The sequence below is a fragment of the Bordetella sp. 02P26C-1 genome (assembly GCF_009763255.1).
Classification (GTDB): domain Bacteria; phylum Pseudomonadota; class Gammaproteobacteria; order Burkholderiales; family Burkholderiaceae_B; genus Bordetella_A.
The window spans coordinates 1-54,633 of the sequence record NZ_WSJB01000006.1 but is presented as its reverse complement, the minus strand read 5'-3'; the positions used below and the strand labels follow the sequence as shown (position 1 = coordinate 54,633).

The window sequence follows — 54,633 nt, the reverse complement described above, 5'->3', positions numbered from 1 at the left end:
TGACGACGGAAGCGTTCAGGCAAGCGCCTGTGCTGGACATCGATCCCTATGACGAGGCGGTGCTGGAGTCTCCGTTCGAGACCTTTGCCGAGATGCGTCGCGCCGGGCCGGTGGCTTTCCTGCCCAAGTACGACATGTACGTGATGGCGCGCCATCGCGACGTGCAGCCGGCCCTGAAGGACTGGCAAACTTTTTCGTCAACCGGTGGCTCGGGCGTGGCGGATATCCGCAAACCGGGCGCCTGGCGCCCGCCCAGCGCGATCGTTGAAGTCGACCCGCCGCGACATAGCTACGTGCGCTCCGCGATGCAGAAAGCCATGTCGCCGCAGTTGATTCGATCCTGGCGCGAAGTGTTCGTCAAGGAAGCCGAAAAGCTCGTCGATACCGTGCTGCAACAAGAGTACGTCGACGGTGTGGTCGATATCTCGGAAACCTATATCTCCACGACGTTTCCCCCCGCGTTGGGCCTGCCTGTCACGCCTGAGACCCGCGAGAATCTGTTTTTGCTTGGATCGCTGAATTTCGATGCCCAGGGACCGCGCAACGCGCGTTACGAGGCGACTCAGAAACAGGCTGACAAAATCATGCCCTGGCATGACGCGATGATGCGGCGCGAGAACCTCTTGCCCGGCGGCTTTGGCGATCGTCTATACCAGGCCGTCGATGCAGGCGAACTAGAGCCCGAACTGGCGCCATTGCTGGTCCGTTCATTCTTGCGCGGTGGCTTGGACACCACCAGTAGCGCCATTTCCGGGGCGCTGTGGTATCTGGCCCAGAACCCGGATCAATATGCCTTGCTGCGCCAGGAGCCCGAGCGCGTCCGTCCCGCGTTGGAAGAGGCCATGCGCTTGGAAACGCCCATTCAGACCGTGGGCCGCTTGACCATGCGTGATGTCGTGGTGGACGGCACCCTGATCCCCAACGATCGCAAGGTCATGATGTTCCTGGGCGCGGCCAACCGCGATCCGGATTTCTGGGACAGACCGGATGACTACGATCTGACCCGTTCCACTTTGGGCCACGTCGCCTTGGGCAATGGGATTCACATGTGCATCGGTCAAATGATCGCGCGCCTGGAAGGTGAATGCATCTTGAGCGAGATCATCAAGTGCGTGTCCGAAATCCGCCTGGAAGGCCCCCCCGTGCGGCGCATCAACAATGTGCTGCGCAGCCTGAAGTCCCTACCGCTGCGCCTCAAGGCGGCCTGACCTAATTTCCATCGTAGATACGTATCAATATGCCGAAAATCACCTTTATCTCCGCCGATGGCGGCCAGACCGAAATCGAGGCTAAGAACGGCGACAGCATGATGTTCGCCGCGCTGGATGGGCACGTAAAGGGCATCCTGGGCGAGTGTGGCGGGTCGCTGGCCTGCGCCACCTGTCACGTCTATGTAGACGAAGCCTGGGCCGACAAGCTGCCACCCGTGTCGGAGCTGGAAAACGATATGTTGGACGCTACGGCGTGCGAACGCCAACCCAATAGTCGCTTATGCTGCCAGATTGAGATGTCGGATGCGCTGGACGGTTTGACGGTCACATTGCCCGCGAGTCAGCTCTGATGCGCCCGACAATTTGCAAGGGCCATCTGGAAGATCATTAGCTATGGGCATCAAGCACCGCTTTCCCCCTATCGACGAACGGTTGTTGCTGCAATCGGTATCCCGAGCCTTGGACGTCTTGGAAGCTTTTGCGGAAAGGCCCGATATCAAGTCACTGAGCGAGATCGCGTCTGCCGCGGGCGTCAACAAAAGCGCCGCGCAGCGCATTTGTCAGACGCTGGCCAGCCGCGGCTACCTCGAGCAGACCGAGCGCGGCAGTTTTACGCTGGGGCGGGTGTTGCTGGACCGGTCTTTTGACTACCTGAGATCCAATCCTCTCATTGAAAAGGCCATGCCGATTCTCGCGGATCTCCGGCGTACGACGAACGAGCGCGTCGACCTGAGTCTGTTCGATGCCCAGCACGACAATCTGACGATGGTCTACGCGGCCCGAACCCAAAGTAGAAACGAGCGTTTTTACGCCACGCTGTCGGGACGGCGCATGCCCGCTTGCACTTCCACCGGTGGGCGAGCCTGCATGGCGGTACTTCCCGACGAAGTGGTCGAGCAAATCATTGCCGATAGCCTGCCATTGACCATGGTCACGCCCAAGACGCTGACCGAGCCCGAGCAGATTTGGGAGAAAGTGCGCGAGGCGCGTCGCGACGGCTATTCCTTTCAGCAAGAAGAGACCTTGCTCGGAGAGGTGGTGCTTGCGGCCGCCATTCGCGAACACAACGGCATGCCGGTCGGCGCGATTCATATAGCGGGTTCGCTCAGCGAGTGGACCGTTGAGGAATTTTGTAAACGTTACAGCCCATTGGCCATCGAGGCGGCACGTGCCTTGAGTCAATGGAACGCGCATCGCTGATGGGCGGATAAAAGGATACAACATGACGGAAAACGAATATCAGAAACTCGACGGCCTGGCCCTCGCGGATTTGCTACAGAAAAAGGAAGTGACCTCGAGCGAACTGATGGAGCATGCGATTTCGCTTGCCAGTTCGCGCGGGGTGGAGCTGAACGCCATTCGCTACGAGCGCTATGACGAAGCGCGTCAATGGGCCGCCGACTGGAAGCACGAAGGCGTGTTCCAAGGCATCCCGTTCCTGCTCAAGGATTCGAGCCTGGCCTCCAAACGCTTGCCCATGAGCTTAGGGTCCAAGCTATTTACCGATACGAAGTTCAGTTTTGACGCGACGCTGACGCAGCGCTTCGAAGCGGCGGGCCTGATACCGTTTGCTCGTACCACGGTGCCCGAGTTTTGTATGGCACCCACCACCGAGGCCCTGGCCAACCAAGGCCCTACGATCAACCCATGGGACGCGACTCGTTCCACCGGGGGCTCCAGTGGCGGCGCCGCCGTTGCGGTCGCTTCGCGAATTGTGCCGTTGGCGCATGGCAGTGACGGTGGCGGCTCGATCCGTATTCCAGCCGCTTGCTGCGGTGTCTATGGATTCAAGGCGACGCGAGGCCGCATCCCCACGGGGCCGACCAAGGGCGAAATCTGGGGCGGCATGGGCACGGATGGCGTGCTCTCCTGGACCGTGCGCGACACTGCGGCCGCCATGGACGCCACCATCGGCCGCGAACTAGGCGCGCCGTACGACAGCACGGACCCTGAACAGCGATTGCTGTCGGTCGTGATGGAGGCCAAGCGCAAGCCTTTGCGCATAGCCGTATGGACCGAGGCCTGGGATGGTATCCCGGTCGCGCAGGAGTGCCTGGATGGCGTGCGATACGCTGCCCAGCTGTGCAGGGAGCTGGGTCACGAGGTAATCGATGCGAAGCCGCCCGCGTTGGACTATGGGCAATTCGTTCGCAGTCACGTCAATGTGCTGGCTGCCAATATCGTGGCATCCACCAATGCAAAGCTGGCCGGCCTCAAGCGCTCGCTGCGCGAAGATGACCTCGAGCCCGCCATGTTGGACGGCTACGAACTGGGTCGCGCCATGACGGCGGAGCAGTATGTTGAGGCGATCAATTGCTTCCATCACGTGGGCCGGGTACTGCAATCCGATATCGATCAGTACGATCTGATCCTGTCGCCGATGCTGTGCCAACTGCCGGTCAAGCTGGGCTATCTGGCCATGCAGGGCAAGTTCATCGATTTCCGGGAAAAGGTTGCCAAGTACGCGACTTTCTCGGCCGTGATGAATGCGAGCGGTCAGCCGGCTGCCAGTGTGCCGATTCATTGGACGTCGGAAAGCGTGCCGGTCGGCGTGCAGATCATGGGCCAATTTGGTCGTGACGACTTGGTATTGCGTTTGTCTGCCGAGTTGGAGCGCGCGGCGCCTTGGCATAAGCGCATTCCTGCGCGTTTTGCGTAAAGCAGGATGTATAAGGCGTCAAAGCGACAGTCCCGCGATGGCGCCTGCAACTGAAGAGGCAGCGAGTTGATATGAATCGCTACCGCTTCCTTTGTTAGTCTCACCTGGCTTTAGCGTTAGCCATGGCCGCGACAACATGCGGAAATGGATGGCGCTGGCCGTGTGGGGCCAAGTCCGCAGCCACCTGAGCATTTATCCTTAGCCGACTACCTTGCTAAGGCGCTTGGCGGCGCGTAGTACCGCATCCAGATGCTTGGTGTCGAATCGATGAGCCGGCGCGGTCAGCGTCACAGCCGCTGCTAACGTACCAGATGCGAAGAATACCGGCGCAGAGATACCCGCCACCTCGGTCAGCCTGTCGCCCACCGCCGTGAAGTAGCCATCTGCGCGGATGCGCTGGTACAAGTCTTTATCCGGGCCATCGGCAAATCCCAGCACGGGATCATACGCCGTCAAGATCCGACCCCCGCTACCCCGAGTCAGGGGCAACAGGTCACCCGCGCGGATGTGATCCCGCACCGGGTGTGGCGAATCGACACGATATAGACAAAGACGATCATCACCCTGCCTGACATGATAGGCCGCGCTTTCGCCGGTGGCGGCGACGAGTTCACGCAAGACGGGCACGACCACTTTTTCCAACGAGAACGATGCGGCATAGATGGCGTTGAGCCTGGCGATTTCTCCGCCGAGGGCGTAGCGACCGTCGTCTAGCCGCTGTACCCATCCGCCATGTTCCAGTGAGGCCAGCAAGCGCAACGCCGTGCTCTTGTAGAGCTTGGTTCGCTCGGCAAAGTCGCCCAGCGAGAGCGCAATGTCCCCCGGCTGAAAGACCGCCATGAGCGAGAGCGCGCGATCCACTGCGGCCACGCCACCTTGTGCGGCATCGGTGTCGGCCAGAGAGGGGGTTGCGGCTTTGCGAGGCATGACAACGTCCAGTATGGAGTGGATCGAAACTTGACAAGCCGGCTGGCGGCTTTATCATTGTTCCAACTATAAGAATCATATTCTATCTTATAGAACGGAGACAGTCCAGATGAGTATTGCCCCTCAACACGATGTGTTGATCAGTGAGGTCGGCCCCCGCGATGGGCTGCAGTCCGTCAAAACCATTATGTCCACAGAGGACAAGTGTCGTTGGATCGATGCGTTGGTCGCGGCGGGTATGCGGGAAATCGAGGTGGCGTCCTTTGTTCCGGCACGCCTGCTACCGCAGATGGCCGATGCGGGTGACGTCGTGCGACATGCGTTGTCGCACCCGGGCGTGACGGTGATGGCGTTGGTGCCGAACCTGCGCGGGGCCCAAGCGGCGTTGCAGGCCGGAGTGCACAAGCTCACGATGCCGGTCTCGGCTAGCCGCGCTCACTGCTTGGCCAACGTGCGGAAAACACCGGAGGAAATGGTGGAGGAGGTCCGTGCAATCGTGGAACTGCGCAATGAGATCGCCCCGGCAGTGAAAATCGAGGCGGGTATCTCCACAGCCTTCGGATGCACAATGCAAGGCGAGGTGCCGGAGGACGACGTTATCCGTCTTGCCGCGATGTGCATCGCCGCCGGTGCGGACGAGTCCGGCCTGTCCGACACAGTGGGCTATGCTAACCCCGCCCAAGTACGTCGTTTATTCCAAAGGCTCCAGAGCGAAATCGGCAGCCACGCGGGCGCGGCTCACATGCACAACACCCGTGGGCTCGGCCTGGCCAACTGTCTGGCGGCGTGGGACGTGGGTGTGCGCACTTTCGACAGTTCTTTGGGTGGGCTGGGAGGCTGCCCCTATGCGCCAGGCGCGTCGGGAAATGTCGTGACTGAGGACCTCGTATTCATGTTCGAAGCCATGGGTGTGCGCACCGGCATCGATCTGGACAGGCTCATCGCCGCCCGCGCGCCGCTCGCTGCTGGGTTGCCGGGCGAACAGCTGTATGGCATGACGCCTGAGGCCGGTATGCCTAAAGGGTTTGCAGCCGAAACGGCCTTGGCCGGGACCGATCACTAAATCCGAACTGTTATTCGCAACATGACAAATACATACGGTCCGCTGCCCTATGAAGGGATCCGCGTTATCGAATTCACACATATGGTGATGGGGCCCACCTGTGGGATGCTGCTGGCTGACCTTGGGGCTGAGGTGATCAAAGTCGAACCCATGGGCGGCGATAGCACGCGTCGACTCTTGGGTTCGGGGTCCGGCTTTTTCCCCATGTTCAACCGCAACAAGAAAAGCATTGTGCTGGATCTGAAGCAGCCCGAGGGTCTGCAAGCTGCATTGCGGCTGATCGATACCGCAGATGTGGTCAGCGAGAACTTCAAATCTGGCGTCATGGAAAAACTTGGCTTGGGCTATGACGCGCTTAAGGCGCGTAACCCCCGGCTTATCTATGTCAGCCATAAAGGCTTTCTTCCCGGCCCCTACGAGAACCGTACGGCACTAGATGAAGTCGTTCAGATGATGGGGGGCTTGGCCTACATGACCGGGCGCCCCGGCGACCCCTTGCGCGCGGGCACCAGCGTTAACGACATCATGGGCGGCATGTTCGGCGCGATGGGCGTGATGGCCGCCTTGGCTCAGCGCGAAAAGACGGGAGAAGGGACCCAAGTACAAACCTCGCTTTTCGAGAACAATGTGTTCTTGGTGGGCCAGCATATGATGCAGTATGCCGTCACGGGAAAGGCCGCTGCACCGATGCCATCGCGCATCTCCGCCTGGGCGATTTACGACGTCTTCACCGTCAAAGACTCAGAGCAGATCTTTCTCGCCGTGGTGAGCGACAAGCAATGGGACATTTTTTGCCGGGCTTTCGACTTAGCGCAATTGCGTCACGACCCTCGCCTGGCAACAAATAATGACCGCGTGCAAGCGCGCTCGTGGCTGCTGCCCGCATTGCGCGAACACCTGGCGCAGTTCTCGGCGGCGGAACTTAGCGCGGTATTCGAACGCGAGGGGCTGCCTTTCGCTCCGATCACGCGTCCCGAGCAACTATTCGATGATCCCCATTTGATCGCCACCGGCGGGCTGGCTCCCATCCGACTGCCGGACGGGCGTGAGGCCCTGGTGCCCTTAACCCCGGTCACATTAGGCGGGGCGCAGCTGCCCGTACGGCTGCAACCTCCCGGCATAGGCGAACACACCGAGGAGTTGTTGCGCGGTGTGGGCTATGACCAACACGAAATTGGCGCATTAAAAGCCAAGCACATCACTGAAGGAGACTCTACATCATGACTTCGATTTCCCGACGCGGCTTTCTGGGCGTTGCCTTGGGCGCTGGCGTGTCGCCGCTGTTCTCTCGTGCGGTCGCGTCCAGTAGTGCTTTTCCCAACGGCCGTCCCATACGCTTGATCGTACCGTACACGCCGGGAGGCGGCACCGACACGGTGTCCCGCGCCATCGCCGCGAAAATGGGCGATGCAGCCGGTTGGTCAGTCATCGTGGAAAACCGGCCCGGTGCGGCCGGCAATATCGGCATGAACACGGTCGCCAAGGCAACGCCCGACGGTTTCATGATAGGCATGGGGCAAACCTCTAATCTGGCGATTAACCCGGCCATGATGCCCACCATGCCGTTCGACGCGAAAACAGACTTCGCCCCGATCGCACTCGTCGCCTCCGTGCCCGTGGTACTGGTGGTCAAGAGCGACGCGCGTTGGCATACGCTGGACGACCTTATCAAGGAAGCCAAGGCAAAACCCGGATCGCTCAAGCAAGCGTTGGCGGGTATGGGTACTGTGGGACACATGGCCGGGGAATTACTCTCGAACCAGGCCGGATTCGAAGTGCTAAACGTGCCGTACCGTGGCGCGGCGCCTGCTCTGAACGACCTGATGGGAGGCAACACGGACTATATGTTCGCCACCCCGCAGGCTGCACAAGAAATGCTCAGAGGAAACCTGCTCAGAGCACTGGCTGTGACTTCGCCCGAGCGCCTCTCGATCCTGCCTGAAGTGCCTACTGTCGCGGAATCCGGTTACGACGGTTTTTCCGCCGTTGACTGGAAAGTGTTAATCGCGCCTGCCGGTACTCCCGAGGAAGTCGTTGTGCAGATCAACGACGTGGTGGAGAAAGTGTTGCGCCTTCCGTCGACGGCCGCCATGTTTACGGCCGAGGGCAGCACCGCGATGGGAGGTTCGGTGGAGCAGGCTCGCGAGTACATCGCCGCAGAGCAGCAGAAATGGGCGCGTCTTATTAAGGAGGCTGGCATCACGATTGAGAGTTAACGGTGCCTGAGTGTGCCGTCGAACGTGCGCCTGCGCCCTGTGAGCGCAGGCGGCCGGGTCGCACGGTACGCTGTCCCCCGCCGGCCACCAGACGTTCACGCCGCGGGAGCTAAATACCGCTCAAGCGTTTTTTTCCAGATAAACCGTCTGAGTCGGGAAAGCAAAGTCGGCCCCGTGTTTCTGCACGATATCGATGATCGACAAATAGATCTCCTGCTGAATCCCCAACCATTCCGCCCACTTGGTCGTCTTGGTGAAGCAGTAAACCATGAGGTTCAAGGACGAATCGGCGAACGCATTGAAGTACACCAGCGTCGTCTGTGTGTGATCGATATCCGGATGTTGCGCCAGCATCTGCCGGATATCGTCGACGATCCCTCTTATCTTGCCGGCGTCTTCATAGCGTAGCCCGATCTCTGTATTGATCCGGCGGTTCACCATGCGCCCGGGATTCTCGACGCTGATCGAGGAAAACAGCGAGTTCGGGACGTAGAGCGGCCGGTTGTCGAACGTCATGATCTTCGTCAGACGCCAGCCGATTTCGACCACGGTGCCCTCGATATTGCGGTCCGGCGAACGGATCCAGTCGCCGATACTGAATTGGCGGTCGAAGTACAGCATGGTGCCGGAGAACACATTGCTCAGGATGTCCTTGCTGGCCATACCGATCGCAATGCCGCCGATACCGCCAAACGCCAGCAGGCCGGACATGCTCAGGCCAAAATGCTCGCCAAAGAACAGCAGCATGACGATGAAGGCGATGAACTTCATCACCCGGGCGAGCATGCGCGTCGAAGTCGGGTTTCTGCCCTTGTTGATCTGTATCTTTTCCAGCCGATTGATCAGCATGGATAAAGAATGCAGGAATGTCCCTGCTGCGGCGGCGACTGCCGCCAGGTCAACCATGCGCGGGGTGATCCATTTCAGCCCGTAGTCGGAAATGGCCATCAGGCTGTACTGACGCATGACCGCGATGGCGCAAAAGAGCACGCCCAATTCGACCATGTGCACGATGATGCTGCGCGACCAGCCGCGTTTGCGGCGCTTCATCAGCATGAGGGCGGCTGCCGCTACGAAACAAGCCGCTAATGCTCCCGCGCCAATCAGGTATTTGACGAGTAACGCGTGATCTTCCAAAACTTTCCCCTTCCAGGTGCGAGCTCAGACCCGGTGTCCTGCGTGAATTACGTAGCGCGCATTATATGGGGGGTGAATTTCCCGTTCAGGCAGTCATTAGCTGAACCGCGCCTGAGCTCCGGACGCTGTTCGGTAGAAATCCGGGGGCCGACTTCAGTGAGTCGTTATCGGGTCGCCAATACCCTGGTCGACGCCGCGGTGGGGCGCCCATTCGCCGTGTACACCGTCGCCTGACCGCTGGCTGCGCGCAGGACAGCCATGGCCTCTTCGGTGCTTTTCCTCAAATGCTCGATCACGACGCCGTTAGAGGCATTGAGTTCGCGGGCGCGTTCGAAAGACGGTTTTAATTCGTTCCACACTGCGCCGATGTCGGGGTGCTTGGCCGCCAAGGTGTCCATGTCGGTCGCTGGATTCATGGTGTCCAGCAGCGCCTGGCGCTGTACGCACAGGGTATTGAGCGCATTGGCCCGGTACCATTTTGACTGCGTCACATCCGCCAGGGCCTGTGGATCGGCACCCGAGGTCAGTATCTGCGCTTCTTGCTCCAGGACGGCGACAAAGGCGTCGGTTTCTTCCTGCTCGCGCGACAGAAGCTGATGGAGTTGAGTCAAATGTTCGGTCATGGTGGTCAATTTCCGGCGTCGCGCGCGGTCGGATGACCTCGGGCAACAAGCGGATTACAAAAGATCTTTGGCGCTATTGATCAAGCCTTCGGCGATGCGTTCCGGGTTGATTTTGAGCGTACCGTCGGCAAGCGCCTGGCGGATGGCCTGGACGCGTTCCATGTTCACGTCGTTGTCGCCTTCGCTCAGGGCCTGCGAACCGGCGGAGAGGGCGACCTGCATACTCTTGGGCTGTGCGGGCACATTGTCGCCAGCGGTCTGGGCGACCGGCTTGACCACGCCAGCGGCGGTGGCGTAACCCAGAGCGGACAGTTGCTTCACATTCATGTTGGTCTCGAGGAGAGGTGTGTCGATACTTTTACGGCATGAAAGCCGGAAAATTTAGCCCAGACGCTCAGAAAGTGACAACCACGGTCCCGGCGTCGCTCACCACGCCCTGGATGAGCTTGCCATTGGGGATTTTGACCTCAATGGTGCCTCCGATATCCGCGGTGGTAAGGGCTTCGCCCTGGTTTGTAACATGAAGGCCGGGTCCGCGTACTTCGATTTTGACGGTCTCGCCGCGCCGGATTGCCTGTGCGCTACGCGTGGCGCTCATGCGTACGGGCTTTCCCACCTGAATCCGGTGCGTGGTGACGCGTCCGACCAGCTGATCGGGCGTGGTCAAGGCGTGATCGGGCATGCGCAGCAAATCGCCGGTCCGCGCATCCAGCATGTCCGCAGTGATGGCCTGATTGACGCCCAGTGTCTGGGCCGCGACGTAATACGTACCGTGGATCTCGACCTTGGCTCTGACATAGACAGGCGCGGCGTCGCTATGTTGGCAGCGCACCGCGACGGTGGTGTCAGACCGGATCTTGCGTCCCGGGGGCATATACACGTGATACGCATCGCACCCCGCTAAAGACTGAGGGGCAGCCGGCGGCGTGACGTGGATGATGGGTTCGCCCTCGTATTGCTGGGCGGCGGCTTCGAACAAATACTGTTCTACCTGATCGGCAATCGCCTGGCTCAGCGCATTGGCGCCGGACTGCGCCACGGCGGGTCTCGACGTGAAACCGAATACCAGCGCGGCAGCCACCAGCACGACGCGCGCGAAGTCATGCAGAAAATGGTTACGGGGTCGGGATGTCATGCGTGCAGTGTACGGCTGTGCCGAATCGGGCCAATGGCGGAAATAAGCGCGAATTCGCCGCTTGTTTGTGTCTTTGTTAAAGGGGGCGCGCTTCTATGATCCTCACCGTGCCAATGGTGTTTACGCAGAGCATTGGTGGCTGTTGTAAACCCGATCAGGCTTGGAGTGAACAGTGATAGACAAACTCGGTTCAGAGTTCAGCTTTCTACAGACGGCGGTGGCGCTGCGGCAACAGCGTATGGAGCTGTTGTCGACCAATATCGCCAACGCGGACACGCCCAACTATAAGGCCCGAGATTTGGATTTCAAGCAAGCGCTGGAAAAGGCGGTCGGAGCGAATGGTGCCTTGCCCAATACGCAGCTGACCTTGACCTCGGATCGTCATCTGCCGGGCATGGGCACCGGCCCGCTGCAGTTCGCGCCGCAGTATCGCGTGCCTTACCAGGTCAGCATGGACGGCAATACGGTCGAGATGGATGTGGAACGCATGGCCTTTGCCGATAACACCATGAAGCAGCAGGCCAGTCTGCAGTTTGTGACCGCGCGCATTCAAAGCTTGATGAGCGCGTTGAGCCCCACCACCTAAGGCGCCACTCATGACCTTGAGCATTTTTCAGATTGCGGGCTCCGCGCTGACGGCACAGTCGCAACGTATGAACGTGTCGGCCAGCAACCTTGCAAACGCAAATAGTGTGGCCGGTCCCGATGGCCAGCCTTATCGGGCCAAGCAGGTGGTCTTTCAGGTTGACCCGCTGGGCGATGCGATGCATCTGAACCCCATCGGCGGCGTCAAGGTCGCCGGGGTGGTAGATAGCCAGGCGCCTATGCGCCGCCAGTATGACCCCAAGAACCCTGCGGCGGATCAAGACGGCTACATCACCTTGCCGAACGTCGACGTCGTGGCCGAGACGGTCAATATGATCTCTGCCAGCCGCTCCTATCAAGCCAACGTCGAAATCGTTAATACCGCTAAAAGCTTGCTTCAGCGAACGCTGAGCATCGGCCAGTAAAAGGATACGCATGACCACTGCCATTACGAACCAGGGTAATTCCAGCTCCCTGTATGCCACGCAGACCGCAGCGGCGAAAAGCGCGAACGATACGAGTCAATTGCAGGATCAGTTCCTGACCTTGTTGGTCACGCAGCTGCAGAATCAGGATCCGCTGAATCCGATGGAGAACGCCGAGGTCACCTCGCAGATGGCGCAGTTGTCCACGGTCAGCGGCATTAACGAACTGAACGCCACACTGCAAGCCGTGGCCGGCCAGATCGATGTGTCGCAGTCGATGCAGACCGCCTCGTTGATCGGTAAAAGCGTGCTCGTACCTGGCGAAAAGGTCAAAGTGGGCGAGGGCGTGGCGACGCCTTTTGGCGTGGATTTGATGAGTCCTGCCGCCAAGGTGACGACGTCTATCCTCGATGCGAGTGGCAGGGTCGTGCGCGTGATCGAACACGGTCCGCAGCCGGTCGGCGTGATGTCGTTGGCGTGGGACGGCAAAGACGACATGGGCGTGGCGGTCCCCGATGGCGCCTACACCGTCCAGGTCGCGGCCAGCGATACCTCGGGCACCGCGGTAGCCGCCAGCGCCTTGACCTACGGTCAGGTCAACAGCATCGCCTTTACCGCGGATGGTCTGCGCATGGATCTGGGCTTGGCGGGCAATGTGCCCGTGAGCGATCTGCGCAAGGTCATGTAACTCACGCATCATTCAAATCTAGTACGAGAGAACAACATGGGTTTCGGACAAGGTCTGTCGGGTTTGAGCGCTGCGGCGCAGAATCTGGACGTCATCGGCAACAATATCGCCAACTCCGCCACGGTGGGTTTTAAATCGTCCTCGGCGTCGTTTGCCGACGTGTATGCCGCCAACTCGCGCGTGGGTCTGGGCGTACAGGTATCGGGCATCAATCAACGTTTCTCGGTCGGCAATGTGAAGGTGACCGGCGGGCAATTCGACATCGCGATCGATGGCGCCAAGGGCTTGTTCCGCTTGCAAGAGAAGGACGGCTCGTTGGTGTATTCACGCAATGGCGAGTTCTTTGCGGATAAAAACGGCTATATCGTCAACGCCCAGGGTCAACAATTGACCGGGTATGTGGGTGGCGCGGACAGCACCACGCTGGGCGCGCTGACCGTGCCCACGGGCAACATCGCCCCGCGGGCCACGAGCGAGGCAACGACGAAGGCCAACTTCGATGCCAATGCTCCCATTATTTCGGAAGTCGACATTCCCGAACAGCTGGGCGCTGTGATTCTCACGCCGGTGGACACGGGCGTGCCCGATGCGCCGGCTTATTATCGCGTGAGCAGCAGCGGCACCTTGTCGTGGTTCGATGCCGCTGGCAATGCGACAAGCTCGCCCGCGAACGGCAAATACACGAGCGGCAACGGCCTGCAGGTCGAGCTGACCGGCGGTCAAATCATCGCGGGCTCGTTTGATACGAACGCGCCCAACAATGCCTACGCCGCCGCGCAAACCGGCCGTCCGTTCTCGCCGACGGACCCTAAAAGCTATACCCACTCCTTGCCGATTCCCGTGTATGACTCGCTCGGCAATACGCACCAGTTGACGCAGTACTTCGTCAAACGCGACGGCGCCGCGGGCCTGCAAAGCCAATGGGATGTGCACTACACGCTCGACGGTTTGCCCGTGAATGAACCCGCTGGCGGCGGGCCGGTGCAAATGGTCTTCGATAGCGCGGGCCGCATGATTTCGGCCGCCGAAACGACGATCGTGATGAACGCACCCGGATTCGCCGGCGCCCCGGCCGAGCCCCTGGCGATTCGTTTGGATTACTCGGGTTCGACGCAATTTGGCGGCGGTTTCACGCCCAGCTTTACGCAGTCGGGCTACCCCACCGGTGAATACTCGGGGCTGTCGATCGCTGCCACGGGCGAAGTGATCGCTGCCTATACCAATGGCGAAACGCAGATCGTCGGTGTGGTCGCACTGGGCGACTTCCGCAATCTGCAGGGCCTTAAACCCGTGGGTGGCAACGCGTGGATTGAAACCTCGGAGTCCGGTCCGGTGCTGGTAGGCCGTCCGGGCGGCAACGGCCTGGCCGTGCTGAAGGGGCAGGCGCTCGAAGAATCCAACGTGGATATGAGCCAAGAGCTCGTGAATATGATTGTGGCGCAGCGCACCTACCAGGCCAACGCGCAGTCGATTAAGACCCACGATCAGGTTCTGCAGACTCTCATTACGATGCGCTGACGATGGATCGGCTTATCTACATTGCGGGCGGCGGTGCGGCCCGTACGCTCGAGCATCAGGCGGCGCTGTCGAACAACATGGCCAACGTCAGCACGCCGGGCTTTCGTGCCCAGCTGGCGGCGTACCGTGCCGTGCACATCACATTGCCTGGGCAAGACGCCTCGACGACCACGCGCGTGGCGTCGGTGGCCGCGACGGCCAACAGCAAATTCGAGCAAGGCGCGATCCAGACGACGGGTCGCAATCTGGATATTGCGATTCAGGGCGATGGATGGCTCGCGGTGCAGACGCCCGAGGGCGAGGCTTATACGCGTGCCGGCGCGCTACAGCGAAACGCCGACGGGCTGCTGGTCACCGCCACGGGTCGTCCGGTGCTGTCAGCGCAAGGCGCGCCGATCGATCTGGGCGATAGCGAACGCATCGCCTTTGATCGCAATGGCGGTATCAACGCACGTCCCGTGGGCGGGCGCCCGCGCGACGTGCAGCGCGTGGCGCAGATCAAGCTCGTCAATCCTGATCCGGCAACGCTGGTGCGGGGCGATGATGGCTTGTTCCGCTCGCTCGGCCCCAATGGTAAAGCTGCGCCTCTGCTCGCTGATCCGCAGGTACGGGTCATGGGTGGCGCGCTGGAAGGCAGCAACGTCAGCGCCGCCGAAAACATGGTCGGTCTCATCGAGAACGCGCGTCGATTCGAGATGCAGATGAAGATGATCGCCGACGCCAATCAAAACGAACAGAAAGCCAACTCGATCCTTTCACCGGGTGGCTGATCAAGTTAACAGGAGTACCCCACCATGCTGCGCGCCCTCGCCATTGCGAAAACGGGTCTGGAAGCCCAACAGACCAATATGGACGTGATTTCCAACAACCTGGCTAACGTGAACACGGATGGCTTTAAGCGCAATCGCGCCATGTTCGAGGATCTGATGTATCAGACCATGCGGCAGGCAGGATCCCAGGTGGGTGATGCCAACATGCTGCCCACGGGTCTGCAGTTGGGTACCGGCGTGCGCACGGTGGCGACCGAGCGCATTCATGCGCAAGGTGGCATGAAGAACACCGGGAACTCCCTGGACATCGCCATTCAGGGTCAAGGCTTTTTGCAGGTCGAGTTGCCTGACGGATCCTTTGCCTATACGCGCAATGGCTCTCTGCAGGTTGATGGCCAAACGGGACAGTTGGTGACGGCCGGGGGATATCCTATTCAGCCGCCCATCAACATTCCCGACAATGCGCTGTCCATCACGATTGCGCGTGACGGTCAGGTTTCGGTGACGCAGCCGGGCGCGCCTGGTATCAATGTGAACGTGGGCCAACTGCAGCTATCCACGTTCATGAATCCCGCAGGTCTGCAGAGTCTTGGCGAGAACCTGTATCTGGAAACGGATGCTTCGGGCGCTGAAAACGCGCTGCAACCGGGTATGGATGGCGCGGGTCTGATCATGCAGCAGTACACGGAAAGCTCGAACGTGAATGTGGCCGAAGAGCTGGTCAACATGATCACGACGCAGCGTGCGTACGAAATGAACAGCAAGGCGATCTCGACGTCGGATCAGATGTTGGCACGCTTGACGCAGCTGTAATCATGACTCGTGTGCGCGTGTCCTGGCACGCGCGGCGAGCGTCCCAGGACCGCGTCGTTCAAACGGGGCGTGTGCCCTGCAGCGTGATGCGATGCATTTCCCGCCGCTGTCCAGGATAGTCATTGATCGCATAATGCATCGTGCAGCGATTGTCCCAAAATGCGATAGAGCCCTTGCGCCAGCGGAACCGGCAAGTGTTTTCCGGTTTGGATGCGTGTGCATATAGATACTGCAACAGTGGCAGGCTTTCGGCGCGTGTCATGCCTTCGAAAGCATGGGTGAACGGCTGATTAACGAACAGGCATTTCCTGCCTGTCTCATCATGCGTGCGTACGACGGGATGTACCACATAGTTCACGCCGACGGTCTCAAGCAGTTTTGTCGAACGCGTCGCGTTGCGCGCGGCGGTATTGCCCGTCAAGAATTCGTTCGTATGCACGGCGCGCATTCCTTCCAGTTGCTGTTTCAGTCCATCAGACAGCGTCTCGTACGCGCGATACAGGTTGCACCATAAGGTGTCGCCACCGACTGCGGGCACCTCGCGTGCGTAGAGCACCGATCCCATGGGTGGCGTTTCCTGATAGGTTTCATCCGTATGCCACGTATCGCCGATGATGTCGCGGTCGGTGGGCTCTTTGATCACGGGCATGATCTCCGGATGGCTGTCGAGCGTCTTGTACACCGGGCTTTTGCTGATGGCGCCGAACTGGCGCACAAAGGCGATCTGCTGCTCCTTGGTGAGCGTCTGGTCCCGAAAAAAGATCACGCAATGATCGAGCAGGCACTGGCGAATCTGCGCCAGCATTTCAGGCGTCAGCGGTTTAGAGACGTCGACCCCGTGAATTTCAGCGCCTATGGTCCCAGTGAGTTTGATAATTTTCATGTCGACTCCACTCTTTCTTTTTGCCCAAAACGGGTGTGAGCGGCCAGTATAATTACCAAAAAATTGGCACGTCTAATACTGTTTTTCTGGTGAATTAATAGGTTTTCACGAACTATGATCGATGCGAGACGCTTGCGTTATTTCGTGGCGGTAGCAGAGGAACAGCACTTTAGCCGTGCGGCCGAACGCCTCGGTATCAGCCAGCCACCGCTGACCGAGCATGTGCGCGCGTTGGAACACGAGCTGGGCACGTCGCTGTTTCAACGCACCACGCGCAGCGTCACGCTGACCGAGGACGGACAAAACTTTCTGCCGCATGCGCGCCGTATCCTCGCCGATATCGACCGCTGCGCGGAAGTCATTCGCGACGCCCGTTGGAAAAAGATGCGTACGCTACGCGTGGGAATGCTGCACGCCTACGCCTATACGTTCCTGCCCAAACTCCTGTCGACTTGGGCGCGCACGGCGCCGGATATCCGCCTGAGTCTGCTCGAACATGCGACGCAGGATCAGACAGCAACGGTGCTGGCTGGCGAGGTCGATATCGCTTTCGTGCGCGAGCCTGTCCAGGATCCCATGCTCACAGTGCAGAGACTGTTCTCGGAACCCTATTGGATAGCGTTACCCGAACGCTGGGAGATCGCCGCGCAGCGCAAGATCTCGCTTGAACATTTGAACGGTCGCCGCATGATCGGTTTTCCCAGCCATCATGCCAGCGGCAGTACACGTGCACTGTTTCGCGATGTGTTTATCAAGCATAAGGTCAAGACAGCCGATTTTCTACAGGTCAAGACTATGCACGCCGCTCTGGCGTTGGTGGCGGCGGAGCAGGGGTTTTGTCCTGTGCCGCAGTCGCAGTGTGATCTGAAGCTCTACGGCGTCAAATATCGCCCGTTCGCCGAGGTCATCCCACAGCTCTCGGTGGGCATCGCATACCGCCACGCCATGCAAGATGATATCGCGCGTGGATTTATCGATTTCTGCATCGGTTATTTTCAGAATAAGTAACGGTTTTTCCTCTTGAGTTCGCGGATTTATAGGAAAACCAAAGAAATCACGGCCTGAAATTGTATTGGTCACTGCTGTTGGCCGATGCTAAATTTTTGTCTCCAAAACCACGCAGAATGGGCGCGCTGTGCTTCGGTATGAAGCGCGCGGCTATCACTACTAGAGTCGATATCCGGATGCTGCGGTCCGACGAACTCGGGAGACAGAGCGAGATGGAGATCAAGAGAGGTTATGCCTGGCCGCAACTGTGCATGGCGATCGGTGCGAGTGTCATTAGCCTGACCGCGAGCGCACAATCCCCGCAAGAATGGCCCAGTCACCCCATCACGTGGGTGGTGGGTTACGCGCCTGGAGGCTCCACCGATGTCGTGGCGCGCACCATAGCCAAGAAAGTCTCGGAGGACCTCGGTCAGCCCATCGTGGTACAAAACCGGCCGGGCGCCAATAGCAACATCGGTGCGGTGTCGGTGTTACGCGCTGGTTCCGACGGCTATACCTTTTACGTGGGCTCGGGTGCGAATGCGATCAACCGGACGCTGTACTCGAATCCGGGCTATGACATCGCAAAGGACTTTTCCGCCGTCGCGTTATTCGGGACGGTATCAAACCTTTTGGTAGTGAATCCCGATCTGCCGGTGCGCACGGTCGGCGAATACATCGAGTATGCGAAGAAAAATCCCGGCAAACTGACTTGTGGGTCGTCGGGCCCCGGCTCGAGCATCCACATGTCCTGCGAGCTGTTCAAGATCGAAACCGGAACGGACATCATGCATGTCCCGTTCAACGGCAGCGGACCCGCCATGACCGCGCTACTGGGTGGGCAGGTGGATTCCATTTTCGAGAATATGCCTACCGTGATGCCGAATGTGCAGGCCGGCAAGCTGCGTGCGCTGGGCGTGACGAGTCCGGATCGATGGCCCACGGCGCCCGATATCCCAACGTTGCGCGAGTCTGGGGTGCCAAATTTTTCAGTCGTCACCTGGTTCGGCCTGTTCGCTCCAGCCCAGACCAATAGTGACATCGTCACCAAGATGAACAAAGCCATTAACGTTGCATTGCAAGACGCATCGACTCGGGATGTGCTGACGCAGCGTGGCCTGCAGGTGCCACCCCAACCCAACCCGCCGGGCGAATTTGCGCAGCGGGTCAAAGCCGATGTCGAAAAATGGGCAACCGTCGTGCGTCAATCCGGCGCGAAGGCCGACTGACTACGATGAAGCAGACATCTCGCCGTATTACTCTGATCACCGGTGCAAGCCGCGGCATAGGGTTGTCTATCGCCACGCGTTTGGCCGCTGACGGTCATCATGTGATCGGTCTGGCGCGAACGGCGCCGGATCGCGCCTTTCCAGGAACATTTATATCCGTAGATCTCGCCGATGCCCAGGCGACAGATGCGGCTTTAAGTGAACTAGCTCGCGCGTACGAAATTGACAGCGTCGTCAATAACGCGGGACTGACGACTTCGAGCACGTTGGAGGAGACGTCGGTCGCGGAACTGGATCGTATCCTCGCCATCAATGTGCGCGCGCCCCTGCAATGCGTACAGGCGTGTCTGCCGTCCATGATTCGATCTGGCCAAGGTGCAATTGTCAACATCGCCAGCCGCGCGGCGCTTGGCATGCCGCGTCGCAGCGCCTATTCCGCTGCAAAGAGCGGCCTGATGGGTTTTACGCGGACATGGGCACTGGAACTCGGTAAGCATGGCATTACGGTGAACACCATCTCGCCCGGGCCCGTAGAGACCGAGCTGTATCGCAATAACAATCCGATGACCCCGGAACAGCGCGAACAGCTCGAAAGCCGTATTCCCTTGCGCCGGCTTGGGCAACCCGAAGATATCGCGGGTGCGATTGCCTTTTTTCTGTCCGCAGATTCGCGTTTTATCACCGGTCAGACGCTGTACGCTTGCGGTGGCCTTTCCATCGGAGCCGCGCCGCTATGAAGCCACATCTGAATGCAGCGGGACGCTCTTATGTCGCGCTCATAACTGGCGCCGCGGGCCAGATTGGCTACGCCATCGCAACGCGTCTCGCCGAGGACGGCTACCGCGTCGTGCTCGTGGATCGGGCCGACGCGGTTCACCGCTGTGCGACGCAGCTAAAGACCGCCGGCCATCAGGCGATGGGTGTGGAAATTGACATCGCAGACCCGCAAGCAGTCGCCGGCCTGCCCGTTCAACTGGGGCAGTGGTGGGACGATTTGGCGGTCCTCATCAACAATGCGGGAATCTCGCCGAAGACCCAGGGCGCCAAGCGTAAAGTGATCGACATGCCTTTGGACGAATGGCAACAAGTCCTCGCCGTCAATCTGACGGGCATGTTTCTCGTCACCCGAACGTGTTTACCCGCGATCCAGCGACAGGGCTGGGGGCGCATCGTCATGATTGCCAGCCAAGCCGCACGCACGCGCACGCATGTACCAGGCGCGCACTATCAAGCCACCAAGGCGGGGATGGTGGCTTTCGCGCGCGTGCTCGCGGCCGAGGTCGCGCCTTACGGCGTCACCGTGAATAGCGTGGCTCCCGGGCGGATTCGCACCGACATGACAGCGGCCGTCAGTGATACGGTCAATGGAGACCTCGCCAGCGCTACTCCCGCCGGTCGTATGGGCTTGCCGCGAGAGGTCGCGGCGGGTGTGGCGTATCTCGTGTCGCCCGATGCAGCCTATTCGACCGGTTCGATACTCGATATCAATGGCGGCAGCTTCATGCCGTAGCGGCAGGCGGGGAGGCAGGTGGCGTAGCACCTGCCTCCTGCATTATTTAAAAAAATGATGGTGGCCTCAAGCACATGTGATTGGACCCGTACCTCGAATTCATCTTCAATGATGATCCTCAACCGGAGGTACTTCAGTGAACAGCTCAGCACAATCCCAAGCGCTTCATGATCGGTCCATCGTTATTGACGGTCTGATTTATTTCAGTGATGGCGACGCCAGCGACCTGTTGGCGGGCGGCGTTACGGCGGCGAACGTCACCGTGTCGGATTACCGCGCCGACCCGCAACGCGCGTTCGACGAAGTCTGCGAATGGCGGGAGCGCCTGCGTCAGCCGGGCTGCCCGTGGAAACTGGTGCTTAACGCCGACGATATCGTGGCGGCGAAAGCGCAAGGGAAGGTGGGTCTGATCATGGGTTGGCAGAGCATGCGGCCCATTGAGGACCGGATTGAACGGATCGAGGCTTTTGCCGCGCTTGGCGTTCGCGTCATGCAGCTGACCTATAACGAGGCCAACTATATAGGCGACGCCTGTCTGGAGGCTCGCAACAGTGGCCTGACCAATTTCGGTATCGAAGCTATCGCGCGCATGAATGAAGTCGGCGTGGCCGTTGACCTGAGCCACTGTGGCGAGCAGACGACTTTGGACGCCGCCAAGTATTCCAAAAAGCCCGTGCTTTTAACTCACGCCAACGCCTCCGCGCTGCAACCGCGCAAGCGCAACAAGTCGGATGAAGCCATCAAGGCCGTGGCCAATTCTGGCGGCATGATCGGGATCAGCGTACACGGATTCCTGAATTGGGAAGGCGATCCGCAGCGTCCGCCGTCCATGGAAGGTTTCATCAGCAACGTTAAACACGTGGGCAAACTCGTGGGCTATGACCACGTCGGCATCGGCACGGACTATCCGAGCGTGCGCTCCTACGATGCCGTGCGTCACGTGATTGAAATGGGTGAGAAGTTCTACGCCAAGAGCGGCGGCGACTTCTCGCGCGCCTTCGGCCATTCCGTCAAGGCGCGATATCCCGAAGGCTTTGACTCAGCCCGCAAGATGAGCAACATCACTGCCGCGCTGCTCGATGCCGGCATCAACGAAAGCGACGTCGAGAAAATCATCGGCGGCAATTTCCTGCGGATTCTGGGCGAGATTTGGGGCGGCTAACGCGCTGGCCGAGGAAGCAATCATGAGTTTGATTACTAAGTATTTTCGGCGCGGTCTGGCAACGGTGTGCGGCGCCGTCATCGGCGCATCGCTTCTGGCGGTGTCGCCAGCGGTCGAAGCGTCTCCGGATTTTCCAGCTAAACCCATTCGGCTTATCGTCGCCTATCCGCCCGGGGGCAGCACGGATATTACCGCGCGGATTGTCGCTGAACGCATGGGAGCGCTGCTGGGTACCAGTGTGGTGGTCGAAAATCTGGGCGGCGCCAGCGGCACCATCGGTGCCGCCAAGGTCGCCCGTACGACGCCAGACGGCTACGAGCTTCTGTTTGGCTCTTCGCCCGAGTTGACCATCACGCGTTTCACGAACAAAGGTCTTCCCTACGATTCGCTCAAGGACTTCACTCCCTTGACGCTCATCGCGAAGGTCCCCTATGTTCTGACGGTCAGGGATTCGTTGCCCGCTAAAACGCTGTCTGAATTCATCGCGCTGGCAAAGGAGCAACAGGGAAAACTGACTTTTGCCTCTACCGGTGTAAACACCACCGCGCACTTGATCAGCGAAGTTTTAAAGCGCGACGCGGATATTGATTTCCTGCAGGTGCCCTACAAGGGCAGCGGTCCGGGAATGATGGACCTGCAAGCGGGGCACGTCGATTTCACGATCGATACGCTCACCGCTTCGATGGTCGCTGCACAATCGGGTCGCGTGCGTATCCTCGCGATTGCAACGCCGGAACGCTCCGAGATCGCTCCAGAGATCCCGACCTTCGACGAAAGCGGCATGCCAGACTTCGTGCGGGGAACCTGGTTCGGCATTCTGGCCCCGGCGGCCACGCCGGACGCGGTTAAGGAAAAAATCGCAAAGGCGGCTCGCGAGGTTATGGCATCGGAAGACGTGCGCGAAACGCTGCGCAAGCGCGGCGTCATGGCCGCCGGCGGACCACCGCAAGAGTTCGTGGATCTCATCAACTCGGAAATTGAGGGCTGGTCGTTTTTGGGTAAGCAGTAACGCAGCTGCGTCGCCATGGCCGAGCGCCACGGCGGCGCGCTGTATGGAGCCAATCACATCAACCCGGTCGGCTCGGTTTTCTCATGCGTGGTCCCGTTCTTCACGCACCGTACCAAGCTATGACGCAGCCAACGGTGTGGCGGGACATCATCGTTACGACGATGCCACACCAGCTTCACTTGATTGCCGGGGATCGGTACCGGCGTCTCGGTGACGTGGAGCCTGTCGGAGTAGCGGCTGTTCTCCACCAATTTGCGCGGCAACAGCGCCAGCAAATCGGTTTCCGAGACGATGCGAGGCGCGATGCTGATCTGATTCAAGGTCAATGCGATTTGCCTGCGTATGCCGTAGCCTTCCAGATGCCCTTCGATGGCGCTGGTGCCGCTAGCCGATACACTGATGCGCAGGTGCTTGGCTGTCGAAAATGCCTCCACGGTCATGGGCTTTTGCGCCAGCGGATGGTCTTTGCGCATCACGCATACATACGGGATGACTTCGATGACCATGTTGGGGAATTCTTCCGGGATATTGGGCAGTATTCCTGCGGCCACATCTATTTCGCCTTCACGTAGCATTTCCTCAAGGCGGTCCATCGCATAGGGACAGAGGCTAAGCGAGACGTGAGGGGCTTCGCGTAGAAGGTACTTGATAAACGGCGCCAGCAGAAAATGATGCGCGTAATCGGAAGCCGCGATCCGGAAGGTTGCCGAGGACAATCTGGGATCAAAATCGTTGTGCAAACGGATACGGTTGACTTCGCGTATCGCTGCCCGAAGATTCGGCCATATCAGTTCGGCACGCGCGGTGGGCGCGACACCGCCCAGGTGCCGTACGAAAAGTTCATCCTTGAACTCGGCGCGGAGTTTGGCCAAGGCGTTGCTCACGGCCGATTGTGAAATGCATAGGCGTTCGGCCGCGCGGGTGACGTTGCGCTCCTGCATCACGGCATCGAAAACCTTCAGTAAGTTCAGATTCATGACACATTGATTGAAAATCTACGTCCGCCCGCTACAACTTTGACCTGACGCCGCGCAACGCTAAAGCTAGACGCCAAACGACACCGCCATCAGGAGAATCGGGCAGGCGTGAATGGTCGCATCTCAACGGTATCCCGTCCCGCTACCACGCTTTCCGCGACCATGCGCCCCGTGACGGCGGCAAAGGTCAAACCCAGGTGACCATGCCCCAGCGCCAGTGTAACGGCGGGTTGGCCGGGCACGCGCCCCATGATGGGGAGCGAATCGGGCGTGGAGGGACGAGCGCCTATCCATTTGGACAAGACCTTCACGCGCTTGCCCAACATGGTGGCGACATCGTTTTCCAATAGCGTGTACAAATCCTCATTTGGAGGCTCATCGGGCGAGGCAAATTCCGCAATGCCGGCCGCGCGGATACCACCGCGCATGGGCGTGAGGTATACCGATTTCTCCAACCATGCTACCGGTCGGTTGAGCTGCACGGTGGCACCGTCGAGCATCAAGTGGTAGCCGCGTTCGCTAACGAGAGGTAGTCGACACCCCAAGCCGGCGGATAACCGCGCGCCCTCGACGCCGGCGCACACGATCACATGGTCAAATGCATGCGACCTTCCGTCGGCCATGAGCGAGCAGCTATCGCGAGACGCATTGATGGTATGGATTTGCGCTTGCAAAAATTGGCCGCCCTGGCTGACGAAGTGCTCGGCGTAATGGACACAAAGGGCATGCGGGTCTAGCGTAAAGCGAGCATCTGGGTAGTAGACGCCACCCGCATGAAAGGGGCCGATGCCCGGCTCCATGGCCGCTGCGTCCGCCGCATTCAAGCGCATGGCGTGCGCGCCCAGGCGCTCGCGCAGGCCTATATGGCCCGCGAGCGCTCGTTCGAGTCCTTCGGCGCTCGAACTGAGCGAGAGCACCCCATCGTCGCGCACGAGTGAAGTAGCCCCTGTCATCGTCACCAGCGTATAGGTGTCGTCCGATGCCGTCTGCTGCAGTTGAGTCAGCGCGACACAGCCCGCCTCGAACCGCGATGGTGTACAGGCCCTGGCAAACTCGGTGGCGTAGCGCCATAGGTTGGGCAAGTAGTTGCGCCGCACGGCGATGGGGCTTGTTTTGTCGCGCAATGCGAAGGGCAGTTGTTTGAGCTGCTTCCAGCTCGTGTACGGCACGCGCGAGAACTCCGCGAATACGCCGGCGTTGCCGAAAGACGTGCCACTGCCTGGGGCCGCACGGTCGATCAGCGTGACTTGCCGAATGCCGGCACGCTGCAACCATAGCGCGGTCGAAAGCCCGACGATGCCCGCGCCAATCACTCCAACTCGTAAGGCTTCGCTCATACCCACATCGCGCGGTGTAAAAACTGAGTTATCGGGCAATCCCCGCAGACGCGCTGCGGTGATGTCCGCATCGGGGGAGAGAGTCCGGCGCCTGCGCAGCAGAGCAGAACTCTCCCTTAGCCCACGGGTTACTTCTTGTTTTCCGCCAAGCCTAGCTTCTTGACGATCTCGCCTTCCAGCGCAAACTGCTCGCCGGCGTACTTAGCGTAGTCCTCGGTGTTCATGTAGTTCTCTTGCATGCCGAACTGAAACAACGCGTCCTTGAACGCTTGGGTGTCAGCGACCTGCTTGAACACATCATGCAGTTTTTTGACGACCGCGGGGTCCATGCCCTTGGGGCCGATGATGCCCATGGGAGCAAAGATCGGCGGCGTACCGTCGACTTCTTCCAGCGTGGGTGTGTCGGGGAACTGCGGCGCACGCTTGGCGCCCCAGGTCACCAGCATGCGCATCTTGCCGGAGTTGACCATGGGCAATACCGTGGTCGAGCCCGCATACACGTCGAGGAAACCTCCCACGACCGCCGGGATCACTTCGGATTCGCCCTTGAAGGGGATGTGCCGCCATTTGATGCCGTGACGCGAGGCGGTTTCTTCCATCATCACGTTGGAGAAACTGCCCACGCTCGCGGTACCGTAGGTGATCTTTTCGGGATTGGCTTTGGCGTACTCCACCAGATCCGAGAAGGTCTTGAACGGCGAGTCCGCCAAGACGGCCGCACCCACGGTGTAGCCAGCCAGCGCCACGATGTAAGTGAAGTCCTTCAACGGGTCGTAGCCCACATCCGCGATGTGCGGCATGCGCAGCGTCGGGCTGAGGATCACGCCCAATGTATAGCCATCGGGCTTGGCGCCAACCATCGCCTTGGAGCTGAGCGTCGCGCCTGCGCCGCCACGGTTTTCCACGATGATGGTTTGGCCGAGGATGGGTTCCGAGAGCTCGGCCAGACGGCGTGCCACCATATCGGTGGAACCGCCGGCGTTATACGGCACGATCAATCGTATCGGGCGGTTCGGGTATTTGTCATCCGCAGCGGCAGGGGCCGCGGCAAACAAGGCCGAGACGGCGATCACACTAGCAAGGCACTTCGATAACAGCTTCATACATTCCTCTTGGGGTTGCTGTGCTGACTATTTCGCAACCGACCAGATGTCGTTGAATGCGCGCTGGAAGTTGCCTCCGAGCACGCCTTCGATCTGGCCAGCGGTCAAGCCGGCTTGTTCCAACGCTTCGGTAATGCGGGGGAACTGAGCGGGGGTGGGGATTTCTACGGGATAGCGCGCTTCCATCACATCGCCAAACGCGCTGGAGAAGTCGCCGCCCGAGGCAGCGTACTTGGTGCGCGACATGACCATGACGTGACGCACGGCTTCGTACGTTTCGACAGACGGATAATCGGTGCCGATGCCGACGTGCTCATAGCCGACCAGATTGCCGATGTGCTTGATGTTGGCGACGAAGTCTTCCATGGTCGGACGCTGACCGGCCTTGCCGCGCCAGAGCAGATAGGCGTGGATGCTGCAACCAATCACGCCGCCGGTATCGGCCACGGCGCGGATCACATCGTCGGATTTGTTGCGCGGGCGCACGATGATGGCGTTGGCGTTGGCATGCGTGAGCAACACGGGCTTGGTGCTATGTTGCGCGGCATCCAGGCAGGTTTGCGGTGCACAATGGCTCAGATCGATCGCGATACCGACGCGATTCATTTCTTTCACCATTTCGATGCCCAGCATGGACAGGCCCGCGTTGCGCTTTTCCAGGCAACCGTCGCCGATCAGGTTGGCCTCGTTGTAGGTCAGCTGAATGACGCGCAGACCCAGGGTATGGAATAGTTTGACGCGATCGATCTGGTCGCCCAGCGGCTTGGCGTTTTGCCAGCCCATGATGAGCCCCAGCTTGCCCTCTTGCTTGGCGCGTACGATGTCCTCGGTTTGTTCGACCAGCACCCAGGAGCTGGAAGGATCCAACGCGCGCTCGCGCCAGGTCACGGCATCGCGCAACGCCTCTTCAAAGCCGGCGCTCATTTCAGTCACGGTGAGGTTGATTGCGCTGACGCCACCGGCCAACATGTCGCGAGTGTCGCCATCGCTGAAGAAAACCAGGCCGTCGATGACAACGGAATTACGGTGCAAGGCTTCGGATGATGCGGTCATAAAAATACTCCTGCTATGCAGACGGGGGGATGGTCCCCGACAGTAGATTGATTAAAAGCGGCCCAGGCGGAATGCGCCCATATCGATGTCGGGCCGATTGCCCATGATCAGGTCTTTCATGACCTCCCCGACAGCCGGGCCAATGCCGAATCCGTGACCGGAAAAGCCCGAGGCGAGGTAGAAACCGGGTACGGTGTCCACGGCAGACATGACAGGCAATGCGTCCGGCGTGACATCCATATATCCCGCCCAGGATTGTGCGATCTGCGCTTGGCCTAGGATGGGAAACGCCTGTGTGGCATTGCGCCAAGCTTGCTTAAGCCCCAATTTCGAAGGCTTAGGGTCCAGAATTCGTGTTTTCTCGAAAGGGCTCACCTGGTCTAGCGCAAAGCGACGAGGGGTGGCGAGCTCTTCGAAGAACCGCTTGCCAATACGCAGCCGGACAAAATCGCGATTGCGCAGCCAGGTCTGCAGGAAATGCCCCATCAGACGGAAATTGTCCGGGACCAGATCCGCCATCGACGCCGCGAATTGGGAAATGGTGTAGCCCCCGTCGCTGCGCTTGCGGCAAGTGAAGTTCTTGCCGTTGATCGCGGCCGTGGGGCCCTCGGGCAGTGCGGTGGTGCGTAACACCGACCCGCGGACTTTGAGTTGTGGGAACTCGACGTCCATATTGCCGCAGAAGAGCCGTGACCAGGCTCCCCCTGCGAGCAAGGCGGACGGAGCCGCGACGACTCCGTGCTCGGTGACGATGGCGCTGAGTTTGCCGCCGCTTTGTTCGATCCCCCGCACGGCGCAGTTCTCGAAGATGAGGGCACCGGCGTCTTGAGCGAGTTCTGCGATGCGCTGCGCGGCCACAGTGGGCTCGGCCACGCCGTCAGACGCGCTGTACATCGCGCCAGACCAGCCGCGCGGCGAGGCGGGGATCAGCGAGAACAGCGCGGGAGCCTCGATCAGGCTAGCCTCCACTCCATATTGGCGCACACTCTGCAGCCAGCGATAGTGCTGCTGCATATCGGCGTCGGTCTCTTGCAGATACAACATCCCGGTTGTACGAAAGCCGACATCTTTCTGTGCCTGGATGTCTTGCCACAGTTGCTTGGCGCGCATGGCCAGCGGCACCTCGACCGGGTCACGGCCTAGTGTTCGCACCCAGCCCCAATTGCGCGATGACTGCTCGGCGCCTATGCGGCCCTTTTCGAACAGCGCTACCCGCAGACCTTCCTTGGCCAGTGCGTAGGCAGTGCACACGCCTATGATCCCGCCGCCGATAATGGCTACTTCGACCGAGGACGGAAGCTGTTCCGGTGCCCGAAAATTTGACATGAACTATCGCTCTTCGATAAATTAATTTGTTATTCGATATATTTATACCTGTATAGTGCTGCGTAGCGCAATTAGGAATTGACCCATGGCGAATCCAGCTCTGCTTATCCAGTCGTTAGAAAAAGGTTTGTCGGTACTAGAGTGCTTTCGCGATTACGAAACGCTAGGGTTGCAAGAAATCGCGAACGTCGCGGGCATCACGCTTGGCTCGGCACAGCGCGTTGCTTATACGCTCGAGCATGCGGGGTATCTGGCGAAGGATCCGCAGACCAAGCGATATCGTGTCAGCGTCAAGGCCGTGGGCTTGGGCTATAGCTATTTGCGATCCGGGGCCTTGCTGCAGCAAGCGCATTCCGTGATGCATCAGTTGAACCAGGCTTGCGGAGAGGTGGTGAACCTGTCGGTGCCTGACAACTGCAATCATATGGTGTTTGTTATGCGGGTCGCGCCCGCCAAAACCATTCCGCTGTATATGCCGGTGGGCACGCGGCTGCCGTGTCATGCCACCGCCTCGGGCCGCGCGATCTGGTCCGCCTTGTCTGGCGCGGTGCTCGAGGAAAAGCTGGCTGCGCTGGCGGCTACCCATACGGAAGTGCAGCCAGGCATGAGTGTTGATGATCTGCGCGGGCTGATTCAGCAAGCGCGAGCGGACCTTTACGCCTACGCCGACGAAGCCTTCTATGTGGGCGATATCAACGTCGCCGCCGCGATCAAGGGGCAGGACGGCGAACCCATCGCGTCGATCAATATTTCCGTACCCAAACTGCGTTGGACGCTCGAGCGCGCGCGGGCGGAATTGGGGCCCTTGGTGGTCGAGGCCGCACGCGCCATCAGCCGATAAGTCCACGCGCGGTCCGGCCACCTGCGAGGCCGCGCTTACCGGTTAGAACCGTAAACTACCGGCCTTTTGCGGCCTTGTTCATCGGATCACAGAGCGGGGGCGATTTCTACAATCGTTACCTCCCCAAGCTTTGTTCTCGATCTGGAATGAACCGTCTCGTCAGCTTTCTGGTCCTTGGCGCATGTCTTATCGTAAGCGGCTGCGCACTGGTGCCGCCAGAACCTGTCGTCACCGGGCCGTTGACGGCCGCGCCTCCGTCGCCGCAAGCGCTCGCGGCGCAAAGCGAGCCCAACGGTTCGATTTTTCAGCCCACGTCTTACGGTAATTTCCCCCTGTTCGAGGATCGTCGCCCGCGCAACGTCGGCGATGTGGTGACCGTGGTGATCCAGGAAAAAACCAATGCGGCCAAGAACGTCTCGACCTCGACCAATCGCGACGGCAGCGCATCGCTAGGCTTAGACGCCGTGCCGAAGTTCTTCCCGCCTGGCATGGGCCCGGATCAGTCCTTCGAGATGTCGGGCGATAACGACTACCAAGGCAAGGGATCGTCCAGCGCGGCGAATAACTTCAGCGGCACCATCACGACGACGGTGATCGCCGTATTGTCCAACGGCAATCTGCAGATTGCCGGCAATAAGGAAATGGCGATTAATCGCGGCAGCGAATATGTGCGTTTTTCGGGTGTGGTGGATCCGCGTTCGATTACCGGCTCGAATACGGTGCTGTCTACGCAGGTCGCCGATGCGCGGATCGAGTACCGCAGCAAAGGCACCATGGCCGAGGTCCAGGAAATGGGTTGGCTGCAGCGCTTTTTCCTGAATATTTCTCCGTTCTAAAGGCACAGGGCCATGATTGCATCGCAACCGAATCGAGTCATGCGGATCGCTGTCGCCTTGATCGCGGGGCTCGCGTTATTGGGCGCGCCCTCCGCCTATGCCGAACGGCTAAAGGACCTGGCCAGCATCCAGGGCGTGCGCGACAATCCGTTGGTCGGCTATGGCCTGGTGGTTGGCCTGGATGGCAGTGGCGATCAGGTGCGCCAGACGCCGTTTACCCAGCAGAGTCTGACCAATATGCTTTCGCAGCTGGGCGTGACGCTGCCACAGGGCACCAATATGCAGCTCAAGAACGTGGCTGCCGTGATGGTGACCGCCCAATTGCCGGCCTTCGCACAGCCCGGTCAAAATATCGACGTGGTGGTGTCCTCCATGGGCAACGCCAAGAGCCTGCGCGGCGGCACGCTGCTGATGACGCCTTTAAAGGGGGCCGACAATCAGGTGTATGCGCTCGCGCAAGGCAACATTCTGGTGGGTGGCGCCGGCGCGCAAGCCGGTGGCTCCAGCGTGCAGGTCAACCAGCTAAATGGGGGGATCATCTCCAATGGCGCGGTGGTCGAACGCACCGTTCCCACTCAGGTCAACCGGGACGGCATCATCCGCCTGGAGCTGAACGATACCGACTTCGGCACGCTGGAGAACGCCGTTCATGCCATCAATGTCGCGATGGGACCCAATACCGCCATGGCGGCCAATGGTCGCGTGATCGAGGTGCGGGCGCCGCGCGACGCGCAAAACCAAGGGGCATTCCTGGCCCGCTTGCAGAACATCGATGTCAAACGCGCGGCAGCACGCGCCAAGGTCATTATCAATGCGCGCACGGGTTCGGTGGTGATGAATCAGACCGTCACGCTGGATCAGGCGGCGGTCGCCTACGGCAGCCTGTCCGTGGTCATCGATCAGAGCGTGGCCGTATCTCAACCCGACACGCCCTTTGGCGGCGGCCAGACGGTGGTGGCGCCCACCACGCGTATCGGCATGGAATCGCAACCCGGCAAGCTCAAGGAAGTCAAAACCAGTGTCAAACTCACCGATGTGATCAAGGCGCTCAATTCGCTGGGGGCTTCTCCGCAGGAATTGCTCTCGATCCTGCAGTCGCTAAAGAGCGCCGGATCGCTGCGCGCTGATCTCGAAATTATCTAAGCGAGTTTTCGTCGTATGTCTTTCACGCCTTACACGCCACGCCCTGGCACTGCGGGCAGGGGCGCGTCCTTTGTCTTTGACACGAGCACGTTGGATAAGATCAAGAAAGGTCTGTCCGACGATCCCTCCGCCAACAGCAAAGAGAGCGAGCTGGCGGTCGCTCGGCAGTTCGAGGCGCTATTCATCCAACAGCTGCTAAAGCAAGCTAGGCAAAGTAGCCTAGATAGCGGCCTGTGGAATAGCGATCAGACCAAGATGATCCAGAGCATGGGCGACGAGCAAATGGCCCTGGAACTGGCGTCGGGCCAAGGCATGGGGTTATCCGCCGCGCTCGTCGAGCTGATGAACGTCAACAAGCCGCAGGCGTCAGGCGAATCCAAGCCCGTTGACCCCGTCGTAGGCAAATCGACTCGGTTGCCGCAGCATCGATCCAGTATGCCGCTGGATGGCCCCAATGTGGCGGGCTCGATTTCGGAGTTGCTCGATCTATTGGAAAACGGCGTACAAAAAACGGTCAGCACGGCCAAGCGCATCGTCTCTCGGATCGAACCGGTACAAGACGCGGCGGACAAGGTCTCGGCCTTTGTACGCAGAATGGGCGACGCCGCGGCCGCAGTGGCACAGAAAAGTGGTATTCACACCGAGTTGATTCTCAGTCAGGCGGCGCTGGAATCCGGCTGGGGCCAACGCGAGATACGCAGCGAAAACGGCCAACCTAGCCATAACCTCTTTGGCATCAAGGCCACCGGCAATTGGAATGGCAAGGTCGTGCATGTCACGACCACCGAGTTTGTCGATGGCGTACCGCGCAAAGTCGTGCAGCCTTTCCGGGCCTATGACTCGTATGAAGAGTCCTTGCACGACTACGCACGGCTGCTCACCGAAAACCCGCGCTACGAAGCCGTAAAACAAGCACCGAATGCGCAGCGTGCGGCCATCGAGGTGCAGAAAGCCGGTTACGCCACAGACCCCCAATATGCTGAAAAGCTCATCGGAATCATGGCGTATTTCAAGCCGACACAATAAACGCATGCGGTCTGGCTAAAGTTTTCCGGATCGGTGCCGATAAAGAGTAGTAGGTGTGTCGGCCGTCTCCTCAGCGGCTGGCATGCCCCCCAGACGTATAGAGAAAACCATGAACCTGTCCCAACTTGGCTTGTCCACCATGAACGCCGCGCGTGCTCGCCTGATCACGGCCGGGCATAACATCAACAACGCCAATACGCCGGGATATAGCCGCCAGTCGGTCATTGTCTCGACGGCGGGCGCGACGGCAACGGGCGGTGGCTTTCTCGGACGCGGCGTGCAGATCGATACGGTACGTCGGTCGTATGACACATTTTTGAGCAACCAGTTTGTCAGCGCGCAGAGCAAGGGCGCAATGCTGGCGGCTTATGGCAATCAAGTCGGTCAGATCAACAATCTGATCGCGGACAACACGGTTGGCATCTCGCCCGCCATGCAGAAGTTTTTCGACGGGATTCAGGCCGTGGCGAGCACGCCCGCCGATCCGGCGGCACGCCAAGAGTTATTGGGCCGCACGCAGAGCATGGTGGGTCAGTTCAATGAGATGAACACCTTTCTGAATAATCAGCGCAACGATGTGAATGGCCAGGTCCAGACCGTCGTGACGCAGATTAATTCGCATCTGCATCGCGTGGCCGAGCTGAACAAGCAGATCGAGATCGCGAAAGGTTCAACTGGCCAGGTGCCGAACGATTTGCTCGATCAGCGCGATCAAGAGGTCGCCGACCTGAATCTGTTGGCCAGGGTCAATGTGCTCGAGCACAACGGTCAATACACCCTGACCATCGGCAACGGCCAGCTGGTGGTGTCCGGTGCCGATGCCTATGGCTTGACCGCGAAGCCGTCGGACGCAGACCCGCGCAACATGTCGGTCTACGTCAGCGTGCCAGCAGGCAACGGCGAGGCGCTGATCGAGTTGGACGCAGGCTTGATCCAGGGCGGCTCGCTGGCGGGACTGCTGACCTATCGCGACGAGAATCTCGATGCTGTGCAACGCCAGCTGGGGCAGCTGGCAACGGGCCTTGCGCTTGCCATGAATGCCCAGCAGATTCAGGGTCTGGATTTAACGGGTAAGCCTGGGACGCCGATGTTTCTGTTCGGCCAGCCCGATCAGGTTGCCAATGCGCAAAACCGCGGTACTGGCCAACTGACCGCCTCCATTAATCCGGATGGCGCTGGCGATTTACGCGCTTCGGACTACGACATTAAATTCGATGGCGCCAATTTCCGCGTGACGCGTCAACCCGACGATGTGCAGGTACTTTTCGGCGCGTCGCTCGATAACGCGCAGATCGATGGCATGACGGTTTCAGTCGGTGGTGCCCCCTTGGCGGGCGACAGCTGGAAGCTTATGCCCACGCGTGACGCCGGGGGCAAGCTTCAAGTGGCCCTCGCCACTCCCGACCAGTTCGCGGCCGCCTCGCTCGAAGGCGGCTCGGCCAACGGCGACAACATGCTCGTTTTGGCAGCGTTACAGACCGCCAAAATCCTGGGCGGGGGCACGATGAACTTCAACGAGTCGTACTCGCAGATCGTCAACAAGGTCGCCGTTCATACGCAACAGAATAGCGCCGAAGCCAAGGCTCAGGCCGCCTTGATCGAGCAGTCTTACTCGGCGCAGCAAGCCGTGTCGGGCGTCAATCTCGATGAGGAATACGTGAACCTCGACCGGTTTCAAGAACAATATGTGGCCGCTTCCAAGCTGATCGAAATCAGCGCTTCGCTGTTTGACACGTTGATCGGCATCCGCGCTTAACGCGCTCCGGCCAAATCGATACAAGAGTAGGCATTCACCATGCGTATCAGCACCAATCAGTTTTATCAGTCCGGGATCAACGCCATTGGCAAACAGCAGACGCAGCTGTTGCAAGTCTATCAGCAAATCAGCTCCGGACGCCGCATGGTCACGCCGGCCGATGACCCGCTGGCAGCGGCACAGGCGATCAATGTTTCGCAATCCAAGTCGCTGAACGAGCGTCTGGCCGATAACCGCGTGGTGGCCAGCCAAAACCTGGCGCTGGAAGAAAACACCTTGAATGCCGTCACGGACCTGATGGTGGAAATCAAGACTCGGCTGACCGAGGCCGGTAACGGCACGATGTCCGACGCTGACCGCGAGACGCTCGCGTCCGTCTTCAGCAACCTCAAAGAGAATATGTTGGCATTGGCCAATGCCACCGATGGCAACGGGCAGTACCTGTTTTCGGGCTATCAAGGCACCCGCGTGCCTTTTAATGCCAGCAGCAGTGGCCAAGTGCAATGGCAAGGCGATCAGGGCAAACGTCTGGTTCAGATCGATCAGACCCGGCAGGTCAGTACGGCCGACGATGGCAAAACCCTCTTCATGACGGCTTCACCCGGCGATCGTACCTATATCACCTCGGCTGCCAGTGCGAATCGTGGGACCGCGCATATTGCCGACGCAGTAATCACCGATCCCAACGGGGCGAACGTGGGCATGGACTTTGTGATCGAGTTCGCCGGCGAACCCGCACAGCATACGATCACCGTATTCAATAAGGCGGGCGAGCTCGTCGATGGCCCCTTCGGGCCCACGGCGTACGACGCGGGTGCCACGCGACTCACCCTGCCGGGTGGCATGGAGGTGCAGTTGGCGGGTGATCCGGCCGATGGCGATCGCTTCGAGGTCCGGTCCGTTCAGGGCGAGGACGTAAACATCTTCGATACGCTGGACAAACTCGCCGCCGCGCTGGCCACGCCGACATCGGGAGATCCGGTGGCGGCAGCCAACCTGCGCAACGTCATGTCCGAGTCGTCAGCGCGCATCAACGCGAACTACAACGCCGTACTCACCGTCCGCTCGTCCCTGGGCGCCCGATTGAGCGAGATCGAGATGCTCGATGCCAGCGGCGAGCAACGCGGGCTGGGCTATGCCAGCGAGCTGTCACGCCTGCAGGATCTGGATCTGTACACCTCGACGATGAATCTGGAAATGCGTCGCTCCGGCCTGGAGGCCGCGTCGCTCGCATTCAAGAAGATTCAATCCCTCAGCATGTTCCTCATTAATCGCTAGTGGTTCCTATGTCAGTGCGTAAAAGTATTGCGGTCGTGGTGGCGGCCTTTCTTGCCAGTGGTTTCGTGCTGTTAGTGGCGTTCGCCGGTTTACTCGGGCAGGAAGGCGCAACGGTCGCCGACGCGGGAACAGCTGCTGCGGCTAACGACGCGCAGGCGCGCGCGGCATGGTATGTCGGCCTTTCCATTGCGTTCATCGTGCTGGCCTCGGCCGGCCTGGCCTGTTATCTCAGGCAGGCCTTTCTTGTTCCATTAAAGCGGCTGCATGCCGCGTTGCTCGAACCGCTGCAGGCAACCAGCAAGCATGGCGGACAAGAGCCCACGGCAAACTGGGTTAGCTTGCAGGAAAGCGTGAACGAACTGGCCCAAGCGCACACCCGTGCGCTCGAGCAATGGCGAGCCGCCTTGGGCGAGATTGCCACGCAGTCGGACAACATCGTTCAGCACACCATCGATCTGGGATCGCGTGCGCAAGATCAAGCCTCTGCTTTGCAACAGACCGCCGCCAGCATGCAGGAGCTATCCAGCACGGTGACGCAGACCGCCGACAACGCCCGCGAGGCCGATGTCCTGGCGCGTAGCGCGTCGGAAGTCGCGCAAAAGGGCGGCGAAGTCATGAAAGAGGTCGTTCAGACTATGGATGGCATCAGCACCCATTCGCGCAAGGTCTCGGAAATCGTGTCCGTCATCGATCGCATCGCGTTCCAGACCAACATCCTGGCCTTGAATGCCGCGGTAGAGGCAGCGCGTGCCGGCGAGCAGGGCAAGGGATTCTCGGTGGTCGCATCCGAAGTCAGAAACTTGGCCTCGCGCAGCGCGCAAGCCGCCAAGGAAGTCAAGACGCTGATCGATCAGGCCACTAACGAAGTGGAAAACGGCCATGCGCTTGTCGAACATGCAGGTCGAACCATGAGCGATATCGTGGATTCGATTGGCAAGGTCACCACCATCATGGGCGAGATCGCCTCGGCTTCGAACGAGCAAGCCAGCGGCATCGATCAAATCAATCAGGCTGTGTCGCAGATGGACGACGTGATGCAGCGCAACGCGGGTCTGGTGCAGCAGGCGGGCAACCAGGCGATCTTGTTGAAGGATAAAGCGTTGGGTTTGATCGGCGGCGGCAAAGGGGCGATGGCGTCCTCGCAAGCGACGTCGCGTTCCGAGAAAGACGAATCCGTGGCCAAGCCGAAAACCAAGGCCTCCAAGCGCAGCCCTCGTGAGGCGGCAGCATCTTCGGCGGCCCCCCGGAAAGAACAACGCACGCCAACCGCTACGGCAGCTACCAGCGCGCCCGATACATCAGCCACGGCACCGTCCAACGCAAAAATCATGAGCCCGGTGACTGGCAATCATGCGGCGATGGATGAGTGGGAGTCGTTTTGATCGGATAGAGGCGCACGATTCGTCGTCGATCGCCCGGGCAGCTCGTCAAAAGGGTAGTCGCGTTCAATCCCATCGGTCCAGACGATATTCCGTCGTCATTCCGTCCATAACGTCCGGATCTCCTCAAGTCGTGCGTAACGGCGTTTCAAAGATCGGGCGATGCCAAGCTTCTCCACCAGTTTTTCGGCCTGCGCGATATTTCCTTCTGTTGGCGCGCATTGTGGGCGTTGGTAGCGCAGCGGATGCATTCTTTGGGCGAAGCGCGAAGCCACCGCGTCCAAGGGTATGCCATGGGCGATGTCTTGGAGCAGTGTGCCGAGCATCGTGTTTCGCACGTGGCAAAAGCAGGCCGGTGCACTGGCCACCGCGCGCCACAATAAGTTGTCGCGGACTTTGCCGCGTTCGCCCCGTAGCGCGACGTGCAGATCGGCGAACCACTGCGCCATTTCCAGGATTCGCTGCGCCCGGTAGAGCGAATCCGTCTTTAACAGCGCCACGGCTTGTGTGGCGGCAGCCGAATCAAACATGCGCAGGGCATCGGCCAGGACGCGAAAGTCACGGCGCGCCGTCGCCATTCGTTGATTAGCGGTTTGTACGGTCGATTTGTGAATCAGCGCGTCCGGCCCGTTCAACGCGAAATGCTGCCAACCGCCGGCCAAGGGTACGCCCCACGATGTGTCGGTGTAGGAGAAGGGTCCGCGCACACCTGCCTCTTGAATAAGGCTTAACACCTGCTGCACCGACTCGCGATATTGGGCTGGCGCATCCGCGACGTTCCAGAGCGCTGAGCGGGTTTTACCCTGTTTGTCGATGGTGACAAGGCCGCCGTAGCGCTCGAAAAATCGCCGGCATAGGCTGCAGTCGTGATAGCGGCGATCCTCCGGTGGAAATCCCATGAGAAACGCGTCGTAAAGCCCTTCCGTATCAGCTTGGAAAAGGCCATTGTCGCCCACGCAAGTAAGCAGCCGAGCCTGCATCCTGGCGATATAGGCTTCGAATTCGTGGTCGTGCTCATTTACTGCGCTTCGGCTTGTGCCGGTGTGAAGCGTGCGCTGCTTATCGGGCATAGATGGCGTGGCGACGGGATGGTTGTTCGAACGTGTTGGTATGAAGTGAGTGCCCCGAAAAACCCATAGGTTCCCTGAACCCCTGTCTCCTTGCCACGCGAACCCGCAGGCGGGCTAGCACGCCTGAGATACCTGGACGTGCTGCGGGTTGACGCACATCTGTCCACCCCTCGCACGGGCGTAAAAAATCTCACTTCGACGAAAAGTCAATGAGGGCAAATGCCCCGCGCCCGCTCTCGCCAATTTATTGACAAAACGTATGCGTTTGAAGCTAAATATCGTCTAACGGAAGTTCATTATCGCTAGTCGATAGACTATAGCGATTTTTTTCTCAGCAGCTTTCAGGTCTGACGGCGTGGGATGTTTATGAATCGCCGCAGTGCAGATCACCGCAATAACGCAGTCCAAAGTTTCTCTGACGTAGTGGCCGTTATAGGTCGACGGGCCACGCCTTTAAGGAAAGTGGAGTATGAAAAAGTCGTTATTCATCCTTGGGATGTTGTGCGCAGCAGTCACCACCATCGGACTTCCCGCGAAGGCCGCGCAACCGGAACCGAAGTTTCCCGAAAAACCCGTCAAGCTCATCGTGCCCTTCGTCCCAGGCGGCTTTACAGATTCCATGGCGCGTCTGACCGCAGAGCAAATGAGCAGTGTGTTGGGGCAATCGGTCATCGTCGAGAACAAGCCCGGCGCGAACGGCATCATTGCCGCCGAATATGTCTCCCGAGCACCCGCTGACGGCTATACGCTGATGGTGGCTTCCGCCGAAACCCTGGCGATCAACCCGAACGTCTATAAAGATCTGCGCTACAAGGCCGACAAGGACTTTGCTCCGGTCGGCTCGATCGTGTCGGTCCCGCTCTTCGTCACCGTCAATAGCGAAACTGGCGCCCCTTCGCTCACGGAGTTCGTTGCCCGCGCGAAAAAGAATCCCAAGCAATTGTCCTATGCTTCGTGGGGTACAGGGAGTACTGGTCACTTCGCCGTCGAGTTATTCAATTCGAAAGCCGGCACGGAAATGACTCACATCCCTTACAAAGGGACGGGCCCCGGGCTGGTGGACGTGATGGGCGGCCGCGTCGATATGATCCTGACCACCTTGATGACCAGCGAGCAGTTCGCGCGCGATGGCAAGGTGCGGCTATTGGCGACCACGTCGCCGCAACGCTCGCCCAAGATGCCCGAGGTTCCCACCGCCTCGGAACTGGGTATTGAGAATTATGACGTCGCGCTTTGGTATGGCATCGTCGCGCCCGCGGGCACGCCCGAGCCGGTCATTGCACGCTTGAACGCCGCCCTTCGCGAAGGGACCGCGAACCCGAAGTTCAAAGCCAGCATGGATGCCTCCGATGCCGTGATCCTGGTACGTAGCCCCGCCGAGTTCGGTAGTTTCCTGGACGCTGAACGCCAGAAGTGGGGAACGGTCGCCAAAAGCTCCAACATCGTGCTGCAACAATAAATCAGCCGTCGTGAGCACGCCGAGCCGGTACATCGGCGTGTCGCCGGAAGTTCAAACAGTAGAGGTGTTTTGTGGAACGTAGTAATCAGCTCAGCAACGAGATCGTCGAAAAATATATCGTCCAAGAACGGCTTGTCGACTACTGGTGGTTGATCGACCAGACTGATGCCATGCAAGCGGCCGACTTCTATACCGAAGACTGTGTGTATCAAATGCTGAGTCATCGTTGGGAAGGCCATGAGCCGATCCTGGACTATTACAAATTCCGTAATGCCAGGGGCGCACGCCTGATCCGCCACCTGATGAGCAATGTGCGGGTGACGTTGCACGGCCCGGATGTGGCAACGGTGAAAGCGGCCTTGAGTGTTTACGCCGCCGATGGCGTGCCGGTGTTGCCAGCCGCCGCGCCCATCATGGTGGCGGATGAAGAGTGCGAATTCGTCAAATGCCAGGACGGCGTGTGGCGCATGCGCAAACACGTCATCACTGCGATGTTCAAGGGTGGCAGCAACGAACAATTGTTGGAGCCGCCCACCAAATAGCGGCCATGCTATAGCCGTGCATCGCCGGTGCTTATAAAAGATATCGTTCGCGATAAGCCACCGGCGACATGCCGCAGTATTTGACAAATATCTCGCGAAACGCCTTGCTGTCGTTATACCCGACCTCGTACATCACTTCGGCCACGGTTTTACGCGAATTTTCCAGATGCTTTTTTGCGGCCTCGATGCGGGTGCGCTGGAGATACTCCACGATGCTGGTGCCCGTGGCCTGACGAAAGCGTCGCTCCAGGGTACGACGGCCCATGGCGTGGCGTCTCGCCAATGCGTCGACAGTCAGCTTCTCGACATAACGCGATTCGATATGCTGTTGGACCGCCAGTACGGCCTCATCGTGATGGGCTTTGTGCCCCATGAAAACGGCAAACGGCAACTGGGTATGGCGGCTCCAATCCAGCTGGAAGAACTTCGCACACCAGATCGCGGTGTCGCGGTCCGAATATTTTTCGATCAGATGTAGAACCAAGTGCGCGGCGGAAAATGCCCCGCCGCTGGTGTACAGGCCGCGTTCCTCCTTGACGATGCGGTCACATATCCACTGCACCTTGGGAAACCACTGGGCATAGGCCGCCTGCGCCGCCCAGTGCACCACCGCCTGACGGCCATCCAGCAGGCCCGCGGCGGCGGGCAAGGCAGCGCCCAGGCACAGGCACGCTAATTCGCCGCCGTTTTTGTAGTGCCGCGCCAGCCACGCGATCATGGCTGCCTCTTGGGCGATCGCTTCCGGCCCGGGCGCGAGCAGTGGCGGAACGATACAAATATCCACCGGACCGGCATCCTCCAGCACGGCGTCGACCTGGATCTGTATACGCCCCTGGTCCAGCCGGACTTCGCGCGTAGACGCTAACAGTCGCACCGCGAACCGCGGATCGAGGCCCTGTGCTTGCCGAAACTGATTAGCGACCATAAAGCCCTGGCGCGCGTTCTCCAGCGCCGCGATGTTGGCCGCGCCAGGCAGTAGAAAGGCGACGTTTTTCATACACGCAGCATACTGCGGGCGACTGTCGCGATCCACCTGCAAAAATGTCGCAAATCCCCGTCGTCGGGGGGCGCGATTCCCACTACATTGGGTCCTTCGGCCTAGCGGTCACCTATCTGGGAAAGTGCCATGACTGAACAGTACGTAGACGGCTTCCTGCTTGCCATACCCTCAGCTAAATTGGATGCTTACCGGGCTATGGCCAGCCGCGCGGGGGATATCTGGAAGGAGTACGGCGCGCTGGATTATCGAGAGTGCGTGGCCGACGATTTGAACGCAGACCCGCAATTCGCTTCGTTTACTCAGGCGGCTAGGGCGGGGGAGAACGACGTCGTGATATTCGCCTGGATTGTGTATCCCTCAAAAGCTGAACGCGATCGCATCAATGCCGCCGTAATGGCCGACCCGCGTCTCAACCCGGAAGAGTGCAAGGATGTAGTGGATATGGCGCGCATGGCCTGGGGCGGATTTCGTACGCTCGTCCAGGCGTAAGTGCCCCTGCGGAGCTTGATATGACCAGCGTAAAACCCATACCCGAAGGAATGCATAGTCTGACGCCTCACCTGGTTTGCGAGGGTGCCGCCGAGGCGATCGCGTTTTATGTCCGTGCTTTTGATGCGGTGGAATTAGCGCGGCTGAAAGCCCCCGACGGCCGCATTGCGCATGCGTGCCTGCGCATCGGCGATTCCGCGCTGATGCTGGCCGACGCATTTCCCGAGTGTGGCGGCCTCGGCCCGGGCGCGTTAAAAGGATCGCCCGTGCTTTTGCACCTCTATGTCGAGGATGTCGATGCGGTGATGGCGCAAGCACAGGCCGCCGGAGCGACCATCACCATGCCGCCTGCCGATATGTTCTGGGGAGATCGTTACGGACAGCTGACGGATCCGTTGGGGCACAAGTGGTCAGTGGCCACCCATCGACAAGAGCTGACCCAGGCCCAGATCGAGGAGAACATGAAGGCTGCATTCGCGCAGTCGTCGTCTTTTGACGGTCCATAACGCATCTTACGCCGGGACCACTGAGCGGTCTCGGGCTATGTTGCGCGCGCCAATGGTCAATTTCAGCGTCCAAAGCCCCGGGCGACCTCGCTCATCGCGGTATAGCCATCGAGGAACAGGCGGTCCAGGAAATCATTGATCTGCGGCAGGAATACCGTCAGCAACAGCAGGCTGACCGTGAGCGTAATGGGAAAACCGACAGCGAACACGGATAGCTGCTGCGCGGTGCGGTTCAGTATCCCCATGGCCAGATTGATCGCCAACAGGGCGATCACCATGGGCAATGCCAACGCCACGCTCATCGTGAACAACGTCACGCTGAACTCCACCACCACACCGATGCCGTTTAAATCGAGGCGCGGCCCGGCGATTGGCAGCATCTCGAACGTGCGGCCCAGCCCAGAGAGCATGACCAGATGCCCGTTGACGGCGATGAACACCAGTATCGCCAACGCGTTGAGCAGGCGCGCCATCACGCTGGTATTGCCGCCGCTGGCCGGGTCGAAGAACGAGGCGAACGATAAGCCCATCTGCAGCCCGATCAGCTCGCCGGCCATGATGACCGCGCCGAAGACAAAGCGCAGCACGAGGCCCAGTGCCATGCCGATCAGAATCTGCTCCACCATCACGCCGATGGCGGCGAGAGAGCCCAGGGGAATAACAGGAATGTCGCCTGTCAGAGGGGCCAGGGCGAAACTGAGAATCGCGGCCAAGGCCACCTTGACATAGACGGGCACCGCCGAATCACCGACGACAGGTGCCGTTCCCACAAAGGCCGCGATCCGAAAAAACGGCCAGATAAATGCACCGATCCAGCCGTAGAGTTGATCCAGGTTGAATTCGATCATGGCCTGACGGTCAGGCGACCATCTTGGGGATGGAAATAAACAGCGCCTCGATATAGTCGACCATCAGGCCGATGAGCCAGGGTCCGGTCAACACCAGGACGATACCGACGGCCAGCAGTTTTGGAATGAACGACAGCGTCATCTCGTTGATCTGGGTCGCCGCCTGGAAAATACTGACGATCAAACCCACGGCCAGGGTGGTGAGCAACAGCGGCCCGGCCATCGAGAGGGCAAGCAGCATCGCCTCATACGTCATGCTCATGACGGTGGCGGAATTCATTTCAATCGTCCCTGTTTATTGATAGAAACTGCGTGCCAGTGAACCCAGCAACAGATGCCAGCCATCGGCCAGTACAAAAAGCATGAGCTTAAAGGGCAGCGAGATGGTCACCGGCGGCACCATCATCATGCCCAGGCCCATCAACACGCTGGCCACGGCCAGGTCGATGATGAGAAAGGGAATGAAGATCGAAAAGCCAATCTGGAACGCCGTCTTGAGCTCGCTCGTGACGAACGCCGGAATCAAGACGCGCATCGGGACGGCCTCGGGCTCGGATACCTCCGTGATCCCGGCCATATCGGCAAAGAGCAGCAGATCGGTCTCGCGGGTCTGTTCGATCATGAATTTATGCAGAGGCTTGCCGCCCGCTTCGATCGCTTGTTCGAACGTGATGGCGCCGTCGTTTAGTGGTTTATAGGCGTTTTCATAGATCTGATCCATCACCGGCGACATGACAAAGAACGTCAGAAAAAGCGATAGACCAATCAGGACGCTATTGGGCGGCGCGGTGGGCGTGCCGATCGCGTTACGCAACAGACCCAGCACGATCACGATCCGGGTAAAACCCGTCATCATCAGCAGCGCGGCCGGCAGGAAGGTGAGTGACGTCAACAGAATGAGCGTTTGCATGCTCAGACTGTAGGTTTCGCCGCCGTTGCCGTTGGGCGTCATGGTCAACGCGGGCACCGCTGCTTGGGCGATGGCGCTGGTGGGCAGCATCAGCATGCCGATCAACAGCAGGCTGGCGGCCAAGTGCTTTCCAGAGTTTGCGCAACTCATGCTTTTCGTCCGCAGATGTTGCGAAGTATGGATTGGAACGTCGCGGGGGCCGAGGTGGCCGGGACGGGTACCGCCTCGCCAGGCGCGCGTGGCGGCAAGGTGTGCAGCACATTGATCGAGCCCGGCGTGACGCCCAGCACGAGGCGCTGGTTTTCGACCTCCACCACCATTACCTGCATGCCGCGTGGACCCACCGATACCCGGTTCGTTACGGTCAGTGCGGTGTGCGGCGCTCCGGCGATGCGCACGCCGTTACGCCGGGCGAGCCAGGCGCAGGCGAGGATCAGCGCTACGACAAACAGCAGCGCTAGGAAAATGCGTGCTAGCGCGAGGGAGTCCATCGTCTTACCGTTTGGCGGCCAGACGGGACAGGCGTTCCGAAGGCGTCACGATATCGGTCAGGCGTACGCCGTAGTTATCGCCCACGACCACGACTTCGCCTTGCGCGACGAGGTAGCCATTGATATAGATATCCATTGGCTCGCCAGCGAGGTTTTGCAGTTCGACCACAGAGCCTTGATTCAGCTGCAGCAGCTCGCGAATCGTGACGCGGGTACGACCCAGCTCGACGCTGAGCTGCACCGGAATATCGCGAATCATATCGATGTCGAAGCCTTCGCCGAGCTTGGCTCCGGCCGCCGCGTCCAAGGGTTTGAAGACTTGGGCGGGCGGGACGGCCGTGGCTGCCGGCTCGGCGGCCGCCGGCAAGGTCGCTTGAGCTTGCTCGGCCAATGCCTGCTCCCATTCGCTCATCGCGTCCTGATTCGCCGTGGCGGCGGCACCATTGAACGCCTCGTCGACGTCGTCGGCGCTGATTTGCGTTTCGTTGAGATCAGACATCTTGGTTCTCGGACAGATAATCGAAAGAGGGGGCTTCCAGGTGCTCCTGCACCTCTAGCGCGTAGTGCTTGTTGGACGTGCCGTAGCCACATTTCAATGCGGGTACGCCGTTGACATAGGCGGTGATGGATTCACGCAGTTCAAACGGGATGACCGAGCCTTTTTCCAGACGCATCAGATCCCCCAGCGATAAGTTCAGCTCGGCGAATTGGGCCACCAGCTCCACCTGCGCTTGTCGAATCTGATTCGACATTTGTTTGGACCAGCGTGAGTCGGCAGAGCTTTCGCCGCTTTCCTGATAGGGATTGGTCAGCAGCCCGCGGATCGGCTCGATCATCGAGTAGGGCAGGCAGACGTTCAGCGATCCGCCCATGGAGCCGAATTCGATCCGTATCGGCGTGACCACGACCACCTCGTGCGCGCTGGTCACGCTAGCGAACTTGGTGTGCATTTCCGAGCGGACATAGGCGTATTCGAGCGGATAAATGCCTTCCCATGCCTGCGTGTAGCAGGCCAGCGTGTGATCGAGCAGGCGGCGGATGATGCGCTGCTCGGTCGCCGTGAAGTCCCGGCCCTCGACGCGGGTGTTGCTACGCGCCTGGCCACCGAACATGCTTTCGATGATAAGAAAGACCAGCATCGGATCGAAGGCAAAGAGCGCCACGCCCCGCAACGGATTGAGCTTGACCATGTTCAGGTTGCTCGGCACCGGCAGGTTGCGCTCGAACTCGGCGTATTTCAGAACCTGTATCTGGCCCACCGAGATATCGGCGTTGCGGCGCATGAAGTTCAGAAACACATGGCGCAGACGACGAGCGAATCGTTCGTTGATGAGTTCCAGCGTCTGCATGCGCCGGCGTACGACGCGGTCGGTCGAACTGAGGTCATAGGCGCGTACGCCGTCTAGCGACGGCGTCTGTGGCGTGTCCCCCGATTTAGGCTCATCGCCGGAGACGGTAGCCAGCAGCTCGTCGACTTCGGCCTGCGAAAGAAAACTCTCGTACGACATGGATTACTGCACCATGAACGACGTGAGCAGCACCTCGTCAACACGTTGCGGATTCGGTTCCGGCGAGATCGGCGCGGCCACGGTGACTTTGATGCGCTCGCGCAGCTTGTCCAGCTCGGCGCGGTCGCTCAACGCCGAGGGGTCCATGTTGTTCAGCTCGGTCAGAATGCGGCTACGCACCACGGGCAAATACTTCATCAGACGCGTTTTGCTGTTTTCGTCGGCGATACGCAGCGTCATGCTGGTATAGACCACGCGCGACTCCATGCTATTGCGTAGCGTCACGGTAAACGGATCGATGTCTAGAAAGATCGGCTCGTACTGCAGGGCAGGCGCGGCCTCTTCCACGGGTTTCGCGCTGGTTTCAAACAGCGCGGCGATCGGCTTGGCGTTGCTTTGCGTATAGAACCAGAAGCCACCAGCACCGACGCACAGGCCGACCAGTGCGACCATCAGTGTCTTGCCAAATCCTGCTGATTTCTTCTCTTTGTCCATACGGCTAACGTGGCGGAAAGGTGAATGGTTTCATTCGATGGTGTGCATTGTGAATGAAGCCAGGTATTTGTATGGACGGGAAAAACGCCGGAAAAACTCCCTTTCTTTGGCGTTTGCCTGGGCGGTCTAACGCGTTGCCAGCGCGGGCTTGGTCGTCGCTAGCCGTCCCTAGGCGTAGGCATTGATCAGCCCGAGGGCCTGGCGTTTGGCCGAGTGTGTTGGCGTCAGGTCGTCGACGGAGGCGTTTGCCACGCCATTGGGCCGCTTGTCCGTAGGCGCCCCGTTAGCCTCTCCGCCGGACGATCCCTGTGCATCCGCATATTCGCGAGACTCATGTTCGCCCACACTGGATTGGCCCAACGACAGGCCTGCGTCCTGTAACTGAGATGCGAGCTCGGGCAGCGCCTGCTCCACGGCCGAGCGCACGGCCGAGTTGGCGCAGACAAAGTTCGCCGTGGCGACACCGTCCTTAATCGCGATCGCGACTCGCAGCGGCCCAAGCTCGGGCGGATCCAGGCGCAGTTGGGCGATTTGGTTGCCCGATTCGTCCATTTTCAAGAAAGCGAGCACCTGCTGGCTCATGGCTTGCGCCCAGGCGGGATGGAGCACCGGGGTGTTCACGCCAAGATAGGCGACTTGAGAGGGCGTGCCGAAGACATTGCTCGTGGCCGGTTGGCTCGCCATGGCTGTCGCCGCGGAGGCCAGATCCGCGTTTGCCATGGACGCGGCCGCTGGCGCGACGGCGCTCTGCTCGGCGGCCGTGTTCCGCGCAAAATTCCGGTTCAACGCGACGGAAGCTTCCAGTGTGTTGACAAAGTTCTGCGTCCGGAGATCCAGTTTGGGCGTGTCGGGGTCTTGTCGGATTGCCCTGGCGGATATGCCGTCGGCGGGCAGTTGGCGCCCGAGCTGCTTGGCGGCTTTGACCGTACGCGCGAGGGTTTCATTAGGACGAAGCTCTCGCTGTGTCTGATGAAGGAATCCGGTCACAGCCGGACCCAGAGGCAACTCGGATGCGGCTGACATCGGGTCAGTCGCGAGCGCCTGGGTCTGAGGTGGGTGCGCGGAAGGTGATTGGCCAGCGTTTTGGAGAGCGCTCTCGGATAAGCCCGATGCCGTCGTCGTCAGGTTCCATTGAGCGTTGTCGATAGCCGGTTTATGCGGTGCGTCCGGTGACCAGCGGCCGTCGGCGTTCCTGCTTTGAGCCGTGTCCAACAGTGTCGTGGCAGGGGCGGGTAGCTCGCGTCCACCTGCTATTTGGGCCTCACCAGGCCCCATAACGGCAGTCAAGTTGACGGCCGCCGAGACATCGGCTTCATCCTGTTGCTCGGACGCGAATTCGGGTATGGCGTCGTCTGCCACTTCTACAAACTCCGCGCCGTCAGCGATTTCAGCGGCAGTCAAAGCGGGGTCCTCAGCGTTGTCCTCATTGCCGCGCTCGCTTTGCCGCGCGGCATTCGCATCGTCTTGTCGTACACGCAATTGGTCAAAGAGCTGAGTAAACCCATAGTGACTCGCATCTGCATGATTGCCCGTGTGCGAAGGCGACGCCGCAGGGGCGTTCGGGACAACCGCTAGGGGAGGAGAGACAGTGGTCATGGTTGCGTGGAGTTATGCGAGTTGTAGGCGACGATGCGAGCGGGCTGCATACTCGTCGTTGGCTTTTTGTTCGAGCTTGGCTTGCACCAGAATTTGACGTTTCGCGTCGCGCTCGATGAGCGCCTGCATCGACGCCACCTTGCGCCGCTCGGTCATCCAGCGCTCGCGCGCCTGCGCGACCTGCTTCTGGATCTGACCCAGCACGCCGGACTGTTTGGCGATTGCGTCGTCCAGCGTGGAGATAAAGCGCTGCGTGTTCTGGCACTGGGACGACGTGATGCCGTCATGCATGGCCTGCTGCAGGTTGCGCAAGTAATCGTGCCGGTATTCCTGCAGTTTGATCAGCTGTTCTTCAGCCGAGCGCTGGCGGGCCATCGCCTGGCCGATTGCCTTGAAGGCCTCATCCATGGCTTTCTGCGCCAGGTCATGCAAGATCTGAAAGGGTACCGCCTGACTCATCGTTGAACTCCCGCAAACAAGCTGGCCAGCTCACGCGCGGCTTGGTCGGCCGATACCCGCTCGTCGATGTCCTGACGCAGGTAGGCCTCCAGGAACGGATATTTCTCGATCGCCATGTCGATCTGCGCATCGCTGCCGGGCACGTAGGCACCCACGGCCACCAGATCGCGGTTGCGCTGATAGCTGGAAAACAGTTGCTTGAACCGGTGGACGTGTTTGAACTGTTCCTTCTGCACGATGGCGAACATCACGCGCGAGATCGATGCCTCGATGTCGATGGCGGGGTAATGGCCCGATTCCGCCAAACTGCGCGACAGCACGATATGACCATCCAGAATGGCGCGCGCGGAATCGGCGATCGGGTCCTGCTGGTCGTCGCCTTCGGTCAGGACGGTATAGAACGCGGTAATCGAACCCGCCGGGCGACCGTTGACGCTCGCACCCATCCCGGTGCGCTCTACCAGGGCGGGCAGCTTGGCGAATACCGATGGAGGATAGCCCTTGGTCGCGGGCGGCTCACCGATCGCCAGCGCGATCTCGCGCTGCGCCATCGCGTAGCGGGTAAGCGAATCCATGATGAGCAGAACATTTTTGCCTTCGTCACGGAAAAACTCCGCTAAGCGCGTGGCATACACCGCGCCTTGCAGGCGCAGCAGGGGCGACACGTCGGCGGGCGCGGCGACGACGACCGAGCGGGCCAACCCGTCTTTGCCCAGGTTTTGTTCGATGAACTCCTTGACCTCGCGGCCCCGTTCGCCGATCAGGCCGACCACCACCACATCGGCCTTCGTATACCGGGCCATCATGCCCAGCAACACCGATTTGCCCACGCCCGAGCCTGCAAACAGACCCATACGCTGGCCCAGACCAACCGTCAAAAGACCATTAATCGCCCGTACCCCGACGTCGAGCACGGAGGAGATCGGTGCCCGATCGAGCGGATTGATCGTCTCGGCGCTAAGCGAGGCCGCCTGCGCCTGATCGAAAAGGCCCAGACCATCCAGCGGCTTGCCATTGGCATCGACCACGCGGCCCAGCAGCGACCAGCCCACGGGCAGCGCCTGTCCACGGTCGGGCGCGGAGGCGGGCGCGGGCTGATCCGTGTCCGGCAAGGGCACGCGCGGCGACAGCGCGGAATCTGCCAGCATGACGCGGCTTTTCTTAGGCAAACCGGCGATATTGGCTTGCGGCATCAAGTACAGCGTCTCGTCGTGAAAACCCACTACCTCGGCCAGGATCCATTGATCCGGGCCCATCTCCACTTTACAGGTGGCGCCGACCGCCAGTTCGAGCCCCGTGGCTTCCAGTATCAGGCCGGTAGCCTTGGTGATGCGTCCGGTCGCCCGGGACAACGGCGTTTTCTCTACGCGATCGGCCGCCAGGCTCAGCTGCGCCTGCCAACGTGCCAGGGTGCTGACTGGCTGCCCGGTCATCATGCGGCGTCAATAGCAGGCGGGGGCGCTTGCAGCCCGATGGACGCCATGGCGGCATCCCAGCGGGTTTTCAGCGTGGCGTCGATATCGCCATAAGCAGTACGCGCCTTGATGTCGCCGCGACTCAAATCGGCGGCGGCAACCAGACGCACCTGCATCTCGCCTTGTTCGGATTGAACGAGCGGGCGCAGTAGCGCAAGGTCGGCTTCGTTCAGGTAAAAGGTGATGGTGCCGTTGCACCCTTCGTGCTGGGCCAGTATGTGACGCACGGCGGCCAGCAGACTGGGACCCGGATCAGCCAGCTGCACACCGACGATATGGCTTGCGATACGCACGCCCATTGCGATCAACGACTGGCCGATTTCCTCGCGCAGGTCTACGATTTCCTGCTGGGCTGCGTCCAACAGGGCCATCAGCTGTTGCGCGGTTTGCTGCTGAATATCGGTAGCGCTTGCCATGCCGGCGGCATAGCCTTCGGCGTGACCCTCGGCACGGCCTTGCTCGCGCCCCTCGGCTAGGCCTTGCTCCCGCCCGGCGGCGTAGCCTTCCTGGCGAGCTTGTTCGCGTAGCCGTGCCAGCTCATCCTCTTGCTCACGCTGACGGATCGCTTGCTGTTCAAGCTCGTGGTCACGGGCTTGCTCGGCGCGTTCGGCCTCTTCCTCGTGGCGCGCAATCGGCGCCATGGTCCAGCGCGACCAGTCGATCGACCGGTCAGACAACACGGTCGGCGGTGGCGTGACGGGTTTAAAAAGAGGCGTGGGACGCTTATACATACGAATCGTCTCCCGCGCTGTGCAGCAGGATCTTGCCCTCGTCGGCGAGGCGGCGCGCGACTTCCAGAACCTTCTTCTGCTCTGCCTCGACGATGGACAGGCGGATCGGCCCTTGTTCTGCCAGGTCTTCGCGAATCATTTGCGCCTGACGCAGGGACATATTGCCCAGGATGCGATTGACGACCTCTTCCTTGGCACCCTTGAGCGCGATGGGCCAGATGGAGCCATCCACGTCGCGCAGAATCATTTGGATCGCGGCGTCTTCCAGATCGGCGAGGTTGTCGAACACGAACATCTCGTCCTGGATGCGCTGCGCCAGCTCCGCATCGCGTTCGCGCAGTACGGCCAACACCTTGGCTTCCTCGGTGCCGTTCATGGCATTGAGGATCTCCGCTGCGGTGCGTACACCGCCCAGCTTGCTGCGCTTGGCGCTCTGGCCCGAGAGAACGCCGTTCAAGACGTCCGTCAGCTCATACAGGGCCGAAGGCTGCACGCCACCAAAGGTCGCGATCCGCAGGATCACGTCGTTGCGCAAACGCTCGGACAGCAAGGTCAGCACGCCCGAGGCGCGGTCCCGGTCCAGGTGCACGAGGATGGTGGCGATGATCTGCGGATGTTCCTCGCTGATCAGCTCCACGATCGCGGTTGGCTCCAGCGAATTGAGCGCGTCGATGCCGTTGACCGCATTGCCGCTTTCCAGAATGTCTTCCAGAATGCCGGCGGCGCGATCCGGCCCCATGGCGCGCGTCAGGATGTCGCGGATGTAGCTTGCCGATCCCAGGCTCACCGACAGGAACTGTTCCGCGTCGGTACGGAACTCTTCCATAACTTGATTGACTTCCGAGCGCGTGACTTGCTTCATGGTGGCCATGGCCGTGCCCAGGCGCTGCACCTCGTCGCTATTGAGATGTTTGACCACCTCGGCCGCGCATTCTTCTCCCAGCGCCACCATCAGAATGGCGGCTTTCCTTAGCGAGTCGGACTTACTCATCATTGTCATTGATCCAGTTGCGGATCACCATGCTGACCGCGCGGGGATCTTGCTTGGCGATTTCGCGGATAGCGTTCAGATTGTCCTCATACGAGTCGATCTGTTTTTGGGTCTCTGCGGGCGCGGGGGTGATCTCGACCGCGGGCAAGGGGGCGATTTCCTCGTCACGAGCGCGCATGAGCGGCTTGACGATCTTGAACCACAGGAACGCCAGCAACAGCGCCAGGGCCAGGTATTGCGCGGCGGTGCGAGCCAGATCCAGATAGAACGGGTCTTTCCAAACCGGCAGCGCGGGCTCTACGTTATTGAACGGAACATTCGCGACCTTCAGCGTGTCGCCGCGCGTCTCGGAATAACCGATAGCTTCTTTGACCAGATGCTGGATTTGCTCGATCTCGGTGGCGTCCAGCGGTTGCAGCTTGCCTTCTTCGTCGGTGCGATAGTTCACGACGACGGCTACCGACAGGCGTTTGATTTGACCGACGGATTCCTTGATGTGGCTGATGGTGCGGTCGACCTCGTAATTGACGGTCGAGCTCATATTGGTACTGCTAGGCCCACGCTCTTGCGTGTCCGCGTTTTGCTGATTCTGCGGCGCCACGACAGCGGCCGCGGGTGCGGGCGGCGGTTCATTGGCCAACGCGCCGGGCACGCCCATGGCGGGCAGCACGCCACGCTGTGCCGAATTGTTGGTCTGCTCGCTGCGAACGGCGGCGAGTTCAGGCTTTTGATTGGGGCGATAGGTTTCGGACGTCTGCTCGCGCACGCTGAAGTCCAACAATGCGCTGACCTCGGTGTGAACGTTGCCCGCGCCCACGATAGGCGTGAGGATCGACAGCACGCGCGACGCGGTGCGCTGTTCCAGTTCGCTGGTATAGCGCAGATGCGTCTCGTTGGCGCCCAAGCCTCCTAGTGATGCCTTGGACGACAGTAGGCGGCCGGTTTGATCGACGATCGAGACATTCTCTGGCGTCAGATCCGGCACGCTCGAGGCTACCAGCCAGGCGATGGCGGCAATTTGGCCATCGCCCAGCATACGGCCTGGAGACAGCGTGAGCAGTACCGACGCGGTCGGCTGCTTGCGTTCGCGAACAAAGAGCGTTTGCTTGGGGATCGCCAAATGCACGCGCGTCGTCTCAACCGAGGTCATGGCCTCGATTGAGCGGGCCAGTTCGCCTTCGATGGCGCGTTGATAAGTCACCTGCTCTGCGAACTGGCTGGCGCCGAACTTCGGGCTTTCCATGAGCTCGAAGCCGACATTGCCGCCCTGCGGCAGGCCTTGCTCGGCGAGCTTCATGCGCGCTTCATGCACTTTATCGGCCGGCACGAGTATGGCGCCACCGTTGTCCGAGAACCGATGCGGGACCTGCAGCTTGTCCAGGGCGGATACGATCGCGCCTCCGTCCTTATCGCCCAGGTTGGAGAACAGTACCTTATAGTCAGGCGAACTGAACGCGATCGCCGCGCCCACAACGAGGGCCACCAACGCCGACGCGCCGGCCAGCTGCACGGGCCGAGACAGATCCGCCACCCGCTTGAGGACGGGAAAACGTTCAGTCAGTTCCTGGAAACGACTCATCGTGCGCTCCCGCGGCCGGGGGCGCCAATGGCCGAGTTCAAATTCTGGGTGGGGTCAGACATACTGCACAGCGGTGGTCAGTGAGCGGGCATTATGCGGTGGCGGTCTGATTTCCCAAGGCCGGAGTAAAGCGGCTTTTTAGTGCCTTTTCATGCCTTTCTCTCGCCGTCGCCAAAATCGCCGCGGCGAGTGGATGAAACGGATAAAAGCTAGAAGAAGGCGCACTTTCCCGGGCTGTTGAACGCAATGGAAAACACGCACCGGTATTACAGTGCAGGCTGTCTCCGAACCGCTAAATTGGATATGTCTGCTCCGATCGCCTCAATCCAGTCTGTCCTTTCCCAGATGAATCAAGTGGCCTCCATGGCCGCGCCGCGCCCGCCATCCATGCAGCGCACTGACGATGTGACCGGCGCCGCGGCACCGGGCTTTGCGGCCGAATTCAAACTGGCTGTCGAACGCGTGTCCGCCGCGCAGAATCACGCCACGACGCAAGCGCGCCACTTCGAGCTGGGTACGCCCGGCGTGACCTTGAACGACGTGATGATCGATATGCAAAAGGCCAGTCTGGGCTTTCAATCGTTGGTTCAGGTCAGAAACAAGCTGGTGTCGGCGTATCAAACGATCGCCAGTATGCCGCTGTAAGGCATCGCGTCCAACGTTACGCCCATGGCTTCTGGCATGGCCCCGGTTGATCACGCCAGGACGGCTCTGGCGGACAGACCGGTTGTCTAATCCTCCTGCCGCTCTTGCTGGGCGTCGATGGCATAAACCCAGGCCAACAGCTCCGCGATGACGGCATAGAGAGATTCTGGTATTTGCTGGTCCAGATCCAGCTGCATCAGCAAGCTGACCAATTCCGGGGACTGATGCACGAACACGCCGTTATCGCGCGCAATGCGGATGATGCTTTCGGCCACGGCGCCATTGCCTTTGGCGATGGTCTTGGGCGCGGCTTGTCCCGCTTCATATTGCAGGGCGACTGCTTTTCGTCGGTCAGGCGTCGTCATGATCCACGCGTTTAAGAGTAATGTCGCCCGGCCGCATTCCGGCGGATTCCAGCGTTTCGCGCAGCGTGGAAAGACGCTCTGCGAGTATCGCGCCCTCGTCGGTCACATCCAGGTGAATATCGACGTGCGGGCCAGCGATTCGGATTCGGGCCGATACCGCGCCCAGCGTCGGCAATTCCAGGGCGATACGCGTGCTGCAAGCGCGATCTCCCGTGTCCGCTTCCGGCTGACTTTGAGCGTCGTTGTCGCGCTCGGGAGGCGGTACGAAAATTTCCCACCGCATGGTTGCGCCGGGCCACACCTGTCCTTGCCACTGAATAGGCTGGCCGGCGAGCAGGTCGAGCTGCTGGCGCACGAGCGGGCGCAACTCCTCACGTACCTCGAGGTCATCAGCTTTGGGTAAGGGGCGTTGCTGCTGGGGCTCATCCTCCAGGGGCGTCAGTTTGGCCGCGCCGGCTTGTAGCTGCTTTAACAGATGTGATTCATAGAACAAACCCGATTGAACGATTTGTCCCTTCAGTACGACCATCAAGGCCTGAGTCAGCGCGGACGAAAGCGGCTTGAGAAAGCTCGCTTCGGACGCATTGTCTATGGACGCCGGCGCATTGGGTGGGGCAGGGGCCGGGCTCGCGGCCGGCTTGCTCGCTTCTGCCCGCACCGCGGGCTCGACCACAGCGGCCGCGACCGCCTGCGCGCGCAAGGACAGCACGGCGGTGACGAACAAGGGTTGCGCCTGCGTCACCGGCCCCGCGCCCTGCGGAAACCCATCGATCAGCGGCAGCAGCGTGCGTCCCACGGGGCTCAAGTGCATCTTGGCCGAGGGCGTATCGGGCGCAGGCTGAGCCACATTGGCGGATGCGGCCGTCATG

At 60.1% G+C, this 54,633-nt stretch carries 59 protein-coding genes (1 of these 59 only partly in view); 31 read left to right on the top strand and 28 right to left on the bottom strand.

What is annotated here, in order from left to right:
- The 4 genes in view from GOQ28_RS04700 to GOQ28_RS04685 are tightly spaced (at most 43 nt apart) and all read left to right on the top strand, a layout consistent with a single transcriptional unit that may run on beyond the window.
- Positions 1-1,208: the 3' portion of a cytochrome P450 gene (locus GOQ28_RS04700; protein ID WP_160355636.1), read on the top strand. 13 nt of this gene lie to the left of the window's left edge; the window shows 1,208 of its 1,221 coding nt (coding positions 14-1,221); the start codon falls outside the window, past its left edge; the stop codon is at positions 1,206-1,208.
- 29 nt (positions 1,209-1,237) lie between these two features.
- Positions 1,238-1,561 carry a 2Fe-2S iron-sulfur cluster-binding protein gene (locus GOQ28_RS04695; protein WP_160348480.1) on the top strand — a complete coding sequence of 108 codons (324 nt, stop codon included), beginning with the start codon at positions 1,238-1,240 and terminating at the stop codon, positions 1,559-1,561.
- Between the two features lie 43 nt (positions 1,562-1,604).
- On the top strand, positions 1,605-2,411 hold the full coding sequence (locus GOQ28_RS04690; protein WP_160348479.1) for an IclR family transcriptional regulator: 807 nt from the start codon (positions 1,605-1,607) through the stop codon (positions 2,409-2,411).
- A gap of 22 nt (positions 2,412-2,433) precedes the next feature.
- Positions 2,434-3,870, top strand: a complete 1,437-nt coding sequence (locus GOQ28_RS04685) for an amidase (RefSeq protein WP_160355635.1) — start codon at positions 2,434-2,436, stop codon at positions 3,868-3,870.
- A gap of 198 nt (positions 3,871-4,068) precedes the next feature.
- On the opposite strand, the gene GOQ28_RS04680 is transcribed toward GOQ28_RS04685, so the two are convergent.
- Positions 4,069-4,797, bottom strand: coding sequence for an IclR family transcriptional regulator (locus GOQ28_RS04680; protein ID WP_160355634.1), 729 nt, complete (start codon positions 4,795-4,797; stop codon positions 4,069-4,071).
- 109 nt (positions 4,798-4,906) lie between these two features.
- On the opposite strand from GOQ28_RS04680, the gene GOQ28_RS18490 reads away from it, so the two are divergent.
- Genes GOQ28_RS18490 through GOQ28_RS04670 form a run of 3 tightly spaced genes read left to right on the top strand, consistent with a single transcriptional unit; the run spans position 4,907 to position 8,076 of the window.
- Positions 4,907-5,860: a hydroxymethylglutaryl-CoA lyase gene (locus GOQ28_RS18490; protein ID WP_202109625.1), complete on the top strand. Its 954-nt coding sequence runs from the start codon at positions 4,907-4,909 to the stop codon at positions 5,858-5,860.
- 21 nt (positions 5,861-5,881) lie between these two features.
- Positions 5,882-7,084 (top strand): CaiB/BaiF CoA transferase family protein, encoded by a 1,203-nt coding sequence (locus tag GOQ28_RS18485; protein WP_202109624.1) that lies wholly within the window; start codon positions 5,882-5,884, stop codon positions 7,082-7,084.
- Entirely contained in the window at positions 7,081-8,076 is a 996-nt protein-coding gene (locus GOQ28_RS04670) for a Bug family tripartite tricarboxylate transporter substrate binding protein (protein WP_160355633.1), read from the top strand. The genes GOQ28_RS18485 and GOQ28_RS04670 overlap by 4 nt, the downstream gene beginning before the upstream one ends.
- Before the next feature lie 120 nt (positions 8,077-8,196).
- On the opposite strand, the gene GOQ28_RS04665 is transcribed toward GOQ28_RS04670, so the two are convergent.
- The 4 genes from GOQ28_RS04665 to flgA form a co-directional block, all read right to left on the bottom strand.
- The gene (locus GOQ28_RS04665; RefSeq protein WP_272898837.1) at positions 8,197-9,213 is read right to left on the bottom strand and encodes a mechanosensitive ion channel family protein; all 1,017 of its coding nucleotides are present in this window, start codon (positions 9,211-9,213) and stop codon (positions 8,197-8,199) included.
- A 164-nt stretch (positions 9,214-9,377) separates the two neighbouring features.
- Positions 9,378-9,836: a flagella synthesis protein FlgN gene (locus tag GOQ28_RS04660; protein WP_160355632.1), complete on the bottom strand. Its 459-nt coding sequence runs from the start codon at positions 9,834-9,836 to the stop codon at positions 9,378-9,380.
- Positions 9,837-9,890: 54 nt separating this feature from the next.
- Positions 9,891-10,163 carry a flagellar biosynthesis anti-sigma factor FlgM gene (gene flgM, locus GOQ28_RS04655; protein ID WP_160355631.1) on the bottom strand — a complete coding sequence of 91 codons (273 nt, stop codon included), beginning with the start codon at positions 10,161-10,163 and terminating at the stop codon, positions 9,891-9,893.
- Between the two features lie 67 nt (positions 10,164-10,230).
- A complete protein-coding gene (flgA, locus tag GOQ28_RS04650) occupies positions 10,231-10,971 on the bottom strand; it encodes a flagellar basal body P-ring formation chaperone FlgA (protein ID WP_160355630.1) in 741 nt (246 codons plus the stop codon).
- 172 nt (positions 10,972-11,143) lie between these two features.
- Between flgA and flgB the strand changes: the two genes are divergently transcribed.
- From flgB to flgG, 6 genes are read left to right on the top strand one after another with little or no spacing between them, the layout of a single operon-like run.
- Entirely contained in the window at positions 11,144-11,557 is a 414-nt protein-coding gene (flgB, locus tag GOQ28_RS04645; RefSeq protein WP_160355629.1) for a flagellar basal body rod protein FlgB, read from the top strand.
- A gap of 10 nt (positions 11,558-11,567) precedes the next feature.
- The gene (gene flgC, locus GOQ28_RS04640; protein WP_160355628.1) at positions 11,568-11,981 is read left to right on the top strand and encodes a flagellar basal body rod protein FlgC; all 414 of its coding nucleotides are present in this window, start codon (positions 11,568-11,570) and stop codon (positions 11,979-11,981) included.
- A 10-nt stretch (positions 11,982-11,991) separates the two neighbouring features.
- On the top strand, positions 11,992-12,669 hold the full coding sequence (locus GOQ28_RS04635; protein ID WP_160355627.1) for a flagellar hook capping FlgD N-terminal domain-containing protein: 678 nt from the start codon (positions 11,992-11,994) through the stop codon (positions 12,667-12,669).
- A gap of 36 nt (positions 12,670-12,705) precedes the next feature.
- Positions 12,706-14,187, top strand: a complete 1,482-nt coding sequence (locus tag GOQ28_RS04630; protein ID WP_160355626.1) for a flagellar hook-basal body complex protein — start codon at positions 12,706-12,708, stop codon at positions 14,185-14,187.
- A gap of 2 nt (positions 14,188-14,189) precedes the next feature.
- Positions 14,190-14,957, top strand: coding sequence for a flagellar basal-body rod protein FlgF (gene flgF / locus GOQ28_RS04625; protein ID WP_160355625.1), 768 nt, complete (start codon positions 14,190-14,192; stop codon positions 14,955-14,957).
- Positions 14,958-14,981: 24 nt separating this feature from the next.
- Positions 14,982-15,770 carry a flagellar basal-body rod protein FlgG gene (flgG, locus tag GOQ28_RS04620; protein WP_160348467.1) on the top strand — a complete coding sequence of 263 codons (789 nt, stop codon included), beginning with the start codon at positions 14,982-14,984 and terminating at the stop codon, positions 15,768-15,770.
- A gap of 58 nt (positions 15,771-15,828) precedes the next feature.
- Here flgG and GOQ28_RS04615 read toward each other — a convergent pair whose 3' ends face one another.
- On the bottom strand, positions 15,829-16,653 hold the full coding sequence (locus GOQ28_RS04615) for a TauD/TfdA dioxygenase family protein (protein WP_160355624.1): 825 nt from the start codon (positions 16,651-16,653) through the stop codon (positions 15,829-15,831).
- 114 nt (positions 16,654-16,767) lie between these two features.
- Between GOQ28_RS04615 and GOQ28_RS04610 the strand changes: the two genes are divergently transcribed.
- The 6 genes from GOQ28_RS04610 (at position 16,768) to GOQ28_RS04585 (ending at position 22,550) form a co-directional block, all read left to right on the top strand.
- Positions 16,768-17,661: a LysR family transcriptional regulator gene (locus GOQ28_RS04610; RefSeq protein WP_160355623.1), complete on the top strand. Its 894-nt coding sequence runs from the start codon at positions 16,768-16,770 to the stop codon at positions 17,659-17,661.
- Between the two features lie 212 nt (positions 17,662-17,873).
- Positions 17,874-18,869, top strand: a complete 996-nt coding sequence (locus GOQ28_RS04605) for a Bug family tripartite tricarboxylate transporter substrate binding protein (RefSeq protein WP_160355622.1) — start codon at positions 17,874-17,876, stop codon at positions 18,867-18,869.
- Between the two features lie 5 nt (positions 18,870-18,874).
- Positions 18,875-19,606, top strand: a complete 732-nt coding sequence (locus GOQ28_RS04600) for an SDR family oxidoreductase (protein ID WP_236844225.1) — start codon at positions 18,875-18,877, stop codon at positions 19,604-19,606.
- Positions 19,603-20,379, top strand: coding sequence for an SDR family oxidoreductase (locus tag GOQ28_RS04595; RefSeq protein ID WP_236844224.1), 777 nt, complete (start codon positions 19,603-19,605; stop codon positions 20,377-20,379). Before GOQ28_RS04600 ends, GOQ28_RS04595 begins: the two co-directional genes overlap by 4 nt.
- A gap of 136 nt (positions 20,380-20,515) precedes the next feature.
- Positions 20,516-21,541, top strand: coding sequence for a membrane dipeptidase (locus tag GOQ28_RS04590; RefSeq protein WP_160355620.1), 1,026 nt, complete (start codon positions 20,516-20,518; stop codon positions 21,539-21,541).
- Between the two features lie 22 nt (positions 21,542-21,563).
- A complete protein-coding gene (locus tag GOQ28_RS04585) occupies positions 21,564-22,550 on the top strand; it encodes a Bug family tripartite tricarboxylate transporter substrate binding protein (protein ID WP_160348462.1) in 987 nt (328 codons plus the stop codon).
- 53 nt (positions 22,551-22,603) lie between these two features.
- On the opposite strand, the gene GOQ28_RS04580 is transcribed toward GOQ28_RS04585, so the two are convergent.
- The 5 genes from GOQ28_RS04580 to GOQ28_RS04560 all read right to left on the bottom strand — a co-directional run bounded on the left by GOQ28_RS04580 (position 22,604) and on the right by GOQ28_RS04560 (position 28,346).
- Positions 22,604-23,527: a LysR family transcriptional regulator gene (locus tag GOQ28_RS04580; protein WP_160355619.1), complete on the bottom strand. Its 924-nt coding sequence runs from the start codon at positions 23,525-23,527 to the stop codon at positions 22,604-22,606.
- Positions 23,528-23,616: 89 nt separating this feature from the next.
- Positions 23,617-24,864, bottom strand: coding sequence for an NAD(P)/FAD-dependent oxidoreductase (locus GOQ28_RS04575; RefSeq protein WP_160355618.1), 1,248 nt, complete (start codon positions 24,862-24,864; stop codon positions 23,617-23,619).
- A 128-nt stretch (positions 24,865-24,992) separates the two neighbouring features.
- Complete coding sequence (locus GOQ28_RS04570) at positions 24,993-25,967, bottom strand: tripartite tricarboxylate transporter substrate binding protein (RefSeq protein WP_160355617.1); 975 nt, start codon at positions 25,965-25,967, stop codon at positions 24,993-24,995.
- A 27-nt stretch (positions 25,968-25,994) separates the two neighbouring features.
- Positions 25,995-27,020, bottom strand: a complete 1,026-nt coding sequence (locus tag GOQ28_RS04565; protein WP_160355616.1) for a dipeptidase — start codon at positions 27,018-27,020, stop codon at positions 25,995-25,997.
- Positions 27,021-27,071: 51 nt separating this feature from the next.
- Positions 27,072-28,346, bottom strand: coding sequence for an NAD(P)/FAD-dependent oxidoreductase (locus GOQ28_RS04560; RefSeq protein WP_160355615.1), 1,275 nt, complete (start codon positions 28,344-28,346; stop codon positions 27,072-27,074).
- Positions 28,347-28,431: 85 nt separating this feature from the next.
- On the opposite strand from GOQ28_RS04560, the gene GOQ28_RS04555 reads away from it, so the two are divergent.
- The 7 genes from GOQ28_RS04555 to GOQ28_RS04525 all read left to right on the top strand — a co-directional run bounded on the left by GOQ28_RS04555 (position 28,432) and on the right by GOQ28_RS04525 (position 36,608).
- Complete coding sequence (locus GOQ28_RS04555; protein ID WP_160355614.1) at positions 28,432-29,187, top strand: IclR family transcriptional regulator; 756 nt, start codon at positions 28,432-28,434, stop codon at positions 29,185-29,187.
- Positions 29,188-29,333: 146 nt separating this feature from the next.
- A complete protein-coding gene (locus GOQ28_RS04550; protein WP_160355613.1) occupies positions 29,334-30,023 on the top strand; it encodes a flagellar basal body L-ring protein FlgH in 690 nt (229 codons plus the stop codon).
- Positions 30,024-30,035: 12 nt separating this feature from the next.
- Complete coding sequence (locus GOQ28_RS04545) at positions 30,036-31,166, top strand: flagellar basal body P-ring protein FlgI (RefSeq protein WP_160355612.1); 1,131 nt, start codon at positions 30,036-30,038, stop codon at positions 31,164-31,166.
- A 15-nt stretch (positions 31,167-31,181) separates the two neighbouring features.
- On the top strand, positions 31,182-32,192 hold the full coding sequence (gene flgJ, locus GOQ28_RS04540) for a flagellar assembly peptidoglycan hydrolase FlgJ (protein WP_160355611.1): 1,011 nt from the start codon (positions 31,182-31,184) through the stop codon (positions 32,190-32,192).
- A gap of 109 nt (positions 32,193-32,301) precedes the next feature.
- Positions 32,302-33,948, top strand: a complete 1,647-nt coding sequence (gene flgK / locus GOQ28_RS04535; RefSeq protein WP_160355610.1) for a flagellar hook-associated protein FlgK — start codon at positions 32,302-32,304, stop codon at positions 33,946-33,948.
- A 39-nt stretch (positions 33,949-33,987) separates the two neighbouring features.
- Positions 33,988-35,226 (top strand): flagellar hook-associated protein FlgL, encoded by a 1,239-nt coding sequence (gene flgL, locus GOQ28_RS04530; protein ID WP_160355609.1) that lies wholly within the window; start codon positions 33,988-33,990, stop codon positions 35,224-35,226.
- 8 nt (positions 35,227-35,234) lie between these two features.
- Positions 35,235-36,608: a methyl-accepting chemotaxis protein gene (locus GOQ28_RS04525; protein ID WP_160355608.1), complete on the top strand. Its 1,374-nt coding sequence runs from the start codon at positions 35,235-35,237 to the stop codon at positions 36,606-36,608.
- 95 nt (positions 36,609-36,703) lie between these two features.
- On the opposite strand, the gene GOQ28_RS04520 is transcribed toward GOQ28_RS04525, so the two are convergent.
- A complete protein-coding gene (locus GOQ28_RS04520; protein WP_160355607.1) occupies positions 36,704-37,675 on the bottom strand; it encodes a hypothetical protein in 972 nt (323 codons plus the stop codon).
- A 469-nt stretch (positions 37,676-38,144) separates the two neighbouring features.
- On the opposite strand from GOQ28_RS04520, the gene GOQ28_RS04515 reads away from it, so the two are divergent.
- Both GOQ28_RS04515 and GOQ28_RS04510 read left to right on the top strand, forming a co-directional pair.
- Positions 38,145-39,134 (top strand): Bug family tripartite tricarboxylate transporter substrate binding protein, encoded by a 990-nt coding sequence (locus GOQ28_RS04515; RefSeq protein ID WP_160355606.1) that lies wholly within the window; start codon positions 38,145-38,147, stop codon positions 39,132-39,134.
- Between the two features lie 71 nt (positions 39,135-39,205).
- On the top strand, positions 39,206-39,676 hold the full coding sequence (locus GOQ28_RS04510; RefSeq protein ID WP_160355605.1) for a nuclear transport factor 2 family protein: 471 nt from the start codon (positions 39,206-39,208) through the stop codon (positions 39,674-39,676).
- A 31-nt stretch (positions 39,677-39,707) separates the two neighbouring features.
- Here the strand turns inward: GOQ28_RS04510 and GOQ28_RS04505 are convergent, their stop codons facing one another.
- Positions 39,708-40,673, bottom strand: coding sequence for a GlxA family transcriptional regulator (locus tag GOQ28_RS04505; RefSeq protein WP_160355604.1), 966 nt, complete (start codon positions 40,671-40,673; stop codon positions 39,708-39,710).
- A gap of 129 nt (positions 40,674-40,802) precedes the next feature.
- Between GOQ28_RS04505 and GOQ28_RS04500 the strand changes: the two genes are divergently transcribed.
- Both GOQ28_RS04500 and GOQ28_RS04495 read left to right on the top strand, forming a co-directional pair.
- On the top strand, positions 40,803-41,165 hold the full coding sequence (locus GOQ28_RS04500) for a DUF1428 domain-containing protein (protein ID WP_160348445.1): 363 nt from the start codon (positions 40,803-40,805) through the stop codon (positions 41,163-41,165).
- A gap of 20 nt (positions 41,166-41,185) precedes the next feature.
- A complete protein-coding gene (locus tag GOQ28_RS04495) occupies positions 41,186-41,671 on the top strand; it encodes a VOC family protein (protein ID WP_160355603.1) in 486 nt (161 codons plus the stop codon).
- 62 nt (positions 41,672-41,733) lie between these two features.
- On the opposite strand, the gene fliR is transcribed toward GOQ28_RS04495, so the two are convergent.
- The 13 genes from fliR to fliF form a co-directional block, all read right to left on the bottom strand.
- Positions 41,734-42,519: a flagellar biosynthetic protein FliR gene (fliR, locus tag GOQ28_RS04490; RefSeq protein WP_160355602.1), complete on the bottom strand. Its 786-nt coding sequence runs from the start codon at positions 42,517-42,519 to the stop codon at positions 41,734-41,736.
- A gap of 10 nt (positions 42,520-42,529) precedes the next feature.
- Positions 42,530-42,799 (bottom strand): flagellar biosynthesis protein FliQ, encoded by a 270-nt coding sequence (fliQ, locus tag GOQ28_RS04485; protein WP_160348442.1) that lies wholly within the window; start codon positions 42,797-42,799, stop codon positions 42,530-42,532.
- 15 nt (positions 42,800-42,814) lie between these two features.
- On the bottom strand, positions 42,815-43,525 hold the full coding sequence (gene fliP, locus GOQ28_RS04480) for a flagellar type III secretion system pore protein FliP (RefSeq protein WP_202109627.1): 711 nt from the start codon (positions 43,523-43,525) through the stop codon (positions 42,815-42,817).
- Between the two features lie 50 nt (positions 43,526-43,575).
- Positions 43,576-43,920, bottom strand: a complete 345-nt coding sequence (gene fliO / locus GOQ28_RS04475) for a flagellar biosynthetic protein FliO (protein ID WP_160355600.1) — start codon at positions 43,918-43,920, stop codon at positions 43,576-43,578.
- A 4-nt stretch (positions 43,921-43,924) separates the two neighbouring features.
- Positions 43,925-44,419, bottom strand: a complete 495-nt coding sequence (fliN, locus tag GOQ28_RS04470) for a flagellar motor switch protein FliN (RefSeq protein ID WP_160355599.1) — start codon at positions 44,417-44,419, stop codon at positions 43,925-43,927.
- Positions 44,412-45,428: a flagellar motor switch protein FliM gene (gene fliM, locus GOQ28_RS04465; protein WP_160355598.1), complete on the bottom strand. Its 1,017-nt coding sequence runs from the start codon at positions 45,426-45,428 to the stop codon at positions 44,412-44,414. Before fliM ends, fliN begins: the two co-directional genes overlap by 8 nt.
- A gap of 3 nt (positions 45,429-45,431) precedes the next feature.
- Entirely contained in the window at positions 45,432-45,923 is a 492-nt protein-coding gene (locus GOQ28_RS04460; RefSeq protein WP_160355597.1) for a flagellar basal body-associated FliL family protein, read from the bottom strand.
- Positions 45,924-46,091: 168 nt separating this feature from the next.
- Entirely contained in the window at positions 46,092-47,519 is a 1,428-nt protein-coding gene (locus tag GOQ28_RS04455) for a flagellar hook-length control protein FliK (protein WP_160355596.1), read from the bottom strand.
- A 12-nt stretch (positions 47,520-47,531) separates the two neighbouring features.
- Complete coding sequence (gene fliJ / locus GOQ28_RS04450; RefSeq protein ID WP_160355595.1) at positions 47,532-47,978, bottom strand: flagellar export protein FliJ; 447 nt, start codon at positions 47,976-47,978, stop codon at positions 47,532-47,534.
- Positions 47,975-49,414: a flagellar protein export ATPase FliI gene (fliI, locus tag GOQ28_RS04445; RefSeq protein ID WP_160355594.1), complete on the bottom strand. Its 1,440-nt coding sequence runs from the start codon at positions 49,412-49,414 to the stop codon at positions 47,975-47,977. Before fliI ends, fliJ begins: the two co-directional genes overlap by 4 nt.
- Positions 49,411-50,184, bottom strand: coding sequence for a flagellar assembly protein FliH (locus GOQ28_RS04440; RefSeq protein ID WP_160355593.1), 774 nt, complete (start codon positions 50,182-50,184; stop codon positions 49,411-49,413). Before GOQ28_RS04440 ends, fliI begins: the two co-directional genes overlap by 4 nt.
- Entirely contained in the window at positions 50,177-51,184 is a 1,008-nt protein-coding gene (gene fliG / locus GOQ28_RS04435) for a flagellar motor switch protein FliG (RefSeq protein WP_442862077.1), read from the bottom strand. Before fliG ends, GOQ28_RS04440 begins: the two co-directional genes overlap by 8 nt.
- Positions 51,168-52,754 (bottom strand): flagellar basal-body MS-ring/collar protein FliF, encoded by a 1,587-nt coding sequence (gene fliF, locus GOQ28_RS04430; protein ID WP_160355591.1) that lies wholly within the window; start codon positions 52,752-52,754, stop codon positions 51,168-51,170. Before fliF ends, fliG begins: the two co-directional genes overlap by 17 nt.
- 345 nt (positions 52,755-53,099) lie before the next feature.
- On the opposite strand from fliF, the gene fliE reads away from it, so the two are divergent.
- Positions 53,100-53,399, top strand: a complete 300-nt coding sequence (gene fliE / locus GOQ28_RS04425) for a flagellar hook-basal body complex protein FliE (protein ID WP_442862076.1) — start codon at positions 53,100-53,102, stop codon at positions 53,397-53,399.
- Positions 53,400-53,485: 86 nt separating this feature from the next.
- Here fliE and GOQ28_RS04420 read toward each other — a convergent pair whose 3' ends face one another.
- A complete protein-coding gene (locus GOQ28_RS04420; RefSeq protein ID WP_160355589.1) occupies positions 53,486-53,764 on the bottom strand; it encodes an EscU/YscU/HrcU family type III secretion system export apparatus switch protein in 279 nt (92 codons plus the stop codon).
- On the bottom strand, positions 53,751-54,633 hold an 883-nt coding region (fliK, locus tag GOQ28_RS04415), incomplete at its 5' end, for a flagellar hook-length control protein FliK (protein ID WP_160355588.1). The genes GOQ28_RS04420 and fliK, both read right to left, overlap by 14 nt.

What these genes read in the sequence shown, in the direction of transcription:
- GOQ28_RS04575 (WP_160355618.1), bottom strand. Translation starts at nt 24,864, where the DNA reads ATGAGCGAAGCCTTACGAGTTGGAGTGATTGGCGCGGGCATCGTCGGG.
- GOQ28_RS04670 (WP_160355633.1), top strand. Translation starts at nt 7,081, where the DNA reads ATGACTTCGATTTCCCGACGCGGCTTTCTGGGCGTTGCCTTGGGCGCT.
- GOQ28_RS04690 (WP_160348479.1), top strand. Translation starts at nt 1,605, where the DNA reads ATGGGCATCAAGCACCGCTTTCCCCCTATCGACGAACGGTTGTTGCTG.
- GOQ28_RS04615 (WP_160355624.1), bottom strand. Translation starts at nt 16,653, where the DNA reads ATGAAAATTATCAAACTCACTGGGACCATAGGCGCTGAAATTCACGGG.
- flgK (WP_160355610.1), top strand. Translation starts at nt 32,302, where the DNA reads ATGAACCTGTCCCAACTTGGCTTGTCCACCATGAACGCCGCGCGTGCT.
- GOQ28_RS18490 (WP_202109625.1), top strand. Translation starts at nt 4,907, where the DNA reads ATGAGTATTGCCCCTCAACACGATGTGTTGATCAGTGAGGTCGGCCCC.
- GOQ28_RS04565 (WP_160355616.1), bottom strand. Translation starts at nt 27,020, where the DNA reads ATGACCGCATCATCCGAAGCCTTGCACCGTAATTCCGTTGTCATCGAC.
- GOQ28_RS04525 (WP_160355608.1), top strand. Translation starts at nt 35,235, where the DNA reads ATGTCAGTGCGTAAAAGTATTGCGGTCGTGGTGGCGGCCTTTCTTGCC.
- GOQ28_RS04420 (WP_160355589.1), bottom strand. Translation starts at nt 53,764, where the DNA reads ATGACGACGCCTGACCGACGAAAAGCAGTCGCCCTGCAATATGAAGCG.
- flgC (WP_160355628.1), top strand. Translation starts at nt 11,568, where the DNA reads ATGACCTTGAGCATTTTTCAGATTGCGGGCTCCGCGCTGACGGCACAG.
- GOQ28_RS04580 (WP_160355619.1), bottom strand. Translation starts at nt 23,527, where the DNA reads ATGAATCTGAACTTACTGAAGGTTTTCGATGCCGTGATGCAGGAGCGC.
- flgF (WP_160355625.1), top strand. Translation starts at nt 14,190, where the DNA reads ATGGATCGGCTTATCTACATTGCGGGCGGCGGTGCGGCCCGTACGCTC.
- fliF (WP_160355591.1), bottom strand. Translation starts at nt 52,754, where the DNA reads ATGAGTCGTTTCCAGGAACTGACTGAACGTTTTCCCGTCCTCAAGCGG.
- fliM (WP_160355598.1), bottom strand. Translation starts at nt 45,428, where the DNA reads ATGTCGTACGAGAGTTTTCTTTCGCAGGCCGAAGTCGACGAGCTGCTG.
- GOQ28_RS04455 (WP_160355596.1), bottom strand. Translation starts at nt 47,519, where the DNA reads ATGACCACTGTCTCTCCTCCCCTAGCGGTTGTCCCGAACGCCCCTGCG.
- fliG (WP_442862077.1), bottom strand. Translation starts at nt 51,184, where the DNA reads ATGACAATGATGAGTAAGTCCGACTCGCTAAGGAAAGCCGCCATTCTG.
- GOQ28_RS04605 (WP_160355622.1), top strand. Translation starts at nt 17,874, where the DNA reads ATGGAGATCAAGAGAGGTTATGCCTGGCCGCAACTGTGCATGGCGATC.
- GOQ28_RS04550 (WP_160355613.1), top strand. Translation starts at nt 29,334, where the DNA reads ATGAACCGTCTCGTCAGCTTTCTGGTCCTTGGCGCATGTCTTATCGTA.
- GOQ28_RS04560 (WP_160355615.1), bottom strand. Translation starts at nt 28,346, where the DNA reads ATGTCAAATTTTCGGGCACCGGAACAGCTTCCGTCCTCGGTCGAAGTA.
- GOQ28_RS04570 (WP_160355617.1), bottom strand. Translation starts at nt 25,967, where the DNA reads ATGAAGCTGTTATCGAAGTGCCTTGCTAGTGTGATCGCCGTCTCGGCC.
- GOQ28_RS04500 (WP_160348445.1), top strand. Translation starts at nt 40,803, where the DNA reads ATGACTGAACAGTACGTAGACGGCTTCCTGCTTGCCATACCCTCAGCT.
- fliO (WP_160355600.1), bottom strand. Translation starts at nt 43,920, where the DNA reads ATGGACTCCCTCGCGCTAGCACGCATTTTCCTAGCGCTGCTGTTTGTC.
- GOQ28_RS04695 (WP_160348480.1), top strand. Translation starts at nt 1,238, where the DNA reads ATGCCGAAAATCACCTTTATCTCCGCCGATGGCGGCCAGACCGAAATC.
- fliR (WP_160355602.1), bottom strand. Translation starts at nt 42,519, where the DNA reads ATGATCGAATTCAACCTGGATCAACTCTACGGCTGGATCGGTGCATTT.
- flgG (WP_160348467.1), top strand. Translation starts at nt 14,982, where the DNA reads ATGCTGCGCGCCCTCGCCATTGCGAAAACGGGTCTGGAAGCCCAACAG.
- GOQ28_RS04440 (WP_160355593.1), bottom strand. Translation starts at nt 50,184, where the DNA reads ATGTATAAGCGTCCCACGCCTCTTTTTAAACCCGTCACGCCACCGCCG.
- GOQ28_RS04555 (WP_160355614.1), top strand. Translation starts at nt 28,432, where the DNA reads ATGGCGAATCCAGCTCTGCTTATCCAGTCGTTAGAAAAAGGTTTGTCG.
- GOQ28_RS04520 (WP_160355607.1), bottom strand. Translation starts at nt 37,675, where the DNA reads ATGCCCGATAAGCAGCGCACGCTTCACACCGGCACAAGCCGAAGCGCA.
- GOQ28_RS04460 (WP_160355597.1), bottom strand. Translation starts at nt 45,923, where the DNA reads ATGGACAAAGAGAAGAAATCAGCAGGATTTGGCAAGACACTGATGGTC.
- fliQ (WP_160348442.1), bottom strand. Translation starts at nt 42,799, where the DNA reads ATGAATTCCGCCACCGTCATGAGCATGACGTATGAGGCGATGCTGCTT.
- GOQ28_RS18485 (WP_202109624.1), top strand. Translation starts at nt 5,882, where the DNA reads ATGACAAATACATACGGTCCGCTGCCCTATGAAGGGATCCGCGTTATC.
- fliI (WP_160355594.1), bottom strand. Translation starts at nt 49,414, where the DNA reads ATGATGACCGGGCAGCCAGTCAGCACCCTGGCACGTTGGCAGGCGCAG.
- GOQ28_RS04545 (WP_160355612.1), top strand. Translation starts at nt 30,036, where the DNA reads ATGATTGCATCGCAACCGAATCGAGTCATGCGGATCGCTGTCGCCTTG.
- fliP (WP_202109627.1), bottom strand. Translation starts at nt 43,525, where the DNA reads ATGCTGATGCTGCCCACCAGCGCCATCGCCCAAGCAGCGGTGCCCGCG.
- GOQ28_RS04600 (WP_236844225.1), top strand. Translation starts at nt 18,875, where the DNA reads ATGAAGCAGACATCTCGCCGTATTACTCTGATCACCGGTGCAAGCCGC.
- flgM (WP_160355631.1), bottom strand. Translation starts at nt 10,163, where the DNA reads ATGAATGTGAAGCAACTGTCCGCTCTGGGTTACGCCACCGCCGCTGGC.
- GOQ28_RS04495 (WP_160355603.1), top strand. Translation starts at nt 41,186, where the DNA reads ATGACCAGCGTAAAACCCATACCCGAAGGAATGCATAGTCTGACGCCT.
- GOQ28_RS04685 (WP_160355635.1), top strand. Translation starts at nt 2,434, where the DNA reads ATGACGGAAAACGAATATCAGAAACTCGACGGCCTGGCCCTCGCGGAT.
- GOQ28_RS04585 (WP_160348462.1), top strand. Translation starts at nt 21,564, where the DNA reads ATGAGTTTGATTACTAAGTATTTTCGGCGCGGTCTGGCAACGGTGTGC.
- GOQ28_RS04505 (WP_160355604.1), bottom strand. Translation starts at nt 40,673, where the DNA reads ATGAAAAACGTCGCCTTTCTACTGCCTGGCGCGGCCAACATCGCGGCG.
- flgL (WP_160355609.1), top strand. Translation starts at nt 33,988, where the DNA reads ATGCGTATCAGCACCAATCAGTTTTATCAGTCCGGGATCAACGCCATT.
- fliE (WP_442862076.1), top strand. Translation starts at nt 53,100, where the DNA reads ATGAATCAAGTGGCCTCCATGGCCGCGCCGCGCCCGCCATCCATGCAG.
- fliN (WP_160355599.1), bottom strand. Translation starts at nt 44,419, where the DNA reads ATGTCTGATCTCAACGAAACGCAAATCAGCGCCGACGACGTCGACGAG.
- GOQ28_RS04680 (WP_160355634.1), bottom strand. Translation starts at nt 4,797, where the DNA reads ATGCCTCGCAAAGCCGCAACCCCCTCTCTGGCCGACACCGATGCCGCA.
- flgJ (WP_160355611.1), top strand. Translation starts at nt 31,182, where the DNA reads ATGTCTTTCACGCCTTACACGCCACGCCCTGGCACTGCGGGCAGGGGC.
- GOQ28_RS04630 (WP_160355626.1), top strand. Translation starts at nt 12,706, where the DNA reads ATGGGTTTCGGACAAGGTCTGTCGGGTTTGAGCGCTGCGGCGCAGAAT.
- GOQ28_RS04610 (WP_160355623.1), top strand. Translation starts at nt 16,768, where the DNA reads ATGATCGATGCGAGACGCTTGCGTTATTTCGTGGCGGTAGCAGAGGAA.
- flgA (WP_160355630.1), bottom strand. Translation starts at nt 10,971, where the DNA reads ATGACATCCCGACCCCGTAACCATTTTCTGCATGACTTCGCGCGCGTC.
- GOQ28_RS04595 (WP_236844224.1), top strand. Translation starts at nt 19,603, where the DNA reads ATGAAGCCACATCTGAATGCAGCGGGACGCTCTTATGTCGCGCTCATA.
- GOQ28_RS04635 (WP_160355627.1), top strand. Translation starts at nt 11,992, where the DNA reads ATGACCACTGCCATTACGAACCAGGGTAATTCCAGCTCCCTGTATGCC.
- GOQ28_RS04515 (WP_160355606.1), top strand. Translation starts at nt 38,145, where the DNA reads ATGAAAAAGTCGTTATTCATCCTTGGGATGTTGTGCGCAGCAGTCACC.
- fliJ (WP_160355595.1), bottom strand. Translation starts at nt 47,978, where the DNA reads ATGAGTCAGGCGGTACCCTTTCAGATCTTGCATGACCTGGCGCAGAAA.
- GOQ28_RS04660 (WP_160355632.1), bottom strand. Translation starts at nt 9,836, where the DNA reads ATGACCGAACATTTGACTCAACTCCATCAGCTTCTGTCGCGCGAGCAG.